At 72.2% G+C, this 55,188-nt stretch carries 56 protein-coding genes and 1 pseudogene (1 of these 57 cut by a window edge); 33 read left to right on the forward strand and 24 right to left on the reverse strand.

The window, feature by feature from the left end; all coding sequences use genetic code 11:
• Together H958_RS38130 and H958_RS48280 are read right to left on the reverse strand one after the other, a co-directional pair.
• Window positions 1–447, reverse strand: the start of a protein-coding gene (locus H958_RS38130) for a GAF domain-containing sensor histidine kinase (RefSeq protein ID WP_231379290.1). Its footprint begins 621 nt before the window's first position; only the first 447 of its 1,068 coding nucleotides appear in the window; the start codon lies at window positions 445–447; its stop codon lies beyond the left edge, outside the window.
• Window positions 448–570: 123 nt separating this feature from the next.
• A pseudogene (locus tag H958_RS48280) lies at window positions 571–840 on the reverse strand (PAS domain-containing protein); the annotation flags it as partial.
• On the opposite strand from H958_RS48280, the gene H958_RS48285 reads away from it, so the two are divergent.
• Window positions 733–1,197 (forward strand): hypothetical protein, encoded by a 465-nt coding sequence (locus tag H958_RS48285; RefSeq protein ID WP_231379295.1) that lies wholly within the window; start codon window positions 733–735, stop codon window positions 1,195–1,197. The pseudogene H958_RS48280 and the gene H958_RS48285 overlap by 108 nt on opposite strands.
• Before the next feature lie 136 nt (window positions 1,198–1,333).
• Here the strand turns inward: H958_RS48285 and H958_RS0117255 are convergent, their stop codons facing one another.
• The gene (locus H958_RS0117255) at window positions 1,334–1,528 is read right to left on the reverse strand and encodes a hypothetical protein (protein ID WP_028059584.1); all 195 of its coding nucleotides are present in this window, start codon (window positions 1,526–1,528) and stop codon (window positions 1,334–1,336) included.
• Window positions 1,529–1,657 (reverse strand): NAD(P)-binding protein, encoded by a 129-nt coding sequence (locus H958_RS46365; protein WP_156028035.1) that lies wholly within the window; start codon window positions 1,655–1,657, stop codon window positions 1,529–1,531.
• Window positions 1,658–2,156: 499 nt separating this feature from the next.
• Here H958_RS46365 and H958_RS43565 point away from each other — a divergent pair, with 499 nt between their 5' ends.
• Entirely contained in the window at window positions 2,157–2,597 is a 441-nt protein-coding gene (locus H958_RS43565; RefSeq protein WP_156028036.1) for a hypothetical protein, read from the forward strand.
• Complete coding sequence (locus H958_RS38135) at window positions 2,552–3,844, forward strand: alpha/beta hydrolase-fold protein (RefSeq protein ID WP_051324427.1); 1,293 nt, start codon at window positions 2,552–2,554, stop codon at window positions 3,842–3,844. Before H958_RS43565 ends, H958_RS38135 begins: the two co-directional genes overlap by 46 nt.
• Window positions 3,845–3,996: 152 nt before the next feature.
• Here the strand turns inward: H958_RS38135 and H958_RS0117270 are convergent, their stop codons facing one another.
• Both H958_RS0117270 and H958_RS0117275 read right to left on the reverse strand, forming a co-directional pair.
• On the reverse strand, window positions 3,997–4,755 hold the full coding sequence (locus H958_RS0117270) for an SDR family NAD(P)-dependent oxidoreductase (protein WP_037410515.1): 759 nt from the start codon (window positions 4,753–4,755) through the stop codon (window positions 3,997–3,999).
• Window positions 4,756–4,757: 2 nt separating this feature from the next.
• Complete coding sequence (locus tag H958_RS0117275) at window positions 4,758–6,404, reverse strand: APC family permease (RefSeq protein WP_028059586.1); 1,647 nt, start codon at window positions 6,402–6,404, stop codon at window positions 4,758–4,760.
• A gap of 140 nt (window positions 6,405–6,544) precedes the next feature.
• On the opposite strand from H958_RS0117275, the gene H958_RS38140 reads away from it, so the two are divergent.
• From H958_RS38140 to H958_RS0117305, 6 genes are read left to right on the forward strand one after another with little or no spacing between them, the layout of a single operon-like run.
• Window positions 6,545–7,351 (forward strand): DeoR/GlpR family DNA-binding transcription regulator, encoded by an 807-nt coding sequence (locus H958_RS38140; protein ID WP_051324428.1) that lies wholly within the window; start codon window positions 6,545–6,547, stop codon window positions 7,349–7,351.
• Between the two features lie 28 nt (window positions 7,352–7,379).
• Complete coding sequence (locus tag H958_RS0117285; RefSeq protein WP_028059587.1) at window positions 7,380–8,198, forward strand: BtpA/SgcQ family protein; 819 nt, start codon at window positions 7,380–7,382, stop codon at window positions 8,196–8,198.
• A 3-nt stretch (window positions 8,199–8,201) separates the two neighbouring features.
• A complete protein-coding gene (locus H958_RS0117290; protein ID WP_028059588.1) occupies window positions 8,202–9,152 on the forward strand; it encodes a metallophosphoesterase family protein in 951 nt (316 codons plus the stop codon).
• Window positions 9,152–10,669 (forward strand): xylulokinase, encoded by a 1,518-nt coding sequence (locus H958_RS0117295; protein ID WP_028059589.1) that lies wholly within the window; start codon window positions 9,152–9,154, stop codon window positions 10,667–10,669. The genes H958_RS0117290 and H958_RS0117295 overlap by 1 nt, the downstream gene beginning before the upstream one ends.
• Window positions 10,666–11,586, forward strand: a complete 921-nt coding sequence (locus tag H958_RS38145) for a sugar phosphate isomerase/epimerase family protein (protein ID WP_037410518.1) — start codon at window positions 10,666–10,668, stop codon at window positions 11,584–11,586. The genes H958_RS0117295 and H958_RS38145 overlap by 4 nt, the downstream gene beginning before the upstream one ends.
• Complete coding sequence (locus H958_RS0117305; RefSeq protein WP_028059590.1) at window positions 11,583–12,317, forward strand: hypothetical protein; 735 nt, start codon at window positions 11,583–11,585, stop codon at window positions 12,315–12,317. The genes H958_RS38145 and H958_RS0117305 overlap by 4 nt, the downstream gene beginning before the upstream one ends.
• 19 nt (window positions 12,318–12,336) lie before the next feature.
• Here the strand turns inward: H958_RS0117305 and H958_RS0117310 are convergent, their stop codons facing one another.
• The 3 genes from H958_RS0117310 to H958_RS0117320 all read right to left on the reverse strand — a co-directional run bounded on the left by H958_RS0117310 (window position 12,337) and on the right by H958_RS0117320 (window position 16,319).
• The gene (locus H958_RS0117310; protein ID WP_081685987.1) at window positions 12,337–12,906 is read right to left on the reverse strand and encodes a BON domain-containing protein; all 570 of its coding nucleotides are present in this window, start codon (window positions 12,904–12,906) and stop codon (window positions 12,337–12,339) included.
• Between the two features lie 204 nt (window positions 12,907–13,110).
• Window positions 13,111–13,389, reverse strand: coding sequence for a hypothetical protein (locus H958_RS0117315; protein ID WP_156028037.1), 279 nt, complete (start codon window positions 13,387–13,389; stop codon window positions 13,111–13,113).
• Between the two features lie 101 nt (window positions 13,390–13,490).
• Entirely contained in the window at window positions 13,491–16,319 is a 2,829-nt protein-coding gene (locus H958_RS0117320) for a LuxR C-terminal-related transcriptional regulator (RefSeq protein ID WP_322090767.1), read from the reverse strand.
• Between the two features lie 205 nt (window positions 16,320–16,524).
• Here H958_RS0117320 and H958_RS0117325 point away from each other — a divergent pair, with 205 nt between their 5' ends.
• The 4 genes from H958_RS0117325 to H958_RS0117340 all read left to right on the forward strand — a co-directional run bounded on the left by H958_RS0117325 (window position 16,525) and on the right by H958_RS0117340 (window position 20,759).
• The gene (locus H958_RS0117325; protein ID WP_028059594.1) at window positions 16,525–18,030 is read left to right on the forward strand and encodes an amidase; all 1,506 of its coding nucleotides are present in this window, start codon (window positions 16,525–16,527) and stop codon (window positions 18,028–18,030) included.
• 72 nt (window positions 18,031–18,102) lie between these two features.
• Window positions 18,103–18,468, forward strand: coding sequence for a Na+/H+ antiporter NhaA (locus H958_RS0117330; RefSeq protein WP_231379281.1), 366 nt, complete (start codon window positions 18,103–18,105; stop codon window positions 18,466–18,468).
• A complete protein-coding gene (locus tag H958_RS0117335) occupies window positions 18,465–20,177 on the forward strand; it encodes an MOSC and FAD-binding oxidoreductase domain-containing protein (RefSeq protein ID WP_028059596.1) in 1,713 nt (570 codons plus the stop codon). The genes H958_RS0117330 and H958_RS0117335 overlap by 4 nt, the downstream gene beginning before the upstream one ends.
• 186 nt (window positions 20,178–20,363) lie before the next feature.
• Window positions 20,364–20,759, forward strand: a complete 396-nt coding sequence (locus H958_RS0117340) for a hypothetical protein (RefSeq protein ID WP_156028038.1) — start codon at window positions 20,364–20,366, stop codon at window positions 20,757–20,759.
• Between the two features lie 272 nt (window positions 20,760–21,031).
• Here the strand turns inward: H958_RS0117340 and H958_RS0117345 are convergent, their stop codons facing one another.
• On the reverse strand, window positions 21,032–22,645 hold the full coding sequence (locus H958_RS0117345) for a helix-turn-helix domain-containing protein (RefSeq protein ID WP_028059598.1): 1,614 nt from the start codon (window positions 22,643–22,645) through the stop codon (window positions 21,032–21,034).
• Between the two features lie 154 nt (window positions 22,646–22,799).
• Between H958_RS0117345 and H958_RS0117350 the strand changes: the two genes are divergently transcribed.
• The 5 genes from H958_RS0117350 to H958_RS0117370 are packed head-to-tail and all read left to right on the forward strand — an operon-like array spanning window position 22,800 to window position 29,305.
• On the forward strand, window positions 22,800–24,503 hold the full coding sequence (locus H958_RS0117350; protein ID WP_028059599.1) for a CocE/NonD family hydrolase: 1,704 nt from the start codon (window positions 22,800–22,802) through the stop codon (window positions 24,501–24,503).
• Window positions 24,500–25,807 carry an NAD(P)/FAD-dependent oxidoreductase gene (locus H958_RS38150; RefSeq protein ID WP_051324430.1) on the forward strand — a complete coding sequence of 436 codons (1,308 nt, stop codon included), beginning with the start codon at window positions 24,500–24,502 and terminating at the stop codon, window positions 25,805–25,807. The genes H958_RS0117350 and H958_RS38150 overlap by 4 nt, the downstream gene beginning before the upstream one ends.
• Entirely contained in the window at window positions 25,786–26,754 is a 969-nt protein-coding gene (locus H958_RS0117360) for an acetamidase/formamidase family protein (protein ID WP_196807408.1), read from the forward strand. Before H958_RS38150 ends, H958_RS0117360 begins: the two co-directional genes overlap by 22 nt.
• Entirely contained in the window at window positions 26,751–28,220 is a 1,470-nt protein-coding gene (locus H958_RS38155) for an APC family permease (RefSeq protein ID WP_051324431.1), read from the forward strand. Before H958_RS0117360 ends, H958_RS38155 begins: the two co-directional genes overlap by 4 nt.
• Window positions 28,217–29,305 carry a P1 family peptidase gene (locus tag H958_RS0117370; protein WP_028059601.1) on the forward strand — a complete coding sequence of 363 codons (1,089 nt, stop codon included), beginning with the start codon at window positions 28,217–28,219 and terminating at the stop codon, window positions 29,303–29,305. The genes H958_RS38155 and H958_RS0117370 overlap by 4 nt, the downstream gene beginning before the upstream one ends.
• A 113-nt stretch (window positions 29,306–29,418) precedes the next feature.
• On the opposite strand, the gene H958_RS0117375 is transcribed toward H958_RS0117370, so the two are convergent.
• Both H958_RS0117375 and H958_RS0117380 read right to left on the reverse strand, forming a co-directional pair.
• Window positions 29,419–29,592: a CsbD family protein gene (locus tag H958_RS0117375; protein ID WP_028059602.1), complete on the reverse strand. Its 174-nt coding sequence runs from the start codon at window positions 29,590–29,592 to the stop codon at window positions 29,419–29,421.
• Window positions 29,593–29,916: 324 nt separating this feature from the next.
• Entirely contained in the window at window positions 29,917–31,836 is a 1,920-nt protein-coding gene (locus tag H958_RS0117380) for an elongation factor G (RefSeq protein WP_028059603.1), read from the reverse strand.
• A 336-nt stretch (window positions 31,837–32,172) separates the two neighbouring features.
• On the opposite strand from H958_RS0117380, the gene H958_RS0117385 reads away from it, so the two are divergent.
• Window positions 32,173–32,451, forward strand: a complete 279-nt coding sequence (locus H958_RS0117385) for an ArsR/SmtB family transcription factor (protein WP_028059604.1) — start codon at window positions 32,173–32,175, stop codon at window positions 32,449–32,451.
• Window positions 32,448–32,837 carry a VOC family protein gene (locus H958_RS0117390; protein WP_028059605.1) on the forward strand — a complete coding sequence of 130 codons (390 nt, stop codon included), beginning with the start codon at window positions 32,448–32,450 and terminating at the stop codon, window positions 32,835–32,837. The genes H958_RS0117385 and H958_RS0117390 overlap by 4 nt, the downstream gene beginning before the upstream one ends.
• A gap of 40 nt (window positions 32,838–32,877) precedes the next feature.
• Here the strand turns inward: H958_RS0117390 and H958_RS38160 are convergent, their stop codons facing one another.
• Window positions 32,878–35,445, reverse strand: a complete 2,568-nt coding sequence (locus H958_RS38160; protein WP_051324432.1) for a CocE/NonD family hydrolase — start codon at window positions 35,443–35,445, stop codon at window positions 32,878–32,880.
• Between the two features lie 160 nt (window positions 35,446–35,605).
• On the opposite strand from H958_RS38160, the gene H958_RS0117400 reads away from it, so the two are divergent.
• The 5 genes from H958_RS0117400 to H958_RS0117425 all read left to right on the forward strand — a co-directional run bounded on the left by H958_RS0117400 (window position 35,606) and on the right by H958_RS0117425 (window position 37,525).
• Entirely contained in the window at window positions 35,606–36,019 is a 414-nt protein-coding gene (locus tag H958_RS0117400; protein ID WP_028059606.1) for a GNAT family N-acetyltransferase, read from the forward strand.
• A gap of 10 nt (window positions 36,020–36,029) precedes the next feature.
• On the forward strand, window positions 36,030–36,311 hold the full coding sequence (locus tag H958_RS0117405) for a hypothetical protein (protein ID WP_028059607.1): 282 nt from the start codon (window positions 36,030–36,032) through the stop codon (window positions 36,309–36,311).
• Between the two features lie 55 nt (window positions 36,312–36,366).
• The gene (locus H958_RS48735) at window positions 36,367–36,492 is read left to right on the forward strand and encodes a hypothetical protein (protein WP_255325428.1); all 126 of its coding nucleotides are present in this window, start codon (window positions 36,367–36,369) and stop codon (window positions 36,490–36,492) included.
• Window positions 36,493–36,616: 124 nt separating this feature from the next.
• Window positions 36,617–36,976: a hypothetical protein gene (locus H958_RS46370; RefSeq protein WP_156028039.1), complete on the forward strand. Its 360-nt coding sequence runs from the start codon at window positions 36,617–36,619 to the stop codon at window positions 36,974–36,976.
• Between the two features lie 9 nt (window positions 36,977–36,985).
• Window positions 36,986–37,525, forward strand: a complete 540-nt coding sequence (locus H958_RS0117425) for a cysteine hydrolase family protein (RefSeq protein WP_028059608.1) — start codon at window positions 36,986–36,988, stop codon at window positions 37,523–37,525.
• Here H958_RS0117425 and H958_RS43570 read toward each other — a convergent pair.
• From H958_RS43570 to H958_RS46375, 3 genes are all read right to left on the reverse strand, one after another.
• The gene (locus tag H958_RS43570; RefSeq protein ID WP_196807409.1) at window positions 37,517–38,371 is read right to left on the reverse strand and encodes a TlpA family protein disulfide reductase; all 855 of its coding nucleotides are present in this window, start codon (window positions 38,369–38,371) and stop codon (window positions 37,517–37,519) included. The genes H958_RS0117425 and H958_RS43570 overlap by 9 nt on opposite strands.
• Window positions 38,372–38,445: 74 nt before the next feature.
• Window positions 38,446–41,022 (reverse strand): hypothetical protein, encoded by a 2,577-nt coding sequence (locus tag H958_RS47620; protein ID WP_051324434.1) that lies wholly within the window; start codon window positions 41,020–41,022, stop codon window positions 38,446–38,448.
• Between the two features lie 149 nt (window positions 41,023–41,171).
• A complete protein-coding gene (locus H958_RS46375; protein ID WP_028059609.1) occupies window positions 41,172–41,354 on the reverse strand; it encodes a hypothetical protein in 183 nt (60 codons plus the stop codon).
• Window positions 41,355–41,378: 24 nt separating this feature from the next.
• On the opposite strand from H958_RS46375, the gene H958_RS0117445 reads away from it, so the two are divergent.
• Genes H958_RS0117445 through H958_RS0117460 form a run of 4 tightly spaced genes read left to right on the forward strand, consistent with a single transcriptional unit; the run spans window position 41,379 to window position 44,888 of the window.
• Window positions 41,379–41,990: a C40 family peptidase gene (locus tag H958_RS0117445; RefSeq protein ID WP_028059610.1), complete on the forward strand. Its 612-nt coding sequence runs from the start codon at window positions 41,379–41,381 to the stop codon at window positions 41,988–41,990.
• A complete protein-coding gene (locus H958_RS38175) occupies window positions 41,987–42,715 on the forward strand; it encodes a class I SAM-dependent methyltransferase (RefSeq protein WP_051324435.1) in 729 nt (242 codons plus the stop codon). Before H958_RS0117445 ends, H958_RS38175 begins: the two co-directional genes overlap by 4 nt.
• Window positions 42,712–43,617: a M28 family metallopeptidase gene (locus tag H958_RS0117455; RefSeq protein ID WP_028059611.1), complete on the forward strand. Its 906-nt coding sequence runs from the start codon at window positions 42,712–42,714 to the stop codon at window positions 43,615–43,617. The genes H958_RS38175 and H958_RS0117455 overlap by 4 nt, the downstream gene beginning before the upstream one ends.
• A gap of 32 nt (window positions 43,618–43,649) precedes the next feature.
• Window positions 43,650–44,888 (forward strand): alpha/beta hydrolase family protein, encoded by a 1,239-nt coding sequence (locus tag H958_RS0117460; protein WP_028059612.1) that lies wholly within the window; start codon window positions 43,650–43,652, stop codon window positions 44,886–44,888.
• A 3-nt stretch (window positions 44,889–44,891) separates the two neighbouring features.
• Here the strand turns inward: H958_RS0117460 and H958_RS0117465 are convergent, their stop codons facing one another.
• Both H958_RS0117465 and H958_RS38180 read right to left on the reverse strand, forming a co-directional pair.
• Complete coding sequence (locus H958_RS0117465; protein ID WP_028059613.1) at window positions 44,892–46,505, reverse strand: glycoside hydrolase family 13 protein; 1,614 nt, start codon at window positions 46,503–46,505, stop codon at window positions 44,892–44,894.
• 489 nt (window positions 46,506–46,994) lie between these two features.
• A complete protein-coding gene (locus H958_RS38180; protein WP_051324436.1) occupies window positions 46,995–47,384 on the reverse strand; it encodes a hypothetical protein in 390 nt (129 codons plus the stop codon).
• Between the two features lie 216 nt (window positions 47,385–47,600).
• Here H958_RS38180 and H958_RS45185 point away from each other — a divergent pair, with 216 nt between their 5' ends.
• Complete coding sequence (locus tag H958_RS45185; RefSeq protein ID WP_196807410.1) at window positions 47,601–48,542, forward strand: MFS transporter; 942 nt, start codon at window positions 47,601–47,603, stop codon at window positions 48,540–48,542.
• A gap of 60 nt (window positions 48,543–48,602) precedes the next feature.
• On the opposite strand, the gene H958_RS0117485 is transcribed toward H958_RS45185, so the two are convergent.
• A complete protein-coding gene (locus H958_RS0117485; protein ID WP_028059616.1) occupies window positions 48,603–49,535 on the reverse strand; it encodes a LysR family transcriptional regulator in 933 nt (310 codons plus the stop codon).
• A 70-nt stretch (window positions 49,536–49,605) separates the two neighbouring features.
• Between H958_RS0117485 and H958_RS0117490 the strand changes: the two genes are divergently transcribed.
• Window positions 49,606–49,911 (forward strand): hypothetical protein, encoded by a 306-nt coding sequence (locus H958_RS0117490; RefSeq protein ID WP_028059617.1) that lies wholly within the window; start codon window positions 49,606–49,608, stop codon window positions 49,909–49,911.
• On the opposite strand, the gene H958_RS0117495 is transcribed toward H958_RS0117490, so the two are convergent.
• The 3 genes from H958_RS0117495 to yczR form a co-directional block, all read right to left on the reverse strand.
• Window positions 49,824–50,705, reverse strand: coding sequence for an RNA polymerase sigma-70 factor (locus H958_RS0117495; protein ID WP_231379282.1), 882 nt, complete (start codon window positions 50,703–50,705; stop codon window positions 49,824–49,826). The two genes, H958_RS0117490 and H958_RS0117495, sit on opposite strands and share 88 nt — an antisense overlap.
• 127 nt (window positions 50,706–50,832) lie before the next feature.
• The gene (locus tag H958_RS46380) at window positions 50,833–50,985 is read right to left on the reverse strand and encodes a hypothetical protein (RefSeq protein ID WP_156028040.1); all 153 of its coding nucleotides are present in this window, start codon (window positions 50,983–50,985) and stop codon (window positions 50,833–50,835) included.
• 88 nt (window positions 50,986–51,073) lie between these two features.
• Complete coding sequence (gene yczR, locus H958_RS0117505) at window positions 51,074–52,495, reverse strand: MocR-like transcription factor YczR (RefSeq protein ID WP_028059619.1); 1,422 nt, start codon at window positions 52,493–52,495, stop codon at window positions 51,074–51,076.
• Window positions 52,496–52,555: 60 nt separating this feature from the next.
• On the opposite strand from yczR, the gene yczE reads away from it, so the two are divergent.
• Together yczE and H958_RS0117515 are read left to right on the forward strand one after the other, a co-directional pair.
• The gene (gene yczE / locus H958_RS38185) at window positions 52,556–53,149 is read left to right on the forward strand and encodes a membrane protein YczE (RefSeq protein WP_051324437.1); all 594 of its coding nucleotides are present in this window, start codon (window positions 52,556–52,558) and stop codon (window positions 53,147–53,149) included.
• Between the two features lie 114 nt (window positions 53,150–53,263).
• A complete protein-coding gene (locus H958_RS0117515; protein WP_028059620.1) occupies window positions 53,264–53,530 on the forward strand; it encodes a type 2 periplasmic-binding domain-containing protein in 267 nt (88 codons plus the stop codon).
• On the opposite strand, the gene H958_RS43575 is transcribed toward H958_RS0117515, so the two are convergent.
• Both H958_RS43575 and H958_RS0117525 read right to left on the reverse strand, forming a co-directional pair.
• Window positions 53,527–53,871: a putative quinol monooxygenase gene (locus H958_RS43575; RefSeq protein WP_051324438.1), complete on the reverse strand. Its 345-nt coding sequence runs from the start codon at window positions 53,869–53,871 to the stop codon at window positions 53,527–53,529. The genes H958_RS0117515 and H958_RS43575 overlap by 4 nt on opposite strands.
• Window positions 53,872–53,880: 9 nt before the next feature.
• Window positions 53,881–55,059, reverse strand: coding sequence for a GNAT family N-acetyltransferase (locus tag H958_RS0117525; RefSeq protein ID WP_028059621.1), 1,179 nt, complete (start codon window positions 55,057–55,059; stop codon window positions 53,881–53,883).
• Between the last annotated feature and the right edge of the window lie 129 nt (window positions 55,060–55,188).

Here is a 55,188-nt window from a genome sequence, read left to right on the forward strand (position 1 = left end):
TGCCTGGGTGTTCGAGATCGCGGTGGCGACGAGCTCAGTGAACTCGGCGAGGTGCTCCTCGACCCGGTCCGGCAGGATCTCACGGTCCGTCGCGGCGCCCATGAAGCCCCACGGCGCGCCGTCGACGACGATCGGCGCGGCAGCGGCTGAGCGCATCCCGCTGGCTCGCACGATCTCCGCGACCGGGCCGCTCAGCTCCGCGAGACTCTCGACCGTTGCCGGACGACCGGCCTGCGTCGCCCTCAGAAATGGAGCTGACGCGGGGTCGTCGAGCGCCCAGTTGGTGCCCGCCCGGAACGGCTGCGGTCGCTCACTCCAGGCGCCGCGCACGGTGAACGTACCGTCGGGCTCCGAGCGCCAGATCTGGACCATCGTCACGCGTAGTACCTCGGCTACTTCGCGCGCGATCGCGGCGAAGATGTCAGCCGAGGCCGCCCCGCCGGTCACGAGGCCGGCGATCCGCCGCAGCGACGCCTGTTGCGCCGCGAGGACCGCGTCGTGCTCTCGGAGCACCCGCTCGGCGCGAAGGCGGTCCTCGATGTCCGTGAACGCCACGACCGCGCCGCGGCCCTGCGGTATCGCGAGCGGCACGGAGACATAGGAGACCGGGAACATCGATCCGTCGCGCCGGAAGAACCAGTCCAGATCGCTCGCGACCGTCTCGCCTGTGGTCCGCGGACGGAGCATGGGGCACTCCGTAGCCGGATACACGGTCCCGTCTGGGTGCTGGTAGTGGATCGTCTCGTGGCTGCGTCGCCCGAGCAGTTCATCCGCGCGGTCATAGCCGAGCGCACCGAGCGCGGCGGGGTTCGCGAACCGGATCACGCCGTCAGAATCCACGACCCAGATCGGCTGCCCGGCCGCCTCCAGCACGGCGGCGAGAAAGTCCTCAGCGCTGACGTTCAGGCCGGCGAGATCGGTGAGCGAGCGTGCCACGCGAAGCCTCCGAAGGCCGTGCAGTCTACCCCTGGGTCCTGCGCGGCCGAAGGCAAGCAGCGTGAAAGTTCACCCGAGCGTGGAACCGCGACGGCGCGCTGGTTCGCAGCCGGCTTCGACGTCCCTGATCGGCTGGACGTCCGGGTGCTTCTTCGATTGGGCGATGGGCGTCCGGGACGATTTCCCTTGACCGCGCTGTCCGCCGACGTTGCCCGGCTGCGCCAGGTGCTCGGCCGCCAGGCCTTGGGCACCGATGGGTGATCGACCGTGATCGACGGCCGCGAGTCCGCGGCTCGCCCGCCTCGTGCAGGCGGACCGATCCGCTCTTCCAGTGCCGTGGCGAACGCCGCCGGATCGTGCCAGCGGATCGCCTTGGTGCGCGGGGCGCCGTCGCCGCTCATGTCCCTGCGACCGTGGCCTCGGCCGTCACTTCGCCGCCGCCGTCGCGCTCGACCGCGTCGCCGCGGGCGCGACGGAGATCCTCGCCGACAAGCTCGCTCAGCGCGCCGGGCAGCAGCTCCTCGTGTCCGCGCCGGCAGCCTGAACCCCGGTCGTGATGGAAGCCGGGCGCGCCGAGCTCGGCGGTCTTCACCTACCCGCCGCGCGTATCCATTCGCTCGAGCAGGACCACGCGTCGGCCGGCGTCGAGCAGGTAGGCCGCCGCGACGAGGGCGTTGTGACCGGCACCGATGAGGACGGCTTGCAGTGGGAAGTCGTTCATGCCGGCGACCGTAGGGTCGGGGTCGTGCGCGCCGGCGGCGTATGGACCGCTGAACGGACTCCGGGCCCCGTGTTCCGACACCCGGCGTCGAGACCAGGGACGCTCCCGGGTGTGACAGGAATCGTTCTGCGCGACGGTCCCCGACCATGCCTCGCCTCAAAGAACCCGTGACGTGCGCCGTCTGCCGCCGCGCGCGCCGCCGATCACCCGAGCATCCACGTGCACTGCTTGACCGTCCACCTCGTCCGCTCCGCGTATCGGCAAGGACGCACCCGGGACGGAACCAGTGATCACTGGGGCGCGACGACGCGCGCGCGAGCTGTTCCTGGCGCACCCGCGGCTCTTCCGATTTCACATCACGCCGTTCAGCGAACCGCTTGATCAGCCGACGGACGCGGCGAGCCGGGAAGCGGATCCGGACCCGGACATGGCCGCACCGCCGCGCCGCTCTCGTGAGAACTAGGCTTCCGGCGGTTTCTGAGTCAAGGGAGGGAGTCTCATGAGGCGGGTACTGATGGGAATCGCCGTCGCGGGCGCCGCGTTCGGTGGGGCCACCGCGGTGATGGCCAAGACCGAGCGCGAGCAGGGGCCGGGCCACATGGTGCCCGGCCTGAAGCCGCACACGGCGTTCGACCGGGGCGACCACGACGATCACGGCGATTCGCGCGACGGTCCGCGGTTCGAGATCTCGCTGTCGGGGCGCGCATCGGGGACGTCGCTCGACGGGCGCGTCTACGTGATCGTCTCGCTCGACGCGTCGAGCGAACCGCGTGATCAGATCTCGGTGCCGGACGGGACGCCGTTCTGGGGCCTCGACGTGGACGGGTTACGGCCCGGGCGCAGCGTGGAGCTCTCAGGCGACATCGCCGCGTGTTCGGCTATCCGCTTCGCTCGATGGACGACCTGCCACCGGGCGACTACCGCGTACAGGCGTTCATGAACGTGTATACGACGTTTCGGCGCTCGGACGGCTCGGTGGTGAAGCTGCACATGCCCTGCGGCGACGGCCACGACGTGTTCAACGGGACCGGCAACCTGTACAGCTCGGTCCAGACGGTCCGCGTGCGGCCCGGAGATCGGCGTCCGGTGCAGCTCTCACTCACCGAGGTCATCCCGCCGAGCGATCCGGTGCCGCCCGGCGGCACCTGCCAGCAGGGCAATCCCCCGGACAGCCCGCACGTGAAGCACGTGAAGATCAAGAGCGAGCTGCTGAGCCGCTACTGGGGCCAGCCGATGTACATCGCGGCGAACGTCCTGCTTCCCGCCGGCTATGACGAGCATCCCGACGCCCGTTATCCGGTCGTCTACCAGCACGGCCACTACCCCGGGCCGAGTCCGTTCAGCTTCCGGGAGGACGGCGGCAACGCCTTCTCGCAGTGGTGGCTCAGCAAGGAGCCGCGCGACCGCGTGATCGCGGTGACGTTCCGGCACGAGAACCCCTTCTACGACGACTCGTACGCGGTCAACTCGGCAAACCTCGGCCCGTACGGCGACGCCATCACCAAGGAGCTCATGGTCGAGCTCGACCGGCGCTTTCGCACCATGGGCGCTTCGTGGGCACGCTCGCTGACCGGCGGATCCACCGGCGGCTGGGAGTCGCTCGCGCAGCAGGTCTTCTACCCGGACCTGTACGCCGGGACGTTCTCCACCTGCCCCGACCCGGTGGACTTCCGCTACCACCAGATCGTCAACGTGTACAGCGACCCGAACGCCTACTACACCGAGCTCGACTGGAACCGCGTGCCGCGCCCGGGTGCGCGCAGCGTCGACGGGAACGTCCGCTACACGATGGAGGACGAGAACCACTACGAGCTTGCGATCGGCGGCCGGGGTCGCTCCGGCGGCCAGTGGGACATCTGGGAGGCGGTCTACGGTCCGCAGGGCGGCGACGGCTATCCGGCGCGCGTGTGGGACAAGCTGACCGGCGAGATCGACCACACGGTGGCCGAACGCTGGCGGCCGATGGACATCCGCGACCACCTTGTGACGAACTGGTCAACGCTCGCCCCGAAGCTCACGGGCAAGCTCCACATCTACGTCGGCGACGATGACACGTACTACCTCGAAACGCCGTCAAGCTGCTCGAGAAGTCGTTGGCAACGCTGCAGCCGTCCCCCGACGCGACGATCAAGTACGGCTACGAGCAGCCGCACTGCTACACCCCGTTCGCGACCTCGCAGGACTTGATCGGCACGATGGCGACGTTCATGCGCGATCGGGCGCCGGCGGGCAGCGACACGACGAGCTGGCGCTACTGAGCCGCGGCTGCCGGGCCGGCCCACGCCGGCCCGGCGCCAGTGATCGCCTCGGCGCCGGCCAAGAGGCGACGAGTTCGTCGTTCAGGCCGGCAGCCCCGCGCCGTTGGCGCCGTCGACGAGCAGGACGGCCCCTGACATGAAGCTCGCCTCGTCGCCGGCGAGGAACGCCACCGCCGCGGCGATGTCCTCCGCGCGCCCGATCCGCCCCAGCGGAGGGATCGGCCATGCCGACGGGTCGTCGCCGCGCTCCGGATCGTCGGCTGGGCCGATGTGGAGCATCCCCGGCGCCGTCGCGCCGGGACACACGCAGTTGGACCGCACGCCGGCGGATGCGCCGTCCAGCGCGAGCATCTTGGACATCATCACCACCGCCGCCTTCGTGACGGAGTAGGCGCCGATCGCCTGCTCGCCACGGAGCCCCGCGTCAGATGCGACGTGGACCATGGAACCCTCGCTCTCGGCCAGGAGCGGCATGCAGGCCCGCGCGTAGAGGAAGGCGCTCCGGACGTTCGCCGCCATGAGCCGGTCGAACTCGCTCACGGGTGTGTCGAGGAGCCGCTCGGTGAGCGCGATCCCGGCGTTGTTGACGAGCACGTCGAGCCGCCCCATCGCCTCCAGAGCGAACCGGACCGAGTGGTCGACCGCCGTCTCGTCCCCGGCGTCCGCGGCCACGAAGCGTGCGCGGTCACCGAGCCGCTGCTCGGCGGCGCGTCCCCGCGGCTCGTCACGTCCCGTGACGACGACGCGGGCGCCCTCGCGGCACAGTCGCTCGGCGATCGCCAGGCCGATGCCGGCGGTCCCCCCGGTCACCAGGGCCGCCTTGCCGTCGAACGCGGGCAAGGTCAGTCGGGCGGCAGCTCGCGGTAGACGAGGTCGATGTCGACCCCCTGACTGCGTCGCACCGCGCGGGCCACGTAATAGATGAGCAGCCCGACGACGACGATGCCGAGCATGAAGGCCGGGACGTACCACCGGTGCCCCGCGTTGCCGCTCAGCGCCAGCGCCGGGTAGTGGAGCGTCTCCCACGTGAGGAAGGCGACGACGAGGAACGAGAGGACCGCCGTGATCTGCAGGACGGGGATCCCGCCGAGGCTCACGTTGGCCGGGGAGCCCACGTACAGCTCCCGGCGCCTTCGCGGGAACACGAAGGCGGCCACGCAGACGATCGCGATGCAGACGATGCCGGCGAGGACGCCGAGGGCGAGCAGGGTCTGGAACGTGGTCGCCACGACGCTCCAGGCCAGCATCGCGGTCACGAGCGTCATGACGAGGAGGATCGCGGGAACCGGCGAGTGGAATCGCTCGGAGACGTTCGCGAAGCGTTCCGGGAGCAGGCGGTCGAAGGACCACGCGAACACGGTCCGGACCGGCATGAACGTGTTGCCCACCATCGCGGGAAGCGACCAGAACAAGAACGACGCGACGATGATCGTGGTCAGCACGTTGCTGTTGACGGCCAGGCCGGCGAAGAAGTGGAAGAACGGGCCTGTCGGCAGCACGTACGCCGCGTTCGGCGCAGTGTTGGCGGCGACCATGAACTGGTAGCCGGCGACCTTGTAGATCAGCAGGACGCCCGCGATCAGCCCGATGACGTTCCAGCCGAGCGCCCCGAACATGATCCCCATCTGGCGGTTGCGGTTGGAGGCGCTCTTGAGCTCACCCGAGAGGTAGACGCTCCACCAGTTCCAGATCATGAAGGTCATGATCACGAAGATCGCCGGCGTCGTCGCGGACCCGAACGCCTTGGGATGGGCGTCCTGCGCCTTCGCCGTCGAGATCACGCTGTTGTAGGAGTCGCCCTTGCCGCCGAACTTCGCCGACAGCTCGTTGAAGTGGCTGATGAAGCTGCCCTTGGAGCTGAAGAGCAGGACGACAAGGGCGAGCAGGGTCCCGAGCGAGGCGATGATCCAGAAGGTGTTCTGCCAGCGGAACGTCGCGCGCGTGCCGGCGATCAGGATCCCCGTCATCAGCACGATCATCCCCAGGCCTCCGACGAAGATCCAGCCCTTGTCGGTCTGCAGATGCGTCCCGGCGCTGATCAGGCTGTGGCTGTCGAAGATCGTGCCGAGCGTGACCAGCACCGGCCCGAGCGCGAAGACGGGGAAGTAGCGCGCCCAGAACGTCGCACCGATGATCGCCGAGAAGGCCGCGCCGAAGTTCGACACCAGCGCGGCGGGCGGCGAGAGGATCCTGCTGACCCACACGTAGTCGCCGCCCGTCTTGGGCATCGACGACGCGAGCAGCGACATCATCACCAGGATCGGGACGTTCAGCACGAGCGCCCACAGCGTCGCCGCGACCAGGTCGGCGCCCGGGAACGCCGTCAGCGCGAAGAAGACGCCCCAGGCGAGGGTCGCGCCGACCGGCGCCGAGAAGACCGCGTTGAAGATCGTCGCGTCGAGCGCGGACGCCTCGCGGACGAGGCCCGTGCTGCGGCGGACGAACAGCTGCCCGGTCTTGTCTGCGCTTGGTTCGGTGGCACTGGACATCACAACCCCCTCGTCGGCGTCGGACGGCTTATAACAGGATCTAACACCATGGGCAACAAACAGTTGTGAGAACGGCGTTCAGACCGGCGGTTCGTGTCCGAGTCACAGCATCGAACATCGCCTGTGATAGACATGGAGCCGTGCACGCAGTCGATCGGCGCCACCGGATCCTCGAGCGCGTCGCCGAGGAGCAGACCATCCACATCGCGGAGCTGGCCGCTGAGCTCGGCGTCTCGGAGATGACGGTCCGCCGGGACATCGGGCGGCTCGAGCGCGACGGCTTCCTGCGCCGCACCTACGGCGGCGCGACCGCGCACATCACCCGCTCGATGGAGCTCCTGTTCAACGCGCGCGCGCTCGCCAACGCGCCCCTGAAGCGGTTGATCGGCATGCGCGTCGCCGAGACGGTCGAGGCCGCCTCGACGATCTTCATCGGGATCGGCAGCACGGCCGAGCAGTTCGCCATGTTCCTGCCCGCCGGCACCGAGCGGACGGTCATCACCGGCTCGCTGCCCGTCGCCAGCCTGCTCGGCACGCGACGCGGGCGCGTCGTCGTCCTCGGCGGCTCCGTGCTCAACGACGACCTGGCCTGCGTCGGGCCGGTCGCCGCCGCGACGGTGCGCCGCTACCACGCCGACGTGGCCGTCCTCGGCGCCGCGGGCGTGTCCGCCGCGAACGGCGTCACCGAGCTCGACGACGCCGCCGCGGAGATCCAGCGGCTGATGATCGAGCAGAGCGCACGGCTGACGATCGTCGCCGACGGCTCGAAGATCGGCGCAACGGCGATGGCGGCGGTCGCGCCGGCGAGCGCGATCCACACGCTGGTGACCGACTCGGGCGCTCCCGCGGAGGAGTTGCGCGCGCTCGAGGAGCTGGGCATCGATGTCGTCGTCGTCGACCGGAGCGCGGCCCAACCGCCGGAAGCCGAGGATGCGAGTGCCGCGTGATGCGGTCCAGAGCACGAGAAGGAGAGCCATGCCTGCCCTGAGCGCCATCTTCGGCGTCGAGAAGCCGTTGATCGCGATGTGCCATCTCGACGGCCTGCCGGGCCGCCCGCGCTACGACCGGCACGCCGGCATGGACCGCGTCGTCGAGTCCGCGGGCCGCGACCTGCAGGCGCTGCAGGACGGCGGCGTGGACGCGATCCTCTTCTGCAACGAGAACGACCTCCCCTACTCCACGTCGGTCGGCATCGAGGCGGCCGCCGCCATGGCGGCCGTGATCGGGCAGCTGCGGAGCGACATCCGCGTGCCGTTCGGCGTCAACCTCCTCTGGGACGCCAAGGCCAGCATCGCGGTCGCCGTGGCGACGGGCGCGTCGTTCGTGCGCGAGGTCTTCACTGGCGTCTACGACAGCGACATGGGGCTCTTCGCGCCCGACTTCGGCGACGTCGCCGGCTACCAGCACGCCATCGGAGGCCCCGGCGTCAAGATCTTCGCCAACATCACGCCCGAGTTCAGCCGCTCGGTCGGCGGGCGCAGCGTGGCCGAGCGCGCGGCCAGCGCCGCCTATCTCGGCGTCGACGCTCTCCTCATCTCCGGCCCCGCGGCCGGGGTGGATGCGAGCCTCTCGGACCTGATCGAGGCGAAGTCGGCCGTCACCGACACGCCCGTCCTCGCGAACACGGGGGTCAAGCCCGAGACGGCTGAGCGCGTCCTCGAAATCGCCGACGGCGCCATCGTCGGCACGAGCATGAAGCAGGACGGGAACACCTGGAAGCCGGTCGATCCCGACCGGGTCGCGGCGATGGTCGAGAAGGTCGCCGCCGCGCGCAAGGCCGGCGCGAGAGCCTGACGGATGGCGTCGAAGACCAAGCTCTACTTCGCCACCGACATCCACGGCTCGGAGCAGTGCTTCCGCAAGTTCCTCAACGCGGGAGCGGCGTACGGGCCTGACGTCATGATCCTCGGCGGCGACGTGGCCGGCAAGGCGATCCAGGCGATCGACGACCTCGGCGGCGGGCGCTTCCGAACCGTGTTCCGCGGGACCACCCACACGATCGAGGACGGCGAGGAGCTCGCCCGCGTGGAGCGCATGATCTCCGACCTCGGCTACTACCCGTGGCGCTGCCAGCCGGGTGAGCTCGACGCCCGGGTGGCCGACGGGACCGTGGACGAGATCCTCGACGCGCTGATGCGCCGGCGGCTCGAGGAGTGGATGGAGCTGGCCGACGAGCGGCTGCGCCCGCGCGGCATCCCGGCCTACTGGATGCTCGGCAACGACGACCCCCCGGCGCTGGCCGAAGTCTTCGAGCGCGCACCCTGGGGCACGCACGCCGAGGGTCGCGTCCTGGACCTCGGCGAGTACGTGCTCGTCTCCTACGGGTACTCGAACCACACGCCCTGGGACAGCTTCCGCGAGCTGACCGAGGAGGAGCTCGCGAGTCACTACGACGAGCTCTTCGCCGGGGCCGCCGATCCCGGCCGCGCCGTGTTCAACGCGCATCCACCTCCCTACGGCACCGGGCTCGACGACGCCCCGATGCTCGACGAGCAGTTCACCGTGCGCCAGCAGGCGGGTCAGGTCAAGCTCGGCCCGGTCGGCAGCACCGCCGTACGCGACGCGATCGAGCGCTATCAGCCGATCGCCAGCCTGCACGGCCACGTGCACGAGTCGGCGGGATTCCGCCGACTCGGCCGCACCATGGCCGTGAACCCCGGCAGCGACTACGGGACCGGCGCGCTCAACGGCGTCCTGATGACGCTCTCGAAGGACAAGCTCAAGTCCCACCAACTGGTCCGCGGCTGATGGATCCCGACGGCGCCGTGTTCGTCGCCATCGACGCGGGCACGACGGGCGCGCGCGCCTGCGCCGTCTCCCTGGACGGCCGTCTGGTGCACGAAGTCCGCCGTCCCTACCCGCTTGCGGCGCCGCGCCCCGGTTGGGCGGAGCAGAACCCCGTCGACTGGCGCGAGCGCGCGCTCGAGAGCCTTGCCGAGCTGGCGCGTGCCCTCGGCCCGGGCGTGCGGATCGAGGCGATCGGCCTGACGGGTCAGTGCCCGACGGTGGCGCCGATGAATGGCAGAGGCGAGCCCGTCGGACCGGGGATGCTCTACCGCGACAACCGCGCGACCGCGGAGGCCGCGGAGATGCGCACGAGGATCGGCGAAGCTGAGATGCACGCGCGCACGGGGCACGTGGCCGAGGCGTTCCACGTCGGGCCGAAGGTACTCTGGCTCCGCGCGCACGAGCCGGCGGTCTTCGCCGCCACGGAGCGCTTCATGCAGCCGCGCGACATCGTGCTGCACGCCCTGACCGGGACCATCGCGACCGACGAGACCCACGCGAACGCGACGGTCTTCTTCGACCTTCGCGCGCGTGACTGGGCCGGCGCGCTGCTCGACGCGTGCTCGCTGGAGGCCTCCGTCTTCCCCGGCGTGCTCGCCCCGTGGGCGCAGCCCGGCGAGGTGACTCCGGCCGTCGCCCGGCGAACCGGCGTCCCGGCCGGATGCCCGGTGGTGATCGGGGCGGCCGACAGCCAGTGTGCGGCCTTCGGGAGCGGGGTGACGGCACCGGGTCCCGTCAGCGAGATGGCCGGCTCGTCGTCATGCCTGAACTCGGTCGTCGCGGCGCCGCTCGCCGACCGGCGCGTGACCCATTACAGCCATGTCATCCCCGACGTCTTCTCGACGGAGCTGGGCCTCAACACCACGGGTCGCGCCGTGCAGTGGGCCCTCGGCCGGTTCGGGTTCGACGACTACGCGGCCCTGGAGCGGGCCGCGCGATCCGTCCACGACCGGCTGCGCGACGGCTCGGCCGGCGACCCGCTCGACGCAGCGCCTGTCTTCCTGCCCTATCTCGGCGACGGTGAACGCGATGACGTCCGCCTGCGCGCCGCGGTCGTCGGGCTCTCCGACCGGCACGGCCGCGAGGAGCTCGCCTACGCGGTGCTCGAGGGTGTGGCTTTCGGCGTCGCCGAGACGATCGCGATCCTCGTCGCCGCCGGCTCGCCGTGCGAGGAGCTGCGCGTGGCCGGCGGCGGGGCGCGGCTGCCGTCGCTCGGCGCCATCAAGGCCGACGCCCTTGGGGTGCCGGTGGCCCATCTCGATGACGACACGTCGCCGATCGGCGTGGCGCTCCTCGCCGCGTCCACGGCGGGATGGCGGCGCGAGGCCGAGACGGCGATCGCAGCGGGACTGGCACGCGCGGCTCGCTTCGAGCCGGCTCCGCGAGGCCGCGAGGCGCTGCTCGCCCGCTTCGCATGGTGGAGCGAGGTCCGCGGCTCCGACACCGTGCGCACCCCGATCCGGGCCGATGCGCGATGACGTCCTACCGGCTCGGGATCAACACCTGCTTCGCGGTCAAGCGGTGGCCGCGGCCGGAGGAATGGGCGCGCATCGCCGCCGACGAGCTCGGGCTCGACCTGGTGCAGCACTCGCTCGACCTGGTCGACCTCGATGCCGGCGAGGCGGCCGTGGCGGCGCAGGCCGCCGACGTGCGCGGCGCCTGTGGAGCCGCCGGCCTCGAGCTGTCGTCCACGTTCACCGGTCTGATCGCCTATTCGACCTCGCTGCTGCTCCATCCGGACCCGGCGGCGCGGCGCCGGGCGGTCGACTGGTACGAGCGCGTGATCGCGTTCAGCGCGCTCGCGGGCGCCCGCCGGGCCGGCGGGCATGTCGGCAGCCTGTCGACGGCCGACCACGGCGACCCTGTGCGGCGTGAAGCGCTCTGGGAGGAGCTCGCCGACACGCTGCACGCGCTCGCGACGACGGCCCGCGCCGCGGGACTCGATGCGCTTCTCGTCGAGAACATGGCGTCCGCGCGGGAGCCCTCGACGATCGGCGAGATCGAGCGCCTCCTCAGCACGGGCGGGCGGGCCCATGTCCCGATCGAGCTGTGCCTCGACGTCGGCCATCACTGCGTTCCCGGCACGAGCGGGGATGAGCGCGACCCCTACGCGTGGCTGCGCCGGCTCGGGACGCGGGCGCCCGTCGTCCATCTGCAGCAGAGCGACGCCGAGGGCGACCACCACTGGCCGTTCACGCCGGAGTACAACGCGCGGGGCCGCATCGAGGCGGCTCGCGTCCTGGACGCGATCGAGGCGTCCGGCGCCGCCGAGGTGGAGCTGATCCTCGAGGTCATCCCGCCGTTCGAGCAGGACGACCGCGCGCTCCTCACCGACCTCCGGGCCAGCGTCGCCCATTGGCGTGATGCGCTCCGCAGCATAGGCTCGGACGCATGACCGTGGACGTCCCCGAGCTGGGTCGGTCGATCGCGGAGGAGGCTGCCGCGGCCAACATCGCGCTGCGGCTGATCGGCGGCGTCGCGGTCTGGGTCCGCTGCCCGAGCGCGCGCACGGTGCCGCTCGCGCGCGCCTACGGCGACATCGACCTGATCGGCCGCGCACGTGACCGTAAGGCGATCGTGGCGTTCCTCGAGGCGCGGGGATACGAGCCCGACCGGATGTTCAACGCGCTCCACGGCGCCTCGCGCCTGAATTTCCGCGACCCGCGGCGCGATCTTCCGGTCGACGTGCTCCTGGACCGCTTCGCGATGGCGCACGCGCTCGACCTCCGCGACCGGCTGACCCTCGACGCGCCCACGCTCCCGCTCGCCGACCTGTTGCTCACGAAGCTGCAGGTCGTGAGCATCAACGCGAAGGACCTGCGCGACATCTGCGCCCTCCTGCTCGACCACGACCTCGACGCCTCGGGCATCGACCTGGCGCGGATCCTCGAGGTGACCCGCGCGGACTGGGGCTTCGAGCACACGATCCACCGCACGATCGCGACGCTGACCGAGCGGATCGGCGACTTCGATCTCGAGCGCGCCGCGGCGGAGCGGATCGTCACCCGGGCGGAGGCGATCTCCGCCGCGCTCCACGCCGCGCCGAAGAGCGCGAAGTGGAAGATGCGCGCCCGCGTCGGCGAGCGCGCCCGCTGGTACGAGGAGCCGGAGGAGGCGCGCGGGTGAATTCACCCGTGCCGAGCGGTCAGTCCCCGCCGTCGCGCTCGCGCAGCAGCTTCGGCCGGCTCGGCGGGGCCGGTGTGCCGGGCAGATGGAGCAGGTTCTCCACGCCGCGGACGCCGTTGAGATGCCGCGCGGCCGTCACGACGCGCGTGATGTCCTCCTCGCGCTCGATGACGCCGCGTAGGAACACCACGCCGTCCTCGGCGTTGATCGCGATCTTGCCCTTCGGCATCTCCGCCCGGCGGAACAGCTCGCTCTCGACCTTGTGAGCGAGCGTGATGTCGTCGAGCGGCTCGTCATGCCCGCGGCACGCGTTGAGCGCGCGCTTGACCACACCGACGGCATTCGATTCCGCGTGTCGGGCGCGCCGCGCGGTGCGCCGCTCGGTGCGACGCAGCCGTGACACCGCCCGGTCGCGCACCGTGTGGCGGCGGCGACGGCCTCCATTCGGGTCGAGGAAGTACTCGAGCAGCGCTCCGAGCGCGACGCCGCCCGCGGTCGCGACGGCGAGCACCCACGGCATGCTCGGCGAGTCGGCGCGCCTGCGGGCGCGCCGCCGGGCGAGCGGCACTCGCGCAGCATTGACGGTCATCCGGCTACCTCCTCGTCGTCTGCTCCGACAAACGGTACGCCCCGCGGGCCTGGCGCGCCATCGCCCCTCTGCGTTGGTGTCCCCGGGCGGATGGCCATACGCATAGACGAGCAGCTCCTCGTCGCCGTGGTTCGCCGTCTGAAGCGGCGTCCCGGCCGGAACGCCGACCACGCGACCGACCGGGACGCCCACCGCTCCCCCACGTCAGTAGGAGCGCTGCAGCACCGCGCGCACCTCCTCGGCGACGACGGCGTACATCATCGCGGCCGACTGCTCCTGGTCCAGCGCCGCGTTGTAGCCGACGAAGCAGCGATCGCGTTCGGCGATGGGCGCGGCGCACCAGTACCGGTACATCTCGTCGACGGCCGCCGCTTCCTGGCGCCACTCGGCGTAGTAGTCGAGCATCTCCTCGATCAGCTCATCGATCGCCAAGGGCAGCGGAGCGAGGACCGGAGAGCCCGGGAACATGTCTCGAATAGCCATGCGGGCATGGTCGGCTCTGTGAGGGTGAGCGGTCATCACACACGCGTGTGATCCGAGTTGGTGATTGGCGGCGGCCAGAGGGGTGTGCTGCCTCGGCTGGGTCAACGCGGTACGAGGAGCCCGCGTTCCCGTGCGCGTGCGACGGCTTGGCTGCGAGTGTGCGCGTCCAGCTTTGCGTAGATGTGGCGGAGGTGGGTCCGGACCGTATTGGCCGAGAGGTACAGCTCGGAGGCGATTTCGCCGGCTGTGAGGTCGCTGGGCAGATAGGTGAGCACGCGTCGTTCGGCGGGGCTGAGCTCGTCCGGAAGACGCTCCGCCTGGCCGCGGGGTGGCGGCGAGGATCTGGCGAGCACGTCGAGCACCGGTGCAAGCAACTCGGGGTGGGCGGTGCGATGCCGAACGTGGTCGTTCAGCAGCTCTCGCGCGAGCGGGAGCACGAAGGGCAGGATGATCCGCCCCGGACCCGCAAGCTCGAGCGCCCGATCGAACGCGGCCTCCGCGGCGCGCGAGTCGCCGAGCCGCTTGCGCGCGACGGCCTCGTACAGCTGCGCCTGAATCCGTGCCCATCCGAGGCGATTCGGCTCCTCCGGGCGCTGGAATGCCGGTGCGAGGACGTCGACGGCAGCGTCAGGACTGCCCTCCGCCAGGAAGATCGCTGCCTCGGCGACCCGGATTGCCGTCCGGTCGCGAAACCGTGGAGCTACGCCCGCGAGAGCGGCGCGCGCGGCCACGGTGTCCCCAAGCCGAGCGTGCGTCTGCACCAGCCGGCTCCTCAGTTCTTCACTGAGCGCATGCTCGCCCGCGAGCAGCCTCTGTGTTCTCTCAGCGGCGGTGAACGCCGCCATGGCGTCCTCGACGCGGCCCTGCCCGAGGCGCAGCAGCCCCCGGCCGTAGTCGAGGGCGAACGCGAGACCTGGCTCGCCGTCCGCTGGGAGTGTGCACTGCCGGCGGGCCAGCGACCGCTCGGCCTCCTCGAAGCGACCCATCCACACGAGTGCGGCGGCACGTGCGACAAAAGCGGCGCAGAGGACCGGATCATCGCCCCATCCGTGCGCCTCCGCTGTGGTCACCGCCTCATCGGCGAGCTCGATCACGACGGAGAGCCGTGACCCGGAAAGCAGAGATGCGATGCCGAGGCGACCGAGACAGCCGATCTGCAGATACGGTCGTCGGATCCGGCGCGCCAGTGCGAGCGCTCGCTCGAGGTGGCAGCGCGAATCGTCCAAGCGCGACAACCACAGCTCGGCCGTGCCGAGATGCATCAGCGCCGTAGCGTGGAGATCCTTGTCGCGGGCAAGCTCGCCCGGCGTCGGCGCGGTCAATGCCGCCTCGAGCGATCGCCTCCCCTCCAACACGGCTTCCATGTCACCTTGCGAGGAAGCGAGCCACAGTCGCAGGCTGGCCAGGAGAAGGTCGAAGCGCCGCCTGCGCTTGGCGGGCACCGTCGTAGCGAGCCGGAGCGCCTGGCCGATGTAGACATGCCCGTCCTCGAACAGGCCATCTGATATCGCGCCCGCGGCGGACGCGATGGCGAGCACCGGATCGGTCGCGTGCGTGTCGGCCGGAAAGGCGGCAAGCAGCACGCGCATCGTCGCCAGGCGACCGTCCAGGATGAGATCGAACGTGTGCTCGGCGAGCAGGCGGCTGGCATGCGGCCAGTCGCCGGCCGCCTGCGCGTGGCGAATCGCCTCGACGACGTACCCGCGCTGCTCGAACCACCGCGCCGCCGCGCGGTGCAGCGAGCTGATGATCGTCGGAGCGGTTCGCCGGAGCTCGAACTGCAGCAGCTCGGCGAACAAGTGGCAGTAGCGGAACCAGGTCCGGCCGGTGTCGACTGAGATGATGAACGCGTTGGCGTCCTCGAGGCTTTGCAGGATCTGCTCAGAGCGCGAGCCGCCGGTGAGGAAGTCAGCCAATGGGCCGCTGACGCGCTCCAGCAGCGAGGTCCGCAACAGCAGGTCGCGCACCTCTGGGGGCTGCTGCTCGAGCACTTCCGCCATCAGGTATCCGGCGACGGTGCGCTCGCTCCCGCAGAATTCAGCGACGAACCGCTCAGGGTCCGGATGCTCGGCGAGTGCGATCACCGCGAGCCGCACTCCGGCGGCCCACCCCTCAGTTCGATGGTGCAGCGACTCCGCGGCGGCGTCTGAGAGGGTGAGCCCAGCCGCCTCGAGCAGGTCGCGCGTCTCGTCGGCCGAGAAGGCCAGATCCGCACGCCGAATCTCCGTCAGCCCACCTGCCACACGCAGACGGTGCAACCCGAGCCGCGGCTCGACGCGCGTGGCCAGCACCACCCGCAGCTTGGGCGGAAGGCGCTCCAGGAGCAGCTCCAGGCACTCGAGGGCGTCGGCCGAGTCGAGCTGGTGCAGGTTGTCGATGATCAGCAGGATCGGGTCCTCGAGCGCATCGAGCTCGGCCAGCAGTCGCTCGACGACCGCGCGGCCGCGGAAGCTCGGCGCCGGGCTGAGGGGCTCCACCAAGCGATCTCCGCCGACCGTACGCGCCAACGCCTCGATCAGGGCCAGCCAGAAGTGCTGCCCATCGCGTTCGCCGCGCTCGACCGACACCCACGCCACTCGATCGCCGAGCTCCTCCGCCTCGACCCACGTGCGCAACAGCGTCGACTTGCCGCTGCCCGGGTGGCCGCAGACCAGCACGACCCCGGTCACGGGCGGCCCTGACAGCCGTTTGAACAGCCGCCGGCGGTAGACCAGCGCCTGCCTCGGAGACGACTGGTCCGAAGCGTGCGGTCGGCCGCGCGCCGGTGTCACCGCTCCATCCGCTCGTGTCATCTCGCGCCTTGACGCTGGCGGCGGCACGCGCGCAGCACACCTGCTCGTGAGCCGGGCGAAAGCTGCTCTACGACCCGGTGGACGTGCGGCACGCAGCGCCTCCTCGGCGCCATCGGGTGGCGAGCTCTGCGGCCACATCGCCTCTGCGGCCGCGGACCGCCGCTCCACTGGTCACCAAGCCGACGCGACGCTGGGCGGCGGCAGCGGCGCCGAGGCGAGCGGGATACGCTCGGGCGGATCCATGCGCCGGCGCCGGGCCGGCGCTGATCAGCCCGCAGACGCATCTCGAGATGTTGCTTCCCGAGGCGACGTGGCGTGGTGAATTCCGGATCGTGAGGCCGTGATGGCGCTACAGCACGAGATCTTCGATGCGACGACGGTGGAGCTCGCCCACCGGATCAGGACTCGCGACGTCTCGCCGGTGGAGGTGATGGATGCCACGATCGCCGCGATCGAGGCCGACAACGAGCGCCTGAACGCGTTCGTGCACCTCGCCTTCGAGGAGGCGCGGGAACGGGCGCAGGCGGCGGAGCGGGAGGTGTCGTCCGGGGCGAAGCTCGGGCCGCTTCACGGGGTGCCGACGGCGATGAAGGACCTCTTCGACTTCAAGCCCGGCTGGCCGAGCACCTTCGGCGGCGTGCGCGCGCTCAAGGACTATGTCCCGGACTTCTACTGTGCCTGGGCCGAGCGGATGGAGCAGGCCGGGGCGATTATCCTCGGCAAGACCAATAGCCCGGTGATGGGCTTCCGCGGCACTTGCGACAACCCCCTGTTCGGCCCCACCCGCAACCCATTCGACCCCGTGCGCAACACCGGCGGATCGTCGGGCGGCAGCGCTGCGGCGGTTGCCGCCGGCCTCCTCACCGTCGCCGAGGGCACGGACGGCGGCGGATCGGTGCGCATCCCCGCCGCGTGGTGCGGCGTGTACGGCTACAAGCAGTCGTTCGGGCGCGTGCCGTACATCGCACGACCGAACGCGTTCACGGGGCTGCACCCGTTCCTGTTCGAAGGAGCGATCACACGCACCGTGGAGGATGCCGCCCTCGTGATCGACGCGATCTCCGGCTACGACCCGCGCGATCCCTTTTCACTCGATGAGCGCGCCGACCTCCTGCCGGCCGTGAGGCAGCCGATCAGCGGCTGGAGGATTGCGTACAGCCCGGCCTTCGACGTCTTCCCGGTCGATCCCGCGGTCGCCGGCGTCGTCGCCGAAGCCGTGCGCGCGTTCGAACTGGCAGGCGCGCACGTCGAGGAGGTCCGGCTCGGGATCACGCACGACCAGCGCGAGCTCAGCGACCTCTGGTGCCGCCTGATCACCCCGATCAACGTGGCGACCTTCGAGACCTTCAAGCGCAACGGGCTCGACCTTCTGGCCGACCATCGCGACGACTTTCCGCCCGAGTACCTGCGCTGGATCGACGCCGGCTACGAGCTGCGAACCCCGCAGCTGATGCGCGACGAGGAGATCAGGACCGAGATCTACGACGCCATCCAGGGGGTGCTCGCCGATCACGACCTCCTCGTCACACCGACCCTGGCGTGTCTGCCCGTGGAGAACGCCGCCGACGGCAACACGAAGGGACCCAGCCGCATCGGCGACGTCGCGGTCGACCCGCTGATCGGGTGGTGTCTCACGTACCCCGTCAACTTCTCCGGCCACCCCGCCGCCTCCATCCCTGCCGGCATGATCGACGGACTCCCGGTCGGCATGCAGCTGATCGGCCGCCGCTACGCCGACGCCGACGTCCTCGCCGCCAGCGCCGCCATCGAGCGGATCAGACCGTGGCGCGACACCTACCGATCAGCACGGGCGGTGACCGCTTCCCTCCAGCAGCCGGCGACGCATTGATCGCGGGCCGCGCGGTCAGATGAGTCGAGCGGCGGCTGGGGCGTCGCGATCTCCACCGACACCGCGCTTGCGGTGGGCGCATTGGCCATCGCCGCCCCGCGTGCCGCGCGGCTGCGCGTGTACATGCTCACGCTCCTGGTCGTCGACGACGTTGTCGCCCTGCTCGTCGTGAGCCTCGTCTACCCGGGTAATCTCGACGCCGCGGCAGTGATCGTCGCGGCCGGCTCGCTTACGCTCCTGCTGTCCATGCGTGCGATCGCGGCCCGCCAGTCCCCCGCCCGCGGCGACTCCACCGCCGCGCTGACACCCCTGTCGGTCCTCACGGGCGTCGCGCTGCTCGCACCGGCGCTGGCGGTCGCGGCTCTCGCACCGCGTCGTACCGCCCGCGTCAGGCGCGGCGCCCGCCGTGTCGTCACGTCGCCCTGCCCGGCGCGATGAGCGGGCGGCTGCTGTCGGTCAATGTCGGGCACCCGCGCGAGGTGACCTGGCAGGGCAAGACGGTCCGCACGGCGATCTGGAAGGAGCCGGTGAACGGTCCGCAGATGGTGCGGCGGATCAACATCGACGGCGACGACCAGGCCGACCGGCTCGCGCACGGTGGCGAGCACCGCGCCGTCTTCATCTATCAGATCGATTCCTACGCCTACTGGAAGCGCGAGCTCGGTCGCGACGACTTCACCTACGGGCAGTTCGGCGAGAACTTCACCGTCGACGGCCTCGCCGATGACGAGGTCTGCATCGGCGACCGCTACCGCATCGGCGGCGCGCTGTTCGAGGTCACCCAGCCGCGCGTGACCTGCTACCGCGTCGGCATCCGCATGGAGAACCCGGCGATGCCGACGCTGCTGGTCGCCCACCACCGCCCGGGCTTCTACTTCCGCGTGCTCGAAGAGGGATCGGTGGAGGCCGGCGACGCGATCGTGAAAGCCGCCGACGGGCGGGAACGTCTGACGGTCGCGCAGATCGACGCGCTGCTCTACCTGCCCGGCAAGTCGCGTACGCAGCTCGAACGCGCGCTGCGCGTGCCGGCGCTGAGCGAGGGCTGGAAGGGCAGCTTCCGCGAGCTGCTCGCCAAGGGCTCCGAGGCACCCGCGCCCGCCTGGCCCGGGTTCCGGCCGCTCCGTGTCGCGGAGATCCGTCGCGAGAGCACCACGGTCACCTCGTTCCGGCTCGTACCGGCCGGCGACGCGGCGCCCAGTCCGAAGGCGAATGCCGGGCAGTACCTCACGCTTCGCCTGCGACCGGACGCCGGCGCGCCGCCGCTGATCCGCAGCTACTCGCTGTCCGGCCTCCCGGATGAGCACGGCTACCGGATCAGCGTCAAGCGCGAAGGGGCCGGCAGCCGCTACCTCCATGACCACGTCGTGGTCGGCGACCTGCTCGACGGCGCCGCCCCGCGCGGCAGCTTCGTCCTGCGCGACGGGAGCCGCCCGGTCGTGCTGATCAGCGCCGGCGTCGGCGCCACCCCGGTCCTCGCGATGCTCCACGCGCTCGCCCGCAGGCACACGACGCGCACGGTCTGGTGGCTGCACGGCGCGCGCAACCACGACGAGCACGCCTTCGGCGGCGAGACCGACGCGCTCCTCGCCGCGCTCCCCGACAGCCACCGCGTCGTCGCCTACAGCCGTCCCGGCGCCGGGGAGACCGACTGCGACCTCGTCGGGCGACTCGACCTCGCCGTGCTCGAGCACGCCGGCGTCCCGAAGGACGCCGACTACTACCTCTGTGGCCCCGACGCCTTCATGCGCGCCATCGGCGCCGCGCTCACCGCCCGCGGTGTCCCGCCCGAGCGCGTGGCCACCGAGACCTTCGGCTCAGTCCCCATCCACGCCTCCGGCATCGTCAAAGCCGGCGACCGCCCGCCGCATCCACCCGACGGCCCACCCGGCACAGGCCCGGTCATCACCTTCGTACGCAGCAACGTCACCGCCGCCTGGGACCACCGCTACTCCAGCCTGCTCGACTTCGCCGAGGCCTGCGACGTCCCCGTCGGGTTCGGCTGCCGCAACGGCGTCTGCCACAACTGCGAAAGCGGCCTGCTCGCGGGCGAGGTCGACTACAGCCCCGACCCGCTGGAGGCGCCTCCCGACGGCCGGATCCTCGTCTGCTGCAGCCGGCCCTCGTCCGAGCTTACGCTCGACCTCTAAGACCTCTCCCGGTCATGGTCGCATCGCCGCAAGAGCGCACCGAACGACTTGCGTGACCACCCAGCGCGGCATTCCTTCCCGGGGTCATGATCCCCCGGAACCGGTCGCGGATGCGTCATGGGCGCCGGCTTGCGCCGCGCGCGCGGTTCTGAGAGGTTCGGATCGCCAGCAGCAGGAAGGAGCGTCGTGGCTGATCGGGCGTTGTTCATCGGGTTCGGAGCCCCCGTCCGCGGTCGCGAGGAGCGCGCGGTGGAGGTCTTCAACGAGGTCGTCGACATGTTCGGGCGCATGCGGTCCGACGGGCGGATCGAGGGGATGGAGGTGGCGCTGCTCGATCCGCATGGCGGTGACCTCGGCGGGTTCTTCATGGTCCACGGCAGCGCGGACCAGTGCGCTGCGCTGCAGAACGACGAGGAGTTCCGCCGCGCGACCATCGACGCGAGCCTGATCGTCGAGAACTTCGGCGTCGTGCCCGCGGTGGTCGGCGAAGGGGTCGGCCGCCAGATGGCGATGTACAGCGAGGCGGTGAAGAAGGTCGGCGTCGGCGCGCACGCGCTCGCGGGCGCGCACAACGGCGGCTGATCGCGATCGCCCGGGGCGCCCTGACCGTGATGCCCGGCGGTCGGGGCGCCGCGCGCACCTCGCGGGTGCGTTGCCGGATCGGCGAAGACCCGCATCCCTTCCCGCGCAGTTCGCCGATCTCGCACTCGAACGATCACACGGCCTCGCGAACCGCGCAGGCAAACGGACCGACTCCCGAACCAGCGCAGTTCGGCGGCCCCGAGGAGCCGCCGCACGCGAAGACCGCGCCGGCGCGCGGAGAGCGGCGCCGGACGCCGGCGCGGCCCCGGAGATCAAGGCCCGCCGGCCGGGCTCGCCATCCGCAGCTGGAGCTCGGTGATCAGCCGCTCGTCGGGGTCGTCGAGGTCCAGCCGGGAGAGCTCGAGGACGCGCCGCACGCGGTAGCGGAGCGTGTTGGGATGGACGCCCAGACGGTCGGCCGCCTTCGCGACGTTGCCCGAGCAGTCGAGGTAGGCCCGCAGCGTCTCGCGATGCTGGGCCGCGTGGTCGGGATCGGCCGCGAGCAGGTCGCCGAGCCTGCCCTCGCGCAGGCCGGGGTGCTCGGACGCGAGATCGAGCAGGTCGAGCAGCACGGCGTGCGCGCGCACGTGGCCGATGTGGACGACCCGCGCATGGCCGCCGCGCTGTGCGCGCACGCGCAAGGCCTGCTCGGCCGCCCGGCGCGAGCGCGGCACCTCGGCGACCGTGGCGACTGAGACGCCGATGCCTGCGCTGAGCCGGACCGGCGTGACGCTCTCGACGCCGCGGATGATCTTCTCGGCCAGCTCGATGCTGCGCTCGTCCTCGTTCCCGCCCGGCAGCGGCACGAGCGCCCAGAAGCGGTCGTCGATCAGCGCGCACATCGCGTCCGGGTGCGCGTTCTCGCTGTAGAGGCTGACGATGCTGAGGATCCGCTCGGGGTTCGCGAGCCGCGGGTCGGCGGATTGCGGCTCCGGCTGGAAGGCCAGGACCGTCAGCGGGCCGCGGGCGCTGACGACGTCGCGCTCGGCCTGCGGACCGAGCCGGCCCTCGAGCACCTCGCGGACGAACGTGCCCCGCATCCGCCGCTTGATGTCGTCCGAGGCGCGGTGGCTGAGGAGGTGGACGGTGGCGCGCTCGGCGATCCGGGCCAGCTCGTCCTCGGCCGTGGCGCCGAGCTCCTCGTGCCCCTGCGCGACCCAGATCGAGCCGAGCAGCTCGCCGCCGGCGCGCACCGGCGCCGCCAGCCGCGGCGCCAGCCCGCCCTCGAGCCGCGCCACGCCGGTGCCGAAGCGCAGCGCGCGGCCGACGCCCGTCTCCTCGATCCGCCGCTGCCATGGGACTGGCGGCATCCGCCCGAGGATCGTGTCTCGGCGCGCGTCGTCGATCGGGTGGCCGAGGTTGGAGTACGCCAGCACCCGCCACTGCGGGTCCTCGATCGTCACGGCGCCGCCGACCGCGGCGGCGATCGCGTCGGCCAGCGCGAACAGGTCGCCGACCGGCACGCCCGCGACCTCGGCGCGACCCGCCGTCCCGGCGCTCGCCAGCGCGGTGCGCAGGAACGAGTACAGCTGGCCCCAGCTCGTCTCCGGCGAGATCGCCAGCAGCCCCAGCTCGAGCGCCTCCGCCACGGCGACGAGCCGCTCCGGGAGCTCGCCGTCCATCCGCAGGACCACGGCCGCGGCACCCTGGCGGGCCGCGCTGTCGACGAGCGCGAACGCGTCGCCCGCGGTGGCGCTCAACCCGAGCGCGAGCACGATCGCGTCGGCGCGCACCGACTGGGGGTCGGTCGCGTCGAACAGCAGGACGTCGCTCACGCCGGCCGCCCGCCCGCGCGGGAGGTGCACCGTGCGCAGCACCTCGGGGCCGAGGCTGGCGATCACATCGCCGAGCGCCGGCCGGCCCGTCGCTGGACGTCCGTCCGCCATCGCCCCAACCCTAGCGCCGGTTCGTAGATCCCGACAATTCTCGCGCGACAGTTTCGTCCCACTTGACATTGCATCGCTGCAACGGCGATTTCACACTTGCCAGGAGGTCACTGGGGTCGAGTGAGGCGCGCTCGCCGCGCCGAGGGAGTTGAGCATGGCCGTTCACGAGGAGTCGAGCGAGCTGTTCGGCGCGCCGCCGTCCGGCGTTCCGCTGCGCGCCGCCTTTGACGCCGCCGCCTCCGTGGAGGAGGACGCGCCGCACGTGCTCGAGGCCGGGATCCCGATGCGCGACGGCATCCACCTCGCTGCCGACGTCTACCTGCCGGCCGGCGCCCGGCGGCCGGCTCCCGCGGTCGTGTTCGGCACGCCGTACGACAAGTCCAATCGCGCGCTGAACGCGCTGGAGGGCGAGATCTACCAGCGCAACGGATACGTCGCGGTCGTCTACGACGTCCGCGGGCGCGGGAAGTCCGAGGGCGAGTTCCGCGCCTTCGTCCACGACGCCGAGGACGGCCACGACGTCGTCGAGTGGGTCGCCGCGCAGCCCTGGTGCACGGGCGCGATCGGCGTCAGCGGCCTCAGCTACGGCGGCTGGATCACGTGGGCGACCGCGTCGCAGCGGCCGCCGCACCTGAAGGCGATCGTCTCGACGTCCGCCGCCGGCCGCTGGATGCAGGAGATCCCGTACACGTACGGCTGCTTCCAGCTCTACTTCGCCAACTGGGTGGCGGCCGTCGAGCGCCGGCTGCTCGGCAACGCGAGCTTCGACGTGCACGCGGCGCTGCGCACGCTGCCCGTCGACGACATCGAGCGGCTGATCGAGCCCGCGGGAAGGACCTGGCGCGACATGCTCGACCACGACACGCTCGACGAGCTCTGGCAGGGCCTGCGCTGGGACGACCGCTACGACGAGCTCGACGTGCCGGTCCTGCACGTCACCGGATGGCACGACCGGGAGGACCTCCAGGGCGCCTTCCACCACTACGAGCACATGATCGCCGCGTCGCCCGCGGCCGACCGCCAGTGGCTGCTGGTCGGGCCCTGGAGCCACACGTCGTGCCGCTGGCCGAGCAACGAGTACGGCGGCGAGACCTACGACCGCCAGGCGAGCGTCGACATGCACACGGTCCACCTGCGCTTCTTCGACCGCTTCCTGCGCGGCGACGACAACGGCGTGGATGCCGAGCCGCGGCTGCGGCTGTTCAACACCGGCGCCGACGGCTGGGAGGCTCCGGCGCGCTGGCGCGCCGGGACGGCCGAGCACGCGCTCTACCCCGCCGCCGGCGGCGAGCTGCTCGACGCGCCGCCCGCCGGCGGGCAGCGCGACTACCGATACGACCCCGAGGATCCGCCGACGTACGACTTCGACGTCGAGGCGATCTGGGAGCCGCCGCTCGACCTCGACCCGCTGGTGCGCCGCGACGACGTCCTGAGCTTCACCGGCGCGCCGCTCGAGCAGCCGCTGACGATCTACGGCTGGTCGTTCCTCGAGCTGCTGGCGAGCACCGACGGCGACGACACCGACTGGTTCGCGAACCTTGCCGACGTCACGCCCGACGGACGCTCGCTGCGCGTCGCGGGCGGCTGCCTGCGGGCGTCCTACCGGGACTCGCTCCAGACGCCGGCGCCCGTGCCGGCCGGCGAGCCCGTCCGCTACCGCGTCGAGCTCACGCCGGTCCTGCACACGTTCAAGCCGGGCCACCGGCTGCGGTTGACCGTCACCTCGGCGGAGTTCCCGTGGTTCGCCCGCAGCATGAACCGCTTCGGCCCGATCCGGGACCAGGCCGAGCCGCGCGTCGCGCGCAACGTCGTCCACCTCGGGCCGGACGCGACGCGCCTGCTGGTGGCCCGCCGATGACCGACGTCATCGTCATCGGCGGCGGCGCCGTCGGACTGTGCGTCGCTGAGGCGCTCGTACGCCGGGGCGCGAGCGCGCTGGTGCTCGAGTCCGGCGCCGCCGGCGCGCAGGCCTCGGCCGGCAACGCCGGCTGGATCACGCCCGGCATCTCCAACCCGGTGCCCGCGCCCGGGACCGTCCCGCAGGCGCTGCGCTGGATGCTCGACCCTGCGAGCCCGCTGCTCGTGCGGCCGACCCTGCGGCCGAGCTTCCTGCGCTGGTCCTATGACTTCTGGCGCAGCACCTCGCCGCGGCGCTACAGCGCCGGCATGGCCGCGCTGGTCGCGCTCGGCGCCCGCGCGCTCGGGGCCTACGACGCGCTCCGCGACGAGGGCGTCGAGTTCGAGATGCACGCCGACGGGCTGCTGTTCGTCGCGCACACGGAGGAGGAGCTCGCCGCCGAGCTCGCGGCGCTGCGCGACCAGCAGGCGCTCGGATACGGCGGGCGCGTCGAGCCGCTCGATGCCGCCGCGACGCTCGCCCTGGAGCCGGCGCTCGCGGCCGGCGTGGCCGGCGGGATACTCGTCGCCGACGAGCGCCACGTCCGGCCCGAGACGGTTACCTCCGGGCTGGCAGCGCACCTGCGCGCCCGCGGCGCCGCCGTCCGCGAGCACGCGCACGTGGACCGCGTCGAGCGCGACGGCGAGGGCTGGGCGGTGCGGCTCGCCGGCGAGACCCTGCGCTGCGAGCGCGTCGTCATCGCGACGGGGGCCGCGACCGGCCGGCTGCTCGCCCCGCTCGGCATCACGCTCCCGCTCGAGGGCGCGAAGGGCTATAGCTTCACCGATCCCGCGCCGCCCGTCCGCCCGCTGCGACCGCTGTACCTGCTCGAGGCGAAGGTCGGCGTGAGCCCCTACGACGGCGGGCTGCGCTTCGCCGGCACGCTCGAGCTGGGCAGCCGCGACGTGCACGTCGACGACCGCCGCCTGCGCGCGCTCGACGACGCCGGCATGCGTTACCTCGAGGGCTGGAGGTCCAACCCCGGCCGCGCCGGCTGGGCGGGCATGCGGCCGCTGCTCCCCGACGGGCTTCCCGCGATCGGCCCGGTGCCGGGTCACGACGGCCTGCACGTCGCGACCGGGCACGCGATGCTCGGCATCACGCTCGCCCCCGCGACGGCGGAGATCCTCGCCCCGGCCGTGCTGAGCGGACGCGCCGGGCTGGATCTCACGCCTTTCTCGGTCGCGCGATTCGACAATCGTGCGCTGCACGGCCGCCGTACGACGACCACGAGGAGGGCCCAATGGCTCGAGAGCACGTCATAGACCCCGACCGGATGGCGCGGGAGCACGTCATCGATCCCGACCGGATCCATCACGCCTGGGACGCGGCGCTGGAGCCGACCTTGCGGATCGAGCCGGGCGACATCGTCCACTTCGACATCAAGATGGCCGGCCATGGCCAGGTCGGGTACGGCTGGCCCTACGAGCAGGCCGCGTTCGACTTCGACACGCTCTACAACCTGCTCGGGCCGATCCACGTCGAGGGCGCGCGGCCCGGCGACGCGCTCGAGGTCGAGATCCTCGAGCTCCAGACGGGCTCGTGGGGCTGGTGCTCGGTGCTGCCGGACCTCGGCCTGCTGCCGGAGGACTTCCCCGACCCGTACATGCGCTACTTCGACCTCACGCAGGGCGACACGACCGAGCTCGTCCCCGGCGTCAGGATCCCGGTCGAGCCGTTCCTCGGCACGATGGGCGTGCTGCCCGACGACATCGAGCAGGCGACGCCGTTCCCGCCGCACAAGGGCGGAGGGAACGTCGACACGCGCCACCTCAAGGAGGGCACCACGCTGCTGCTGCCCGTGTTCTGCGACGGCGCGCTGTTCTCGTGCGGCGATCCGCACGCGGCGCAGGGCGACGGCGAGGTGTGCGTGGCCGCGATCGAGACCGACATGCGCGCCACCCTGCGCATCGGCGTGCGCCGCCAGGCGATCTCGACGCCGCGCTTCATCCTCGACGGCCCGCTCACGCCGCGGACCGACGCCGGGGGCTACTACGGCACGATGGGCATCCACGGCGAGTTGATGCAGGGCGCCAAGGAGGCGGTCCGCGGCATGATCGAGCTCGTCAACCAGGAGCACGGGCTCGCCCGCGAGGACGCCTACGTGCTCTGCAGCCTCGCCGGCGACCTGAAGATCCTCGAGATCGTCGACGCCGGCGTCTGGAACGTCGGCTTCACCCTCCCCCGATCGGTGTTCGGAGACCGCGCATGACCGAGCCACATCCCCACATCGACCACTCCGCCGACACGCAGGTGGAGGGCGAGTCGCTGCTGCACTCGATGGGCTACGACCAGCAGCTCAACCGCGGCCTGAACTTCCTCGGCAACATCGCGCTGACCGTCTCGGACATCACGCCGACCGCTTCGCTGCTGGTGGTCGGGCCGGTGGTGATCGCGACGGCCGGCACGGGCTCGATCTGGGCCTACCTGATCGGCTGCTTCCTGGCCTTCAACGTCGCGCTGTGCATGGGCGAGCTCGGCTCGATGTTCCCGAGCGCGGGCGGCCTGTACTCGATCGTCACGCGCGTGATCGGCAAGCCGGTCGGCTTCGTCGGCATGCTGCTCTACGTCGGGCAGGCGATCTTCCTCCCGGCCAGCATCGCGATCGGCGTCGGCGTCTACGTCAACTCGCTCGTCTCGGGCGTGAGCACGACGCTGGCGGCGGTGGTGGTGATGGTCTCGGTCACGCTGCTCGCGCTGCTGAAGATCAACTTCAACGCCGTGCTCACCGGCTTCTTCCTCGCGCTCGAGCTGTCGGTGATGGTGATCCTGCTGCTCGCCGGCGTGCTGCATCTCGACCAGCCGCTCTCGATCCTCACCCACCCGGTGATCGCCGACGGCGGCGCGCTCAGGGGCGTCGCGACCGGCGCCATCGTGACGGCGCTGGCGACGGCGTTGTTCTCGGTCAACGGCTACGACAGCGCGATCAACTTCTCCGAGGAGACCGAGGGGTCCGCGGCGCAGATCGGCAAGGCGGTCGTGACGGCGGCCACGATCGGCATCGTGTGCGAGATCGTGCCGTTCATCGCCGGCATCTTCGGCGCGCAGGACCTGCACGCGATCATCTCCTCCGAGACGCCGCTGACCGACGTGATCGACGCGGCGTTCGGCAAGACCGTGGTCGACATCGTGACCGTCGGGGCGATCATCGCGATCTTCAACGCGTCGCTGGCGATCACGCTGCAGTTCTCGCGCATCATGTTCTCGACGGCGCGCGACCAGGCGTGGCCGGGGCCGATCGCGCGCGGCCTCTCGCGCCTGAACGCCAACGGCGCGCCGTGGGTGGCGACGCTGTTCATCGGCGCCTGCGCGACGATCCTCTGCCTGAGGTCGAGCCTGCAGTCGGTGGTCTCCTCGACGGCGGTGATGATCATCGTGCTGTACGCGCTGATCGCGATCTCGGCGATCGTGAGCCGGGTGCGCCAGCGCGAGCTGCCGCGACCGTTCCGGATGCCGCTGTGGCCGGCGTCGCCGCTGATCGCGCTGGCCGGCGTGGCGATCGCGCTCAGCAAGCAGACGCATCGCGACCTGCTGATCGTGCTCGGCATCTTCGTGTTCGGCGCGCTCTACTACGGGCTCTATCTGCGCCACCACAGCCGCTTCGCGCAGCTGGACACGAGCCCCGAGCACGAGCTGGCGGTCCTGCAGGCCGAGGGAGCCGTGACGATCCGCAAGTGACGGGCCGCGCGCGAGACGACGGCGTCGTGGCGGGCCGGCTGGCGCCCGGCCCGCTGAATGCCATCACCGACGTCGCGGGCGTGCTGGTGGGCCACGCCACGGTGATCCGCGACGACCCGGTCGTGCGCAGCGGCGTGACGGCGATCTGGCCGCACGCCGGCAACCCGTTCCGCGAGCGCCTCTATGCCGCGGTCGAGTCGCTCAACGGCTACGGCGAGCTCACCGGGAGCCGCGTGATCGACGAGTGGGGGCTGCTCGGCTCGCCGATCGTGCTGACCGACACGGCCCACGTCGGGATCGCCTACACGGCGACGGTCCGCCATCTCGGCGAGGCCGATCCCGGCGTGGGCGACGTCGACGTGCTGATCCCGGTGATCGGTGAGTGCGATGCCGGGTTCCTGAGCGACAACCGCGCCTTCGGGGTCGTCGAGGCCGACGTTCGCGACGCGCTCGCGAGCGCGACCGCCGGGCCGGTGCGGGAGGGCAACACCGGCGCGGGCACCGGCATGCAGCTGTTCGACTTCAAGGGCGGGATCGGCACCGCGTCGCGCGTCATCGAGCTGGGCGGCGAGCCGTTCACCGTCGGCGTGCTGCTGCTCTGCAACCACGGCACGCGCGAGCAGCTGCACGTGCTCGGGGTGCCGGTCGGGCGCGAGCTGGGCGACCTGCTGCCCGAGCACCATCGCGAGGGCTCGTGCATCGGCGTCCTGGCCACCGATCTGCCGCTGCATCCCGCGCAGCTGCGCCGTCTTGCCAAGCGGATCGGGCTCGGGCTCGCGCGCGGCGGCGCGGTGGCCAACGACGGCAGCGGCGAGCTGTTCGTCGCGTTCTCGACCGCGAGGCGTATCCCGCGCTCGACCGAGCGGCTGCGCTTCCCCGTCGAGACGATCGTCGAGGGCCAGTTCTGGCGCGAGGGCTCGCCGCTGGACCTCGTGTTCGAGGCCGTCGCCGAGGCGACCGAGGAAGCCGTGCTCAACGCCCTATGGGCGGCCGAGACGCTGAGCGGGCGCGACGGCCGCGTGCTGCACGCGCTACCGGTCGACCGGACGCTTGCCCTCCTGCGGCGCCCTAGGATCGGGCTCTGATCGCTCGTGCACAGCGCCGGCTCGCCGAGGTGGGGGAGCACCGGCTCGCCGCCGGGTCCGCGCTGCAGGCGTGAGCCCGGCCGGGCGGGCGGCGAGCGGTGCTCGGCGGCTGGTCAGTCCTTGTTGACGACGTCCTTGACCTTGTCGCCCGCGTCCCCGACCTTGTCCTTCACGGTGCCGGTGGCCTCGTCGACCTTCCCTTCGCGCTTGAGGCCCTTGTTGCCCGTGAGGTCTCCCCCAGCCTTCTTGACCTTGCCCTTCATGTCGTCGACGTTTCCGTCGCCCATGATCTGCTCCTTTCTTCGTCGGTGCAGACCTGCTCTACCCAAAGCCGGCACGGACCAGTGGTTGCGTCAACGAACGGACGCGTTCGGGGACCGCTGGGAGCCCGGTCACCGTCGAGGACGCGGCGCGGCCGTGACTCAGCCGCCGACGGGCTCGATCCGCGCCGGCACGTGCTTGTGCCACGGCGCAGTTGCACTCGCAGAGGATGCAGGCCGTCGGCGCCCAGGGCGACTCGTCGCCCAGTCATCGCATAGTCCTTCCAAGCAACTCACTGAAGGCATGACCGATCGAGGGCCCGATGTGCGACCTGGCAGGCACGATCGTCGCTAGCGCGTGACGCGCATCAGGTAGTCCTCGCGGTCGAGCGCGTCGGGCCGGGTGCGCGCGCGAAGCGGGAACGGGCCCTGGACGGGCGTGTGATGGGAGAACCCCGACTCGAGCACGCCCTCGCCTCGCGTCAGCCCCGGAAGCTCCTGCTGGAGCCGGTGGACCTGCGCGGCCGGGATCGTTCCCTCCAGCACGCCCGAGGCGCCGGTGAGCTGAGGCACCGCGCGCAGCCGCGCGAGCGCGGGCAGGACGGCCCCGAGCGTGTCCGCGGGCAGCTCGAGCCGGAACCGGTGCAGCGGCTCGTGGACGGTTGTCCCGGCCCGCGCGAGCGCGCGCATCAATACCAGCGGCGTGAGGCCGCGGAAGTCGCCGGCCGTGCTCGACATGCTCTTGTCGAAGGTGGCGTGCGAATGGCTCTGGCGCGGCCAGTAGCCGGAGTGGGTCATGGTGACGAGGCAGTCGGTGACCTGCCATCCGTAGAGTCCCTGGCCCAGCGTCTGCGCGACCGTCTCCTCGACGGCGCGAAAGAACGCGGACGGCATCGAGCCCAGCTCGACCTCCAGGCGGAAGGCGACGCCGCTGCCGGCGGGAGCCGGGTCCACGCGCAGGCCGACGGTCGCGAGGAACGGGTTGCCCTGCTGCTCCCCCACCTCGACCGCCTCGCCGCTGCCCGCGGGACGCTCGATGCAGAGCGTGGTGGTCTCGCGGAACCGCACATCGACGCCGAAGCCGGTCGCGAGCGTGGCCTGGATCACCTCCTTCTGGACCTCGCCGTAGAGCGAGACGTGGATCTCCTCGCCGAACCGCAGGTCGATCAGCGGGTCCTGCTCGGCCAGCTGCGTCAGCGCTCCGTGGAGCGCGCCGCGGTCCTCCGGGCGGACCGGCTCGACGACCGTCTCGAGCGTCGGCGGGGCGAAGTGATGGGCGTCATCAGCGATGCCCTCGCCGATCGCGTCGCCGATCCGGACGTCGTTCAGGCCCCACAGCTGCGCGATCCGGCCCGCGGCGACGCGGTCGCTCGACACGGCCGCGCCGCGGTCGAAGACCCTGATCGCCGTGAGCTTGCCCTGCGGCAGCCGGTCGCGCGTATGCAACGTGCCCGAGCGCAGGCGGACGTAGGCGATCCGTTCCCCCGCCGCACCGCGCTCGACCTTGAACACGGTGCCCGAGACGGGCCCGTTCGCGTCGCCCTCGGCGGCGGGCAGCAGGTCGCGCACGCCGGCGATCAGCTCGTCCACTCCGGCGCCCGTGATCGCGGAGCCGAAGAAGATGGGATGCACGAGCCCGGCCTTGGTCTGGACCGCCAGCTCGCCGTGCAGGCGCAGGTGCGAGATCTCGTCCTCGAGGTAGGCGGCGAGGAGCTCGTCGTCGTGGTCGGCGAGCACGTCGACCGCCTCGGCCATGACGCCGGGCACGTACGCGGCGGCGCGCGTCCCTGGCGTGCGCACCGAGCCCATCGGGACGATCGCCGGCGTCAGCTTGGCGGAGATGTCGCGCAGGACCGCGCCGTCGCGCGCCCCGCGCCGGTCGATCTTGTTCACGAACACGAGCGTGGGGATCCCGAGGCGCTGGAGCGTCCGCATCAGCACGCGGGTCTGCGACTGCACGCCCTCGACGGCCGAGATCACCAGCACCGCGCCGTCGAGCACGTTCAGCACGCGCTCGACCTCCGCGATGAAGTCGGGATGGCCAGGCGTGTCGATCAGGTTGACCACGACGTCGCCGACGACGAACGACACGACGGCGGACTTGATCGTGATCCCGCGCCGGCGCTCCAGCGCGAGCGAATCGGTCTGCGTGCTCCCGTCATCGACGCTTCCGATCTCGTCGATGACGCCGGCGGCGTGGAGCAGCCGCTCGGTCAGGCTGGTCTTACCGGCGTCGACATGCGCCAGGATTCCCAGGTTCAGCGTACGCACTCATTTCCTCCGAACACCTTTCGCTGTTGATGGACATGAGTGCTGCGGCCATGAGGGTCTCCTTCGCGGCTCCGGGACGACGGTGTCCAGCGTAGGCGGGGATCCCGGTTGTGGAGAAGCCGCGACGGGTTCGAATCCGCGGTTCTCGGCCGGCGCCGTCATTTCGTCGCGCGGTCTCCGCTTCGCGCCGGGAACTGCGCTGGTGAGAGAGTGGATCAGTTCGCCTGCCCGGTTCGCGAGGCCGCGTGATCGATTGGGGCGGCCGCAGCGAGGGGGGCGCGCGACCCTACACGGTGACTTGACAGGCAAGTGTTCACTTGCCTATGGTCTTCCTCGTTGGGCGATCTCTTCAAGGCCCTGGCCGACCACACGCGCAGGACGATCCTGGACGAGCTGTGCGAGCGGGACGGGCAGACGCTGTTCGAGATCTGCTCGCGGCTGGCGATGAAGCACGGGCTCGGCTCGTCGCGCCAGGCGATCTCCCAGCACCTCGACGTGCTGGAGTCCGCCGGGCTCGTCGAGGCGCGCCGGCAAGGACGGTTCAAGTACCACCACGTCAACACGGCCCCGCTCGCGCAGATCGCCGAGCGGTGGCCCCAGCGGGAGGCGAGATGAGGATCAATCTGGCGAGCGTGCTGGTCGACGACCAGGACAAGGCGCTGCGCTTCTACACCGAGGTGCTGGGCTTCGAGAAGAAGACGGAGATCCCGCTCGGGGAGCACCGCTGGCTGACCGTCGTCTCGCCCGAGGACCCGGACGGCACCGAGCTCCTGCTCGAGCCGGACGAGCACCCCGCCGCGAGGCCGTTCAAGGCCGCGCTGGTGAGCGACGGCATCCCGTTCACCTCCTTCGCCGTCGAGGACGTGCGGGCCGAGTTCGAGCGCCTGCGCGCGCTCGGCGTCGCCTTCACGCAGGAGCCGACCGCCATGGGCCCCGTCACCACGGCGGTGCTCGACGACACGTGCGGGAACCTGATCCAGATCGCGGCCCAGGCGGGCTGAAAGGCGGGGCGCCGGCCCGCAGGCCGGCGCCCGACCTCGGCTACGGCGTCGTCGTCGACAGCGTGAAGGTCAGCGTCTTCGAGTAGCTGCCGGTCCGCAGCGCGTCGTTGGCGTTGATGTGCTGCTTGAACGCGACGTCGACGACGGCGTTGGACACCGGCGCCGTCCAGGAGGACTTCGACAGCGTCACCTGGAGCGGATCCGGCAGCGAGAACGCGCCGTTGGTCAGGTGGCCCGGATCCGAGACGCTCAGCGTCGCGTCACCCGCGGTCGAGACGACCGTGGCCGTCGTCGCCGCGCCGTAGTCGCCCGCCGTGCCCGGCGCGAACGCGCCGAACGATGCGGGCGCGCCGAGCGTCAGCGCCAGCGTGGCCGGCACGGCACCGCCGACCGCCGCCGTCACCGGCACGAGGTGGCTCACCCCCGCGCTCTCGCTGCGCGCATAGGCGCCCTCGCCCACATACGCGGCCGTGATCAGGTGCGAGCCGCCGCCCAGCGGCGGCGTCGGGAGCGTCGCGACGCCGCCCACCAGCGGCACCGGAGCGCCGAGCGGGCGGCCGCCGTCCTTGAACTGCACCGCGCCGGTCGGCACGCCGAGCTTCGTGAAGCCGGCGAAGTCGGCGCTGCGCAGCGCCTCGCCCATCAGGTCCGCCGGGAGCGGCTGCGCGGCCAGCGCCGCGCTCGTCCCCGCGACCGTCGCCGTCAGCGTGTCGCCGCCGTCGGCCAGTGTCGTGGTCGTCGGCTCGCCGCCCGCGACTCCCGCCGCCGCGACGGCCGCGCCGCCGCCGACGATCGGCAGCACGATGCGGCTGTTCTGCAGCGACAGCGTGATGTTCGCCGCGGTGGTGGACGCGGTCGTGCCGTAGTCGCGGTAGCTGCCGACGATCACGACGCCGATCCGGTGCCCGGCCGGGAACGTGTAGTCGTCCGGCAGCAGCGGGAAGCTGAACGGGTAGCGCCGGCCGGCGACGATCGGCGTCGTCTCCAGGCGCGACGTGCGGTGGCCCGCGTCGAGCACGCCCTTGGTCACCCGCCAGGCGGTCGACGTGATGTCGATCCGCTCGCCGACGTCCTTGTAGCACGCGTTGTCGGCCGGGCTGCTCTCACCCCAGCAGTCGGAGGTCGCGAGCGTCTGCACGCCGTCGGAGGTGCGCGAGACGCGCGGGAACGCCGCGCCGTAGTCGACCAGGATCGCGCCGAGGTGCGTCGAGGTCTTGTCGGCCGAGGCGTCCAGCTGCACGACCGGCGTGCCCGAGATCCGCAGCGGTGCCGTCAGCGGCGGCGTCAGGAACACGCGCCGGTTCGGCGTCACCGTCGTCTCGTTGGCCAGCATCGCCGTCTCGCGCTGCGCGGCGCTGTCCTGGAAGGTCGTCGTCTGCTCGGCGCCGGCGGCCGGAGCGAGCCCGAGCGCGGCGCCCGGCTGGAGGAACAGCTGCGTGGGCGTCGACCCCGGAACCGGCCAGCTCGCGGCGTCGTCGAAGTGGCCCGGGGCCGTCTCGACGCTCACCTGCGGCTCGTCCATGATCCCGTTCTGCACGCCCTGCAGCCAGTAGTCGAACCAGTGGTGCACCGTGCGCACCCACGCGGCGCGGTTGTTGTCGAACGGGTCGACGTGGCCGGTCTGCATCAGCCAGGCCTTGCGCGGCACTCCGAGGTCCGACAGCGCGTACCAGAAGCGGCTGAAGTGGTCGAAGCGCACGTTCTCGTCGCCCATGCCGTGGGTGAGGAAGACGCTCGCGCGGACCTTGGACGCCTCGTCGACGTAGTTGCGGTCGGTCCAGAACGGCGACGTGAAGTCGGCGGTGGCATCGCCGTCGGCGGCGTCGATCGCGTCGCGCACCGGCTTGCAGTAGTCGCGCCGATCGGCGTCGGTCACGGTGCTCGCAAGGCTCGAGACGTAGTGGTTGGCGCGCTGGATGACGCCGTTGGAGCGCGTGTAGTCGTAGTAGTCGTACGGGCCTGACTCGGCCACGATCGTCGTCAGCCCGGCGACCCCGGTGACGGCTGTGGCCGCGGCCAGCGCGCCGTCGTAGGACTTGCCGATCATGCCGGTCTTGCCGTTGAACCACGCGGGCGCGGGAACGAGGTTGCCGTTCTTGTCGTGCGCCGTGCGGCGGCCCTTGAACCAGTCGATCACCTCGGCGGCCGCGGCGTTGTCCGTCGGTCCCTGGACCGTCGGGCAGCCGGTCGAGTGGTTGGTGCCGGTCATGTCGACCAGAGCGATCGCGTACCCGCGCGGGACGAAGTAGTTGTCCAGGAAGAGCGGCCACTGCGAGAGCAGGCCGTTCGCATCGTCCTTCTTGAGCTGCGACTCGTTGCCGCGCCCGAGCGTCGAGTAGTACGGGCTGGCGTCCATGATCACCGGCGCCTTGAGCCCGTCGGCGGTCGCCGCCGGCCGGATGATGTCGACGGCGATCTTGTCGAGCGCGCCGTCGGAGTCGCTGTCGTAGTCGGTGTCGACCCACACGCGGTCGCGGATGGCATCCGCGTAGCCGAAGGCCGGTTGCGTCTCGCCGTTCGAGACCACGATCTGCGCGTGCGCGCTCGGCGCGCATGCCAGTACGGTCGCGGCGGCGGCGGCCGCGACCAGGAGCCTGCGTCCCTGCATCTGAGTCCCCCCTCAGTAGACCGGCCCCGACGCTACTCCTCGCCACCGGGAAATCCGTCCGACCGTCGAGTGAAATCCACGCGTCCGCTTTCGACACCTGGCGCCCCCAAGCTTCCGCCAGGGTTGTCGCAAGGTGCGTCCGGCATCGTCAGACGGCGGGATGAGGTTCACCCTGCGCCCTGCCCGATCCGACGACGCTCCCGCGACCAGCCGCCTGCTCGCCGAGCTGGGCTACCGCGTCGACCCGTCCGCGCTGCGCGTCGGGCTCGAGCGCGCGAGCCGCGCCGACGACGCGCAGGTGATCGCGATGACCGCGGGCGACGAGCTCGTGGGGCTCGCCGCGTTGGCGCTGGAGCCGGGCACGACCGGACGGCTCGAGGCGCTGATCGTCAGCGAGCCGCGGCGCCGCCAGGGCGCCGGGCGCATCCTGCTCGCCGCCGCCGAGGCGGTCGCGAGCGGCCGCGGATGCTCGGAGCTCGAGGCCGGCGCGGCGCTGCCGGGCGGCCGCCGCTTCCTGCGCTCGGCGGGCTTCGCGCACTGCTCCGGGCGGCTGGTCAAGCCCCTCCCGCACTAGCCTGCCCGGCATGGCCGAGGAACGCGTTGGGCTGTTGCTGCTGCACTACGGACAGGGATCGCGCGACGAGCAGGCGCGCGAGGAGCTCGCCAGAGCGCTCGCGGGCGCGCAGGTGACCGAGCCCGACGACGTCGGGGAGTTCGAGGTCGTGCTCGACGCGCGCGACCGCGAGCAGGCGCTGACGCGCGTCTTCGACGCGATCGCCGCATCCGGAACCGACGACCACATCGTGTTCGTCGAGCACCCCGACATCCCGGGGCACTGGCGCACCTCGCCGAGCCCCGGCCGCTGAGCGTCCCAGCGTTTCGCCAAGGAGGCTCCAAGGCGCGCGCGCTTGGCTACGCGGCATGAGCCGCAACCTCGCACGCAACTGGGACTACGCCGTGACCTCAGGAGCCCTGCTCCTGATCGTCGGCGGCCTCGCGCTTCCGCGCCTTCGCCGGCTGATGGTGCCGGACGACGACGGCCGCTGATCGGTGCGTCGCCTGGGGGCGTAGCCCGGCCATCAGCAGGCCGAGCATCCGCCCGGCCTGCTCGCGCTGCTCGAGGGCTGGAGCTGCAGTTCGCCGCGGGCTCGGCGAAGTGCACGGGTAACGGATGTGGTCTCTCTGCCGATCACGCTCGATCACCGACACGACAACGTCGCGCGCAAGCGATCATCGCCGCGCGCGAGCCCAGGGGGTGGCCTACGAACCTTCGAACTATTCGAAGGTTCGTCGTGCACCCCCTCCCCCCGCCCGCCCCGATCGGTCACGCGGCCTCGCGACCGCGCAGGCAAACCGACCCATTCCCTTACCCGCTCGTCGCCGGGTCGGCGGCCGCTACTTCGAGGACGTCAACGAGCGCGAGCCGCACGTCGACGGCATGGACGGCGGCGTCGCCCCCCACGCGCGCGATCCCGAGGCCGCCGAACGGCTGTGGCAGGCGTCCCTGGAGATGCTCGCGCGCACGGAGTAGGTTGGATCCATGCCCCGGGGACTGCTGATCATCGACATCCAGCGCGACTACTTCCCCGGGGGCGCGTATCCGCTCGTCGCCCCCGAGGCGGCGGCGGAGGCCGCACGCCGTGTGCTCGACGCGTTCCGCGCGAGCGGCGAGCCGGTCGTCCACCTCAAGCACGTCTGGGACGCGCCGGACGCGGCGTTCATGCGCCCGGGAACCGACGGCATCGAGATCCACCCGCTCGTCGCACCCGCCGACGGCGAGCGCGTGATCGAGAAGGCCGAGCCGAACGGGTTCATCGGCACGGGGCTGGAGGCGACGCTGCGCGAGTCGGGCATCGACTCGCTCGTCGTCGCGGGGATGATGAGCAGCATGTGCGTCGACGCGACCGTCCGGGCCGCCGTCGACCTCGGCTTCACGGCCACCGTCGTCCACGACGCCTGCGCCGCGCCCGACCTCTCCTACGAGGGCATGGACATCCCCGGCCTCTCGGTCCACGGCGCGTTCATGGCCGCGCTCGCCGACGGTTACGCGACGCTGGCCGGCAGCCGCGATCTAGCGTGAGGCCAGGCCGCTGAGCACGCCGTCGAGCGTCGCCTGGTCGACGTCGACGCTCCAGCCGCGCAGCAGGCGGCCGCCCTTGCCGATCACGGCGAGTGTCGGCGGCTCGGTGACGGCGTAGTTGCGCCAAGAGGCGCCGGTCGTGTCGATCCCGGTCGCGTACGGGACCTCGTGCTCGGCGGTGTAGCGCTTCAGGTCGGCCGGCTTGTCCTCCTGCGCGACGCCGACGAACACGACGAGGCCGCCGTACTTCTTCGCGAGCGCGTTGAGCATCGGCTGCTGCGCCGGGCAGCGCGCGCACCACGACGCGGTGAATGCCACGACGACGGGGCGCGTGGCCCACAGCTGCGCGCCCGAGACGCGCGTGCCGTCGAGCAGCGTCGCCGAGAACGCGGGGGCGCGCGGCGCCGACGTGTCCTCCGGCGCGATCCGCGCGCCCGCGGGAACCGGACCGGGCAGACCCGGCGAGGAGCCCGTGACGGGCGAGGACGCCGGCGCCGCGACCGCCGGCCCGCCGGTCGCCCCCGTCGCGCGCAGCCGCACGCTCGCGCCGCGCCCGAACGACAGCTGCGCGCCGCGGTCCAGCCGCAGCGTGTAGCGATCGCGCTCCGGCAGCCGGGCCGAGAACGTGACGGCGCACGTCGTCGGCTCGACCGCCGCGCCCTGGATCGCCTTCGCGCCGCGCCGCTCCGCCACGCCGGGCGGGAGCACGCCGCGAGCGAGCACCTGGCCGCCCGCGACGATCTCATAGGCCGCCCCCGGGCGGACGTAGACGTATCCGCCCGACCCTGAGCAGGCGCTCCCCGGCTTGCGCAGCGACGCGTCCTCCACGGCCAGCGTGATCTTCACCGGCGGTGGCGCCGCCGCGGACCCACAGCCCGCGAGCAGCGCCGCCGCGCAGAGGAGGACCGCCGGCCGCACTCCTACGGGCTCGTCGTCGAGAGCGTGAACGTCACGGTCTTCGAGTACGTCCCCGTCCGTAGCGCGTCGTTGGCGCCGATGTGCTGCTTGAACGTGATGTCGACCGGCCCGTTGGAGATCGGCCCCGTCCACGAGGACGGCGTCGTCTGCACCTGCAGCGGCTCGGGCAGCGAGAACGACCCGTTGCTCAGGTGACCGGGATCGCCGACGGTCAGCGTCGCGTCGCCCGCGGTCGAGACCACGTTCGCGCTCGTCTGAGCCGTGTAGTCGCCCGCCACGCCGGGCGTGAACGCGCCGAACGAGGCCGGGGCGCCCAGCGTGAGCGACAGCGTCGGCGGCACCGTGCCGGAGACCGGCGTCGACGGCGCGGCCAGCGAGCACGTCGCCGTCGCCGTCTTGGTCTCGTCGGAGACCGACTTGGCCGTCAGCGTGACCGTTGCGTTCGGCGCGGCGGCGGCGTCACGCGTCACGTACACGGGCACCGTGACCGACTCGCCGAACTTCGCGGTGGCGAGCTCGTTCTGCAGCGCCGCCGTCCAGCCCGACCCGGAGGCCGAGGCGGAGAGGCGGTAGATGTCGCTGTCGAACGACGCGGTCTCGTCCTGCGGGTGCAGCGCCGGGTCGGTCGGCGTGTCGGCGCCGGTGTTGGTCAGCGAGAACTCGCAGTTGGTGTACGTGCTCGAGAGCGTCTGGGCGGGCGCGTCGGCGACCGCCACGCCGCGCGTCTGCGGGCCGGCGCCGGCCGGGTTCTGTATGCCGAGCTTGTAGTGCAACAGGCCCTTGGCGTCCTTGTAGGTGTCGATCACGTAGAAGTGCAGCCCGTTGGCCTCGTCGACGTACTCGTCCTTGGAGCCCGAGTTGGTGCCCGCGTGGAACAGCGCGTCGTTGAGCTGGCGGTAGTCGGCGATCGTCCGCATGACGGGCGTGCCGTCAGGCTTCAGGTAGTCGACCATGTTCATGTCCTCCGGGTGCGCGTCGATCACCCAGGTGAAGCAGTTGTAGCCGCACTGGGAGCCCTCGGTGCCGCGCACGCCCGGATCCCACTTCTTGTTCTTGGCGATCAGCACGCCGTTGTCGGGCTCGAACGAGCCGTAGCCGATGCGCTGCACCGTCTCGAGCGTGTAGTTCGTCCACGCTCCGTTCGGGCCGCCGCCGTCGCATGTCGGGTTGGTGTTGACGTCGCACGCCGGCTCGTGGTCGACCGGCGCCGCCCCGTCGAGGTTGACCTGCACGCCCGCCCGCACCGAGGAGTTGACGTCCTTGGGATCGGTGTTGACCGCGCGGGCGATCACGTCGGTCACCGCCAGGCCGGACTGCGCCAGGCCGTTGCGGTTGAGCCGCAACACGTTCTTGGGATCGACGAATCCCATCCCGATCTTCGAGCGCAACGTGTGCTCAGCACCCATCGACGCGCCGTACTGCGCCGGCACCTCCCAGCGATTGTGCGGACCACCCGGGCCGTTGAACGACCCGCGGTCCATCATGTCCCACGTCCCCGAACCGACGCGGTGATACGGCGTCACGTACGGGTTGTTGTTGTTGTCGCCGACCGAGAAGATGTTGTGGCTGATCTCGTGCGTGATCGTGCCCGAGCTCTCGCCCTGGCGGATCGAGGACTCGCCCCACTGCTGCTCGCCGGCGAACCACGACGTCCAGTCGACGTAGCGGCTGATGACCCAGTTCGGCTTGGCCGGGTTGGGGTTGCCCCACGTCTCGCGCGGGATGTCCTCCTTGTTCTGGAACATCATCTCGCCGAACTCCTGCCACACCGACGTCTCGTCGTAGCCGGCGTAGACGAACAGGTGGATCGTCTGACCGCAGTTGGTCGACGGGTTGCAGCCCGACTCGTTCTGCCAGACGGTCTGCGCGTCGCGGTTGAAGTTCGTGTTGAGGCAGTCCTGGACGGCGCTGCCGTCGGCGGCCGTGACCGCGCCGGAGATCACGACGTGCGTGGCATCCGGGATCGCCGTGATCGTGCGCGTCGTGGTGCCGGTGCCGAACGTGATCACGTCGCCGACGTAGAAGACGCTCGAGTCGGCGACCGCGACCGTCGTGGCGTTCGTGTTCGCGCCCGCGACCGTCGTCGCGCCCGGGCAGCCGTTGCCGGTCGTGCCGTGGTTCTGGCCGATGTCATTGAGCCCGTACTGCGAGAGCTTCTTCGGCATCCGGTACGGCCCGTAGGTCTTGACGTCGGTGATGCCGATCTTGCCGCCGCTCTGCTCCATCCAGTAGCCGTTGATGGTCTGGTAGTGGTTGAGCGGGCTCGGGGTGTTGAAGAAGTCCTTGTAGAAGTTCGGCACGTCGGCCCGCGCGATCGGGTTGATCTGCGGGTTGCCGAACGGGTCCGACCCCTTCGGCTCCGTGATCACGAACGGCTGATCCGGGAAGTCGAACGCGACGAGCGCGATCGTGACCTTGCGCGCGGACGGCTGATCGCCGTCCGTCGCCCAGTTGTGCCCCGGAATCGGCTTGTAGTCGTTCCAGGTCATCGTCTGCTGGTCCTGCCAGTGCTGGGGATCCAGCGGTGCCGGCGTCGGCACCGGCGTCACGTCGGCCGCCGCCGCGGCGGGTAGCAGCATGGCTGCGGCGCCGAGCGCGGCGAGCGCAGTACGAAGGCGAATCAAGACACCCCTCTCCGTGGAGTACAGACCCTCGCGGCAACCCTACGTCGGGCCACGGGGGGTCTCATCCGCCAGCTGTCGAGATCGTGCGCGGCGCTATGCGACAGTCAGGACGGCGACGGCTCGCCGGCGACCGGGGTCTCGGCCTCCGCCAGGCGGCTGCGGAGCTTGTCGCGCAGCTCCTCCGGCGTGTACTCCTCGCTCTCGCGGCGCTGGCGCGCCACGATCGCGCCGGTGGCGGCCACGCCGGCGGCGCCGGCCAGTCCGAGGAGCTTCCAACGCGCCTTCATGAGCGCCGCGTACCTTATCCGTCCGTGAACCAGACCGCGCTCGCCCTCTACGAAGCCGTCGCCACCGCCGCGACCGGCGACATCTGGCTGTTCCGCGGGCGCACGCTCGCCGACCGGGCGATCCAGACCATGACCAACAGCCCGGTCAATCACGTCGGGATGGTCGTCGCACTCGACGACATGCAGCCGCTGCTGTGGCACGCGGAGCTCGGGCGCTCGCTGCCCGACGTCTGGACCGGCGAGCGCCAGCGGGGCGTCCAGCTGCACGTGCTGCGCGACGCGGTCCGGACGTGGGACGAGCGCTACGGCCAGCGTGCCTGGGTGCGGCGGCTCGAGGGCGCGGCTGTCACGCGCGCCCACGAGGACCGGCTGATGGAGGTCATCAACCGCTTCGACGGCAAGCCGTTCCCCACCACGCCGGGACTGATCGGCCAGTGGGTCAACGGGCGCTTCCGCCGCTCCTCCTCGAAGGAGACGATCTACTGCGCGGAGCTCGTCGCCGCCACCTACCAGCAGATGGGACTGCTGCCGGGCCGCCGGCCGCCGAGCTGGTACGACCCCGGCAAGTTCTGGAGCGGGGACGAGATCGAGCTCGCCGATCCGTTCGTGCTCGGCGGGGAGATCCCGGTCCGATGACGCACGAGGCGGCCCGCGGCTTCGACACCTCCGGCGAGCGCTACGAGCGCGGCCGGCCCGACTACCCCGACGCCGCTATCGACCGGCTGCTGGAGGAGCTCGGCCGCCCGGCCCGCGTGCTCGACGTGGGCGCCGGGACCGGCAAGCTCACGCGCCCGCTGCTCGCCCGCGGGGTCTCGGTCGTCGCGGTGGAGCCGGCGGCGGCGATGCGCGAGACGCTGCGGCGCTTGGCGCCGGACGCCGAGATCCACGGCGCCAGCGCCGACGCGCTACCCCTCCAGGACGGCTCGGTCGACGCCGTCGTCGCCGGCCAGGCCTTCCACTGGTTCTCGACGGCGGCCGCGCTGGACGAGTTCGCCCGCGTGCTGGCGCCGGAGGGACGGCTCGGGCTGATCTGGAACCGGCGCGACAAGCGCCAGCCGATCCAGCGGGCGCTCGAGGCGATCATGGCCCCGCACCGCAAGGACTCGCCCGAGCACGGCCGCGAGGAGTGGCGCGCGGTGTTCACCGCCGAGGCGCCGTTCGTGCCCGTCGCCGAGCACGAGCTCGAGAACGTCCAGCGCCTCGACGCCGACGGCGTCGCCGACCGCGTGCTCTCGGTCAGCTTCATGGCGGCGCTGCCGCAACCCGAGCGCGACGCGGCCGGCGCGCGCGTGCGCGCGCTGGCGCGGGAGCCCGTCGAGCTGCGCTACGTCACCGAGCTGTTCGTCTACGCCCGCCGATGAGGCGCCTGCCGATCGTCGCGATGGCCCTGCTGCTGGCCGCATGCGGCTCCTCGCCCTCGCCGTCGCCCGCCAAGCGTGCGTCCGCTCCCGCCCCTGCCCGGTTCGACGAGGCGGCGGCGTGGAAGCTGATCGAGCTCCAGGTCGCCGCCGGCCAGCGGCCCGCCGGCTCGCCGCAGCTGCGCCGCGTCGCCGCCGAGCTGCGCAGGCGCATGCCGGGCGGCCGCTTCGAGCCGGTCCCGGGCCAGCGCGGGCTGCGCAACGTCGTCGCGCGGCTCCCCGGCCGGCGGCCGGGGATCGTCGTCGGTGCGCACTACGACACGCTCGTCAAGCCGAAGGGCTTCGTCGGCGCCAACAACGGCGCGGCGGGGAGCGCGATCGTCGTCGAGCTGGCCCGCGCACTCGCGAAGCTCAAGCGGCCGGCGAGCGCGCGCGAGGTCACCTTCGTGCTCTTCGACGGCGAGGAGCCGCCGAGCGGCCTGCCGGAGGACGACCCCGACTTCGCCCACAGCGGCCTGCGCGGCTCGCGCGCATACGTGAAGGCCAACCCCGGCCGGACCGCGCAGATGATCCTGCTCGACTACGTCGGCAACCGCGGGCTCCGGCTCCCGCGTGAGGGCACGTCGGACGTCGAGCTGTGGAACGAGCTCCGGGCCGCCGCCGGCGCCGCCGGCAAGCTGCGCGTGTTCCCCGACGAGACGGGCACGGCGATCGTCGACGACCACACGCCGTTCCTCCAGGCGGGGGTGCCGGCGATCGACCTGATCGACTGGAGCTACCCAGGCCACACGCTCGAAGACGGGCTCGGGATGCTCTCCCGCGACGCGATCGACGCGGTCGGCGAGAGCGTCCTGGAGCTCGTCACACGGCTCGAGCGGTCCCAGGCGGCGGTCAGCGCGCCTTGACACGTCGGGAGGGCGGCGGCTAGCGTCCCCGCGTGACGCAAGCTAGCGTCCAGTTGGGCGGTCTGCCGGTCTGGGAGCTGCACTTCGACGCCGACGGCCGACGGCGCGGCCACGACGGCGCGACCGCGCTGGCCCGGGCGGCGGCGCGCGGAGAGATCGCCGACCTGCTGGTCTTCTCGCATTGCCGCAACAACGACCGCGCCATGGCGCGAGCGTTCGAGAACCGCTTCATCGAGCAGTTCGCCGCGGTCGCCAGTTGCGCCGGCGTCTCGCGACCGGTCGGCGTCGCCGTGGTGTCCTGGCCGTCGATGCAGTGGCCCGGCGACCAGCCGGAGCGGGACGACCGCGCCTCCGCGCCCGTGGCCATGCAACAGGCGTTGCACGCGCTCTTCGCCGATCCCGTGCAGCAGGGCGCGGCCGACACCGCGCTGGCGCTGCTGCGGCTGCAGCCCGAGGATCACATCGCGCTGGAGCGCTTCCAAGGTCTGCTCTCGCTGCTGGCCGAGGGCCCGCCGCTCGAGCCCGAGGACGACGGCAAGGCGGCGCTCCTCGAGCGTCCCGCCCACGAGGCCTTCGACGCGGTCGCGGCGCTCGATTCCCGGGGGCACGGCAACGGTTTCAAGCGTCTGTGGGCGGGAGCAGAGCACGCGCTGCGGCTGACGTCGTACTACCAGATGAAGAAGCGGGCGCGCGTGATCGCCGTGGAGGGCCTGGCGCCGGCGCTCACGCGCCTGCTCGAGCAGCCCGGCGCCCCGCGCGTGCACCTGGTCGGCCACTCCGCGGGCGCCCAGGTGATCGCGTTCGCGCTGCGCGGCCTGGAGCGCCGGCCGGTGCAGTCCATGACGCTGATGCAGGCCACGTTCTCGCACTTCGCGTTCGCCGAGTCGCTGCCGTTCGCCCCCGACCGCGCCGGCGGGCTCGCCGGGCTCCGGCAGCGCGTCGACGGGCCGATCCTCGTGACGCACTCCGTCCACGACCTCGCGGTCGGCCACGACTACGCGCGGGCGTCGATGCTCGGGCATGACGGCGGCCGGCCCCTCGACGCGCGCTACCGCTGGGCGCCGATGGGCTTCGACGGCGCTCAGTGCTGCGAGGCGGTCGGCCTCCGCCTGGAGCCCGCCGGACACGACTACCCGTTCGCGCCCGGCAAGGTGTTCAACCTCGACGGCGACGACGTGATCCGGTGCCGCCGGGGCCGGGGCGGGGCGCACAACGACATCCACCATCCGGAGCTGGCCTGGGCCGTGCTGCGGGCGGCACAGCTCGCATGAGGCTCAGCGCCGGAGCACGCGCGCCTCCCACGCACGCAGGGTGCCGTCCTGCGGATCGTCGTCGTAGTTGGAGAGCAGCGGCTCGCCGCGGGCGTCGAGCTCGACGATCACCGTCTCGCTCGAGCAGTTCGCGAGCACGAGGAGTTCCGTGCCGTCGAGCGCGCGCGTGTACGCGTACACGTGCGGGTCGTCGGCGAGCAGCGGCGTGAAGTCGCCGTCGGCGACGACCGGGAGCGAGTGCCGCAGCCCGATCAGCGCGCGGAAGTGGTGGAAGACCGAGCCGGGGTCCGCGACGGCGGCCTGCGCGTTGATCTCGGCGTGGTTCGGGTTGACCGCCAGCCACGGCTCGCCGGTCGTGAAGCCCGCGTGCTCGGACGCGTCCCACTGCATCGGGGTGCGCGCGTTGTCGCGGCCCTTGGTGCGCAGTGCGGTGAGGACGCGGCCGGGATCCTCACCCGCGGCGATCGCCTCGGCGTAGTGGTTGAGGGACTCGATGTCGCGGAAGTCCTCGATCGAGGCGAACGGCGCGTTCGTCATCCCGAGCTCCTCGCCCTGGTAGACGTACGGCGTTCCGCGCTGCAGGTGCAGGACGGTGGCAAGCGCCTTGGCCGAGCGAACACGGTGCTCAGGCGAGTCGTCGCCGAAGCGTGAGACGGCGCGCGGCTGGTCGTGGTTGTTCCAGTACAGGCTGTTCCAGCCGCGCTCGGCGAGCCCGAGCTGCCAGCGGTTCATGACCGCCTTCAACTCGCGCAGGTCGAGCGCGCGCAGGTCCCACTTGCGGCCGTTCTGGTCGAGCTGGACGTGCTCGAACTGGAACACCATGTCGATCTCGGCACGCGCCGGATCGGTGAACAGCGTCGCCTCCTCGACGGTCACGCCCGGCATCTCCCCCACCGTGAGCAGCTGCGCGTCGCGGCCGGCGAACACCTCGCGGTGCATCTCCTGCAGGAACTCGTGGATGCGCGGGCCGCAGTTGTTGAGCGCCGCGGAGTCGCCGTCGGGCAGCCCGGGCGGCTTGGAGATGAGGTTGATGACGTCCATGCGGAAGCCATCGACCCCGCGGTCGAGCCACAAGCGCATCATCGCGTAGATGGCTTCGCGGACCGCCGGATTCTCCCAGTTGAGGTCCGGCTGCTTGACCGAGAACAGGTGCAGGTAGAACTCGCGCGTCGCCTGGTCGGCCTCCCAGGCGGAGCCGGAGAAGAACGAGCGCCAGTCGTTCGGCTCCGCGCGCCACCAGTACCAGTCGCGCTTCGGGCTGTCCTTGGACGCGCGCGACTCCTCGAACCAGGGGTGCTCGTCGGAGGTGTGGTTGACCACGAGGTCCATCACGAGCTTCATCCCGCGCTCGTGCACGCCGGCGAGCAGCGCGTCGAAGTCGTTCAGCGACCCGAACGTCGGATCGACGTCCTGGTAGTCGCTGATGTCGTAGCCGTTGTCGTCCTGCGGCGAGGGGTAGATCGGCGAGAGCCACAGCACGTCGACGCCGAGCTGCTGCAGGTAGTCGAGCCGCTGCACGATGCCGCCGAGGTCCCCGATCCCGTCGCCGTCCGAGTCCGCGAAGCTGCGTGGATAGATCTGATAGACGACTGCGGGCTTCCACCACTGGCTCGACATTCGCTCAGTATGCGACACGGGCGTGGTGTCAGGGTCCGGGCACCGGTCGCCCGCGATGGCGCGGGGAGGCGCGAGCGCCCCGGCGGGATCGGCGAATTGCGCGGGTAAGGGATGCGGGTCCATCTCGCGTGCCGGCCTGACGGTCGCGAACGACCAATCGCTCGGCCCGATCGCGCACGAACGACCACGCCGCACACGAGCGCGAGGGGGTGCCCTACGAACCTTATATTCGAAGCTTCGTCGCCCTCCCCCGCCGCCCGCGAAACGATCACCGCTGCCGATCGCGCGCAGGCGACCTGACCCACTCCCTTCGGCGCGTCGACCGCGGGCGGCGTTCGCGCCTGGCACGCGGCTCGGGTCGACCGGCGACCCCGGTCCCATGAGGACAGGACCGCGGGCCGCGCGAACGGGCCCTGAGATGTGGACACCGGCGCGGCAGGACCGGTCGCCGGACCGCGGCTCGGGGGCGGCCGGCCGCGGCCCCCGCGCTCAGCGCGAGAGCATCCACCCCACGCTCAGGCCGTAGGCCGCGTGATCGGCCCACTGGCGGCCCTGCGGGAGCTCGCGGATCGCGGGGATGCGGCGGCCGATCACGCCGAGGTCCAGGGCGGCGATGCCGAGTCCTGCCAGCAGCCCCCAGCCCGGACCGCGGCGCGGGAGCGTGGCGAGTACCGCGGCCCAGCCGAACGAGAGCGCCACATGGACGGGCGCCGCCGCGGCGAGCAGGACGAGCGTGCGCTTTTCGTGCGGGAGCGCGATCGCGCCTGCGGCTCGGGCGCCGTCGAGCGGCGACTCGCCGCGCGCGAGCGTCCACGCAGTCGACGGGACGCCGGACACAACGGCGCCGAGCGCACCCGCCTTGAGCAGTTTCGACGTCATCCGGAGGCTTAACCGGCGCCTTACCGATCCCTATCCACCATTGCTGAAGCTTTCCATCGTGAGTACCGGCGGCACCAAGGAGAAGGGCCTCAGGGCAGTGTGGCGCAGCGAGCGCCGGGCGCGCTGGTTCTTCGCCGCCAACCTGCAGAACGCGCTCGGCACGGGCGCGGGCTACGTGGCGCTGCTGGTGCTCGCCTACGACCGGCTCGGCTCCGCGTGGGGCGCGACCGCCGTCCTGCTCGCCGACCTGATCCCGGCGATGCTGCTCGGCCCGGCGCTCGGGCGCCTGATCGACCGGCACGGCCGGCTGCGGTCCGCGATCGCCGCCGACCTGCTCGGCGCGCTCGCCTTCGCGGGCATCGTCTTCGCACACGGCGCGACCCCTTTATCGCGCTTGCGCTGGTCGCGGGCGTCGGAAGCGACCTCTTCCGCCCCGCGACCTGCGCATTGCTCCCCGCGATCGTGGACGAGTGCCGGCTCGGCGCCGCCAACGGGCTCTTCGGCGCACTGCGCGAGACCGGCCAGCTGCTCGGCCCCGCGCTCGCCGCCGGCCTGCTGCTGCTCGCCGGGCCGGAGCTGATCATCGCCTTCAACGCCGTCACGTTCGCGGCCTCCGCGCTCCTGCTCAGCCGCCTGCGCGGCGGCATCCGCCCGGTGGCTCCTGCTCCCGGGGAGGCGGTCGCCGCGGGCAGCGCGCGCTCGCTGCTGCGCGAGCGCACCGTCCGCTCGCTCGTCGGCACCTCCGGTGCCGTGATGCTGGTCGCCGGCGCCACCAACGTCGCCGAGCTGGTGATCGCGCAGCGCGACCTCGGCGCCGGCAGCACTGGCTTCGCTCTGCTCGTCAGCGCGTTCGGCTGCGGGATGCTGGCCGGCTCGCTGCTCGGCGGCCGCGCCGGCGACGCGCCCTCCAGCGCGCCAAGGGATTCCCTGACGGCACACGAGCGCGTGACCGCCCGCCACCTGACCGCGATCGCGCTGCTCGGCCTCGGCCTGGTGGGCACCGGCGCCGCCCCCACGCTGCCGCTCGCGATGCTTGCCTTCGCGCTGGCGGGCGTCGGCAACGGCCTCTTCCTGGTCACCGTCCGCGTGCTGATGCAGCGCCTGATCCCCGCGCACCTCCACGGCCGCGCGTTCGGCCTCCAGGGTGAGCAGCCCTAGAGGGAACTGATTGACCCCGCCCGCCGCGAGTCAACTCGCGGCAGCGGCGGTTCAAGGGTCCTACGCGACAGCCGCGAGCGCGCCGTGCGCGAGCCGGTGCGCCGCGTTGCGCAGCGCCTCGACCATGTGGTCGACGAGCGGCTCGTCCTCCCCCGCGCGCACGGCGGCGACGATCTCGCGCGCCGGGGCGCGGCCGCGCAGCGGCAGCACGACGATGTCCGGGCGCGAGCTGATGAGCGCGATCGTCGGGATCAGCGCGACGCCGATCCCGGAGGCCGCCATCCCCTGCAGAGCCTGGTAGTCGTCGGACTCGAAGCTCACGTTGGGCTCGTAGCCGGCGTCGCGGAAGGCGTGCAGGACGACGTTGGAGTCGGCGCAGGTGCCGGCGACCTCGGTGATCAGGAACGCCTCGGCCTGCAGCTCTTCGAGCGAGACCGACGTGCGCGTCGCGAGCGGATGGTCCGCCGAGACGGCGAGCCGCAGCTCGTCGCTGCAGACGGGCAGGTACTCGACGCCCGGACGCGGGTTGGACGGCGACAGGGCCGACTCGACGATCAGCGCCACGTCGACGCGGCCGGCCAGCAGCGCGTCGAGCGCCGGCTCGTTCTCGAGCACCTGCAGCACGAGCTCGCCGTCGGGCCGCCGCGCGCGCAGCTCGCGCGTCGCGCCCGGGACCAGGCCCGCGGCCGCGGTCGGGAACGCGGCGACGCGTACGCGCGCACGCCCGATGCCGGCGGCGAGGCGCACCTCTTCCTCGGCGCGGCGGGCGGCGTCGAGCAGCAGCGAAGCCTGTCGCAGCATGACCTCGCCCGCGGGCGTGAGCGAGACGCCGCGGGCGCCGCGCTCGAGCAGGCGCGCGCCGACCGCCTCCTCGAGCCGCCCGATGTGCTGCGAGACCGCGGGCTGCGTGAACGACAGCGCGGCGGCCGCGTCGGAGAACGAGCGCCGGACCGCAACCTCGCGGAACGTGGTGAGGAGCTTCAGGTCGAGCATCACGCTCCATTATGCATACGGAGTCAATTCATCATTGGACATGATCGTGTCGAGGCCTCACGATCTCCCCATGGACTCCCTCGTCATCCGTTCCGCCACCACCGCCGACGCCGCCGCGCTGCAGCGGCTGGCCGCCCTCGACAGCCGCCGCCTCCCGGCCGGCCCCCACCTGCTCGCCGAGCTCGACGGCCGCGCCGTCGCCGCGCTCGCCCTCCCCGCCGGCGGCGTCGTCGCCGATCCTTTCACCCGCACCGACGGGATCGTCGCGCTGCTCGAGCGGCGCGCCGATCAGCTCGAGCGCTCGATCGCCGGGCGCAGCCCGAGGGTCGAGGTCGGCCCAAGGTGGCCGAGCTTGTCCGGGTTGAGCATCGAGTAGACGCGCGCGATCCGGCCCTCCGCGATCTCGAGCCCGACGACGTTGACCAGCAGGCCGTCGGCGTCGAGCGTGCGGAAGCCTGGGGCGCCGTTGACCCACACGGGCTCGAGCGTCACCCCGCGGCGCTCGACCTGGCCGTAGAAGCTCGACAGCGCCCGCGCGACCGCGGCCGCGCCGACCATCGGCCGCGCGATCGAGCGCGCCTTCCCGCCGCCGTCGCCCACGAGCGCGACGTCGGCCGCCAGCACGCTGACGAGGCCGTCGAGGTCGCCCTCGCGGGCGGCGGCGAGGAAGCGCTCGGCGAGCGCCCGGCCTTCGGCGGGATCGACGTCGAAGCGCGGGCGCGCGTCCTCCTCGAGCCGCCGCCGCGCGCGGCTGAGGATCTGGCGGCAGTTGTCCTCGCCGCGATCCACGATCCCCGCGATCGCGCCGTAGTCGAGGTCGAACGACTCGCGCAGCACGAACACCGCCCGCTCGACCGGCGTGAGCCGCTCGAGCAGGACCAGCATCGCGATCGAGACCGATTCCTCCTCCTCGACGCGGCGCGGCGCCTCGGCCTCGACGAGCGGCTCGGGCAGCCACGAGCCGACGTAGGCCTCGCGGCGGACGCGCGCGGAGCGAAGCACGTCGATCGCGATCCGGATCGTGACGGCGATCATGAACGCGCGCTCGTTGTCAGGCGCCTCGACGGTCGTCCGGCGCAGGAACGCCTCCTGCACGACGTCCTCGGCCTCGGCGACGCTGCCGAGCATGCGGTAGGCGATCGAGAAGAGCAGGGGCCGCAGCTCGGGCACCGTCACAGGATTCCATGCCGCCCCGTCCGGGGGGCATGCGCCGAGTGCGCGGGCGGCTGCCGGCGCTCGCAGCTCGGGTGGGTGCCGAGCCGGCCGAGCCGGCGTGACGGCTTCCTGGAGGCGGTCGCTAGTTGAAGTCGCCCTCGTCCGGATCCCAGCTCGGGCGCCCCTGCTGCTGCGGCGGCTCTGCCTCGCGCACGGGGCGCTCGGCCTGGAGGATCTCGATCTCGGCGATCTGGGACGTGGGCGGATGTATCGGTTGAGGCTGATGCGGAGTCATGTAGTTCCAACCATGCAGCAACCGGTGACGGAAATCCTAGGCCCGGGGGGTGGGACCCCGCGTTCGGGGGGTCGCTCACCCGTTCGGGCTATACCGCGGTGGGAAGCGGCTCCGGCGCGTCCGTGCTCGTCGCACCGAGGCCCTGTGCGAGCTCGCTGAGCGTGCCGACGGCGCGCTCGAGATCCTCCGGCGGCGCGCAGTAGGGCAGCCGGATGTGGTGCTCGAACGTCCCGTCGACGCTGAAGGACGGGCCGGGCGTGATCAGGATCCGCTCGCGCGCAGCCGCGGCGGCGAGGCGCGTCGCGACCGGAGCCGGGAGCCGCACCCAGGCGCTCAGCCCGCCGTGCGGGCGGCGCGCCTTCCAGCTCTGCGGCAGCGCCTTGAGGAGGGCGTCGCGGCGCGGCGCGATCAGCGCGCGGCGGTTCGCGAGCGTCTCCTCCCAGTGCGCGAGCAACTCGGTCGCGATCAACTGCTCGAGCACGGGGCTCGCGATGTCGTGGTCGGCGCGGGCGGCCGCGAGCTCGCGCACGAGCCGTGGCGCGGCGCGCACCCAGCCGATGCGCAGGCCTCCCCAGGCGGACTTGCTCATCGAGCCGACCGTCACCACCGCGGAGTCGTGAGATGCGAGCGGGGCCGGCGCATGCGGTCCGTCGAGGCGCAGCTCGGCCGTCGTCTCGTCGGCGATCAGCGTCACGCCCGCGCGGGCGCACACATGCGCGAGCGCGGCGCGCTGCGCCGCGGCCATCGTGATCCCGGTGGGGTTGTGGTGATCGGGGATGGTGATCGCCAGCCGCGGCGCGGCGGCGGTGACGGCCTGCGTCCACGCGTCGACGTCCCAGCCGGCGGGCGTGAGCGGGACGGGGACGGCGCGGGCTCGCGCGCCGCGGATCGCGGACAGCGTGCGCGGGTAGGCGGGCGCGTCGACGAGCACGCGGTCGCCGGGCGCCACCAGCAGGGTGAGCAGGAGATGCAACGCCTGCTGGGCGCCGTTGGTGATCAGGATCTGGTCCGCGCCGGTCGGCACGCCCCGCTCGGTGAAGCGGGCGGCGACGGCCTCGCGCAGCGCGGCGATGCCGGCGGCGGCGAAGCCGAACCCGGGCGCATGGCGCGGGAGCTGGGCGGCGGCACGGGCCGCCGCTTCGGAGAGCAGCGGCTCGGGCGCGGGCAGCGCGGCGATGCTGAGATCGAGGCCGCGCGCGCCGGCGAACGTGCTCGGCGGCGGCGCCGGGCCGGCGCCGGCGGGCAGCGTGAGCCAGCTGCCGGCGCCGCGCGCGCTCGTCAGGTAGCCGTCCTCGCGCAGGCGGTCATAGGCCCGCGAGACGGTGCCGCGGCTGAGGCCGAGCTCGGGCGCCAGCGCCCGCTCGGACGGAATCCGCGTGCGGACGGCGAGGCGGCCGTCGACGACGAGCGCGCGCAGCGCATCGGCAAGGCCCTGCGCGGCGTTGCGCGGGCGCTGCCAGCCGTCGCCCAGCGTCTTGGCCAGCGTGGCCGGCGCCACCGTCGTGCTCATGGAGCCATGATCGCGCGATTGGCATTACAAGTCCAGAGCCATTTGCGCTTTGATGGACCCATGCTCCTCCGTCGCCTCGCGCAGCTCTACGGCGGTCTCGTGCTCTATGGGGTCAGCGCATCGCTGATCCTCCTGGCCGGGCTCGGCAACGATCCGTGGGACGTGCTCCACCAGGGCCTCTCGCGCCAGACCGGCATCGGCACGGGCTGGTGGGTCTGCATCGTCGGCGCGCTCGTGCTGCTGCTGTGGGTCCCGCTGCGGCAGAAGCCGGGACTCGGGACGTTCAGCAACGTCGTGGTGATAGGCGTCGCCGTCGAGGTGATGCTCGCGCTGTTCGATCAGGCCTCCGATCCGGCGGTACGGGTGATCCTGCTCGTGGCCGGCGTGGTGCTGAACGGGCTCGCGACCGGGCTCTACATCGGCGCTCGCTTCGGACCGGGCCCGCGCGACGGACTGATGACCGGGCTCGCCGCGCGCGGTCACTCGATCCGCGTCGTACGCACCGGCATCGAGGTCACGGTGCTCGTGCTCGGCGCGCTGCTGGGCGGGACCGTGGGCATCGGCACGCTCGTCTACGCCGTCTCGATCGGCCCGCTCGCGCACGTCTTCGTACCGGCGTTTACGATCCGCGCGCCGGTCGCGCAGCCGGCCTGACGGCGGCGACGTGGTCGCGTAGGCCGCAAGGCACGCCGCGACGGCGAGCGGGGCGGCGACGAGCCGATCTCCGGCGCGGCGGAGGCGAGCGCGACGCAGAACGCGAGGTAGCCGGTGAGGCCCTGGACCACGCCGCGCAGGAGGCTCGCCGCGGCGAGCGGGCCGCGCGCGCTCGCGCTGCTGCCCGCGCTGATCGGGACCGCGACGCCGGAGGTCGCGGTCCGCCCGATCGCCGAGGGCCGCCTGCGCCGCACGATCTTCACCGCCGTCCGCGCGGCGACGGCCGACGCGCCCGCGGTGATCGCCGTGCGCAACGCGCTGCGCGCCGCCGCGCGCGGCGCGACGGCCCGGCGCGGCGATGCGGCACTCGTGCGTCGTTAGCCGAAGCGGCCGGGGTCGGTCGGCGAAGTGCTGGGCGCGGGGCGCGTCGTGCGCCCGACGTCGTGCAGCGCGACCTCAGACGGCCGGGCGAGCAGCTCGCCGACGGCGAGCTGGTAGGCGGCGTGCTCGGGCGAGCCGAAGTGCGCGCGCATCGCGTCCGTCGACGCCCACGTCTCGACGACCAGGAACGTCACGGGCTCGTCCAGCAGCTCGGCGACGTCATAGCCGACGCAGCCGGGCTCGCCGCGGGAGACCTGCGCGCGGTCCGTGAGCAGCGTCCGCAGCTCCGCCGCGCGTCCTGCCAGCCCCGCCATCCGGGCGACGACGACGTGGGTGCTCATGCCTGCACCCTATACAGGCACATGGAACGCGCGATCAGGCGGGAAGCGCAGCAGCCGGAACCCGAGGCGCCCGTAGAACGGGACGGTCGCCGGCGTCGGGCCGAGCAGCGTGAGCCCGTGCGCAGCGTGGCCGACGAGCGCGCGGCCGATGCCCTGGCGGCGACGGCCCGGCGCGACCGCGAGGTGCGTGATCGTCAGCGTTCCCGCGGCCGAGAAGGTGCTCACGAGGCCCACCGGCTCCCCGTCGCGGACGGCGGCGAAGTGGCGCATGGGACCGGAGAAGCCCAGCGACGCGAGCAGCGCGGCCTCGCCGTCGCCGGGCTCCAGCTCGTCGACCGCGGCCAACGCCGCCCGCAGCGCGTCCGCGTCGGTGATCTCGACGACCCCCTCGCCCGGCTCGCGCCGCGTGTCCGCGGCCATGAACACCGCGGTCCGGTCCGGTCGCCAGCCCGCGCGCTCGAGCCGCGGCCCGAGGTCGCTCCGCGGGCCGATGAGCCACTGCGCCGGCGCGCCGAGCCAGTCGCGCACCGCGTGGACGTCGCCGGCGCGCGAGCACACGACGCCGTTGCGCGTGTTGTCGAACGAACCGGTGCGGAACGCGAAGCCGTCGCCGTGCGCGCGCCGCTCCGCCAACGGCGAGCTCGACAGCAGCTCGAACAGCGCCGCCTCGGCCGCCCACGCGGCCTCGCCGAGCGCGTGGTCCTCGGCGGGCGGCGTCGGCGTCCAGTCGAGTTGGGCGTCCGCCGGCGCGGACACGCCGCCGGCGAGCAGCATCCGCGCGACCACGGGATCCTCGCTCCACGCGGTGCGGCCCTCGGCGTCGGTCGCGCCGGGGTCGACGGGCACCCAGCCGACGAGCACGCTCACGACGTCCGCCCGGCCGTGCGACGCGGCCACGTGCAGCGCCGTCCCGTCCGGTCCCCCGTAGTTCGCGGGCGCGCCCTCCATCAGCAGCCGGTGGACATCGTCGGCGCGACCGTCGCGCGCGGCCGCGAGCAGGCGCTCGCCGGCGACCGCGCGGACCATCGCGGGCCAGCTGGGGAAGCCGAGCTCCTTCGCGACCGCCCGCTGGGCGTCCGCGAGCACCGGCTCGCGATCGGCGCGCAACCGCGCCTCGCCGGCCCGCGCCGCTCGCAGCAGCGCCTTCGCGTCGCGCCGGGCGCGCTCGAGATCGATCCGGCCGTCCATACGATCACCTCGTTGACTGCCCGCGGTCCGCATGCGCCGGGCGGAGGTCGATCGTGAACGTCAGCACCACCTGGACGAGGTGGGTCCGAGACCCTTCCCGCGGACCGGGAGCGCCCTCGCGGCGCTGCC

The organism is Candidatus Solirubrobacter pratensis (genome assembly GCF_000425945.1).
Lineage (GTDB): Bacteria > Actinomycetota > Thermoleophilia > Solirubrobacterales > Solirubrobacteraceae > Solirubrobacter > Solirubrobacter pratensis.

Excerpts from the sequence above, each read along its gene's own strand:
- H958_RS0117360 (WP_196807408.1), top strand. The coding sequence starts at position 25,786 with ATGGCTCGAGAGCACGTCATAGACCCCGACCGGATGGCGCGGGAGCAC.
- H958_RS43575 (WP_051324438.1), bottom strand. The coding sequence starts at position 53,871 with ATGAGCACCCACGTCGTCGTCGCCCGGATGGCGGGGCTGGCAGGACGC.
- H958_RS0117285 (WP_028059587.1), top strand. The coding sequence starts at position 7,380 with ATGCCTGCCCTGAGCGCCATCTTCGGCGTCGAGAAGCCGTTGATCGCG.
- H958_RS0117375 (WP_028059602.1), bottom strand. The coding sequence starts at position 29,592 with ATGGGCGACGGAAACGTCGACGACATGAAGGGCAAGGTCAAGAAGGCT.
- H958_RS0117405 (WP_028059607.1), top strand. The coding sequence starts at position 36,030 with ATGGCCGAGGAACGCGTTGGGCTGTTGCTGCTGCACTACGGACAGGGA.
- H958_RS0117295 (WP_028059589.1), top strand. The coding sequence starts at position 9,152 with ATGGATCCCGACGGCGCCGTGTTCGTCGCCATCGACGCGGGCACGACG.
- H958_RS0117350 (WP_028059599.1), top strand. The coding sequence starts at position 22,800 with ATGGCCGTTCACGAGGAGTCGAGCGAGCTGTTCGGCGCGCCGCCGTCC.
- H958_RS0117310 (WP_081685987.1), bottom strand. The coding sequence starts at position 12,906 with ATGACCGTCAATGCTGCGCGAGTGCCGCTCGCCCGGCGGCGCGCCCGC.
- H958_RS0117490 (WP_028059617.1), top strand. The coding sequence starts at position 49,606 with ATGGACTCCCTCGTCATCCGTTCCGCCACCACCGCCGACGCCGCCGCG.
- H958_RS38175 (WP_051324435.1), top strand. The coding sequence starts at position 41,987 with ATGACGCACGAGGCGGCCCGCGGCTTCGACACCTCCGGCGAGCGCTAC.
- yczE (WP_051324437.1), top strand. The coding sequence starts at position 52,556 with ATGCTCCTCCGTCGCCTCGCGCAGCTCTACGGCGGTCTCGTGCTCTAT.
- H958_RS38155 (WP_051324431.1), top strand. The coding sequence starts at position 26,751 with ATGACCGAGCCACATCCCCACATCGACCACTCCGCCGACACGCAGGTG.
- H958_RS38150 (WP_051324430.1), top strand. The coding sequence starts at position 24,500 with ATGACCGACGTCATCGTCATCGGCGGCGGCGCCGTCGGACTGTGCGTC.
- H958_RS48735 (WP_255325428.1), top strand. The coding sequence starts at position 36,367 with ATGAGCCGCAACCTCGCACGCAACTGGGACTACGCCGTGACCTCAGGA.
- H958_RS0117455 (WP_028059611.1), top strand. The coding sequence starts at position 42,712 with ATGAGGCGCCTGCCGATCGTCGCGATGGCCCTGCTGCTGGCCGCATGC.
- H958_RS38135 (WP_051324427.1), top strand. The coding sequence starts at position 2,552 with ATGGACGACCTGCCACCGGGCGACTACCGCGTACAGGCGTTCATGAAC.
- H958_RS0117305 (WP_028059590.1), top strand. The coding sequence starts at position 11,583 with ATGACCGTGGACGTCCCCGAGCTGGGTCGGTCGATCGCGGAGGAGGCT.
- H958_RS0117315 (WP_156028037.1), bottom strand. The coding sequence starts at position 13,389 with ATGGCTATTCGAGACATGTTCCCGGGCTCTCCGGTCCTCGCTCCGCTG.
- yczR (WP_028059619.1), bottom strand. The coding sequence starts at position 52,495 with ATGAGCACGACGGTGGCGCCGGCCACGCTGGCCAAGACGCTGGGCGAC.
- H958_RS38160 (WP_051324432.1), bottom strand. The coding sequence starts at position 35,445 with ATGCAGGGACGCAGGCTCCTGGTCGCGGCCGCCGCCGCCGCGACCGTA.
- H958_RS46375 (WP_028059609.1), bottom strand. The coding sequence starts at position 41,354 with ATGAAGGCGCGTTGGAAGCTCCTCGGACTGGCCGGCGCCGCCGGCGTG.
- H958_RS0117325 (WP_028059594.1), top strand. The coding sequence starts at position 16,525 with ATGGCGCTACAGCACGAGATCTTCGATGCGACGACGGTGGAGCTCGCC.
- H958_RS38145 (WP_037410518.1), top strand. The coding sequence starts at position 10,666 with ATGACGTCCTACCGGCTCGGGATCAACACCTGCTTCGCGGTCAAGCGG.
- H958_RS0117400 (WP_028059606.1), top strand. The coding sequence starts at position 35,606 with ATGAGGTTCACCCTGCGCCCTGCCCGATCCGACGACGCTCCCGCGACC.
- H958_RS46380 (WP_156028040.1), bottom strand. The coding sequence starts at position 50,985 with ATGACTCCGCATCAGCCTCAACCGATACATCCGCCCACGTCCCAGATC.
- H958_RS46370 (WP_156028039.1), top strand. The coding sequence starts at position 36,617 with ATGTGGTCTCTCTGCCGATCACGCTCGATCACCGACACGACAACGTCG.
- H958_RS47620 (WP_051324434.1), bottom strand. The coding sequence starts at position 41,022 with ATGCTGCTACCCGCCGCGGCGGCGGCCGACGTGACGCCGGTGCCGACG.
- H958_RS0117345 (WP_028059598.1), bottom strand. The coding sequence starts at position 22,645 with ATGGCGGACGGACGTCCAGCGACGGGCCGGCCGGCGCTCGGCGATGTG.
- H958_RS0117320 (WP_322090767.1), bottom strand. The coding sequence starts at position 16,319 with ATGTGGCCGCAGAGCTCGCCACCCGATGGCGCCGAGGAGGCGCTGCGT.
- H958_RS43565 (WP_156028036.1), top strand. The coding sequence starts at position 2,157 with ATGAGGCGGGTACTGATGGGAATCGCCGTCGCGGGCGCCGCGTTCGGT.
- H958_RS0117275 (WP_028059586.1), bottom strand. The coding sequence starts at position 6,404 with ATGTCCAGTGCCACCGAACCAAGCGCAGACAAGACCGGGCAGCTGTTC.
- H958_RS0117425 (WP_028059608.1), top strand. The coding sequence starts at position 36,986 with ATGCCCCGGGGACTGCTGATCATCGACATCCAGCGCGACTACTTCCCC.
- H958_RS0117525 (WP_028059621.1), bottom strand. The coding sequence starts at position 55,059 with ATGGACGGCCGGATCGATCTCGAGCGCGCCCGGCGCGACGCGAAGGCG.
- H958_RS0117465 (WP_028059613.1), bottom strand. The coding sequence starts at position 46,505 with ATGTCGAGCCAGTGGTGGAAGCCCGCAGTCGTCTATCAGATCTATCCA.
- H958_RS46365 (WP_156028035.1), bottom strand. The coding sequence starts at position 1,657 with ATGAACGACTTCCCACTGCAAGCCGTCCTCATCGGTGCCGGTCACAAC.
- H958_RS0117485 (WP_028059616.1), bottom strand. The coding sequence starts at position 49,535 with ATGCTCGACCTGAAGCTCCTCACCACGTTCCGCGAGGTTGCGGTCCGG.
- H958_RS0117390 (WP_028059605.1), top strand. The coding sequence starts at position 32,448 with ATGAGGATCAATCTGGCGAGCGTGCTGGTCGACGACCAGGACAAGGCG.
- H958_RS38180 (WP_051324436.1), bottom strand. The coding sequence starts at position 47,384 with ATGACGTCGAAACTGCTCAAGGCGGGTGCGCTCGGCGCCGTTGTGTCC.
- H958_RS0117335 (WP_028059596.1), top strand. The coding sequence starts at position 18,465 with ATGAGCGGGCGGCTGCTGTCGGTCAATGTCGGGCACCCGCGCGAGGTG.
- H958_RS0117290 (WP_028059588.1), top strand. The coding sequence starts at position 8,202 with ATGGCGTCGAAGACCAAGCTCTACTTCGCCACCGACATCCACGGCTCG.